The organism is Selenomonas sp. oral taxon 892 str. F0426 (assembly GCF_000468035.1).
GTDB lineage: Bacteria > Bacillota > Negativicutes > Selenomonadales > Selenomonadaceae > Centipeda.
Genome location: NZ_KI260540.1, coordinates 12,471 through 70,141 on the forward strand (window position 1 = coordinate 12,471; position 57,671 = coordinate 70,141).

Annotated in this window: 56 protein-coding genes (1 of these 56 only partly in view); 21 read left to right on the forward strand and 35 right to left on the reverse strand. The window is 55.2% G+C overall.

Annotation, left to right across the window (positions count from 1 at the left end; translation table 11 throughout):
- A partial coding sequence (locus tag HMPREF1992_RS06980) for an autotransporter outer membrane beta-barrel domain-containing protein (protein ID WP_021685172.1) occupies nt 1-1,121 on the forward strand: 1,121 nt, incomplete at its 5' end.
- A gap of 65 nt (nt 1,122-1,186) precedes the next feature.
- On the opposite strand, the gene bioA is transcribed toward HMPREF1992_RS06980, so the two are convergent.
- The 5 genes from bioA to HMPREF1992_RS07005 form a co-directional block, all read right to left on the reverse strand.
- Nucleotides 1,187-2,533, reverse strand: a complete 1,347-nt coding sequence (bioA, locus tag HMPREF1992_RS06985) for an adenosylmethionine--8-amino-7-oxononanoate transaminase (RefSeq protein ID WP_021685173.1) — start codon at nt 2,531-2,533, stop codon at nt 1,187-1,189.
- 24 nt (nt 2,534-2,557) lie between these two features.
- Nucleotides 2,558-3,238, reverse strand: a complete 681-nt coding sequence (gene bioD / locus HMPREF1992_RS06990) for a dethiobiotin synthase (protein WP_021685174.1) — start codon at nt 3,236-3,238, stop codon at nt 2,558-2,560.
- A 12-nt stretch (nt 3,239-3,250) separates the two neighbouring features.
- Entirely contained in the window at nt 3,251-3,787 is a 537-nt protein-coding gene (locus tag HMPREF1992_RS06995) for a biotin transporter BioY (RefSeq protein ID WP_037358951.1), read from the reverse strand.
- Nucleotides 3,788-3,985: 198 nt separating this feature from the next.
- Nucleotides 3,986-5,299 carry a metallophosphoesterase gene (locus HMPREF1992_RS07000; protein ID WP_196801393.1) on the reverse strand — a complete coding sequence of 438 codons (1,314 nt, stop codon included), beginning with the start codon at nt 5,297-5,299 and terminating at the stop codon, nt 3,986-3,988.
- Nucleotides 5,300-5,382: 83 nt separating this feature from the next.
- Nucleotides 5,383-6,120 carry a metallophosphoesterase family protein gene (locus tag HMPREF1992_RS07005; RefSeq protein WP_021685177.1) on the reverse strand — a complete coding sequence of 246 codons (738 nt, stop codon included), beginning with the start codon at nt 6,118-6,120 and terminating at the stop codon, nt 5,383-5,385.
- 188 nt (nt 6,121-6,308) lie between these two features.
- Here HMPREF1992_RS07005 and purB point away from each other — a divergent pair, with 188 nt between their 5' ends.
- Together purB and HMPREF1992_RS07015 are read left to right on the forward strand one after the other, a co-directional pair.
- A complete protein-coding gene (gene purB, locus HMPREF1992_RS07010) occupies nt 6,309-7,601 on the forward strand; it encodes an adenylosuccinate lyase (RefSeq protein WP_037358954.1) in 1,293 nt (430 codons plus the stop codon).
- 26 nt (nt 7,602-7,627) lie between these two features.
- Nucleotides 7,628-8,914 (forward strand): adenylosuccinate synthase, encoded by a 1,287-nt coding sequence (locus HMPREF1992_RS07015; protein WP_021685179.1) that lies wholly within the window; start codon nt 7,628-7,630, stop codon nt 8,912-8,914.
- 54 nt (nt 8,915-8,968) lie between these two features.
- Here the strand turns inward: HMPREF1992_RS07015 and HMPREF1992_RS07020 are convergent, their stop codons facing one another.
- Genes HMPREF1992_RS07020 through HMPREF1992_RS07030 form a run of 3 tightly spaced genes read right to left on the reverse strand, consistent with a single transcriptional unit; the run spans nt 8,969 to nt 10,958 of the window.
- Nucleotides 8,969-9,589, reverse strand: coding sequence for a hypothetical protein (locus HMPREF1992_RS07020; protein ID WP_021685180.1), 621 nt, complete (start codon nt 9,587-9,589; stop codon nt 8,969-8,971).
- A gap of 9 nt (nt 9,590-9,598) precedes the next feature.
- The gene (locus HMPREF1992_RS07025) at nt 9,599-10,582 is read right to left on the reverse strand and encodes a YeiH family protein (protein ID WP_021685181.1); all 984 of its coding nucleotides are present in this window, start codon (nt 10,580-10,582) and stop codon (nt 9,599-9,601) included.
- A 13-nt stretch (nt 10,583-10,595) separates the two neighbouring features.
- A complete protein-coding gene (locus HMPREF1992_RS07030; RefSeq protein WP_021685182.1) occupies nt 10,596-10,958 on the reverse strand; it encodes an arsenate reductase family protein in 363 nt (120 codons plus the stop codon).
- A gap of 225 nt (nt 10,959-11,183) precedes the next feature.
- Between HMPREF1992_RS07030 and HMPREF1992_RS07035 the strand changes: the two genes are divergently transcribed.
- The 3 genes from HMPREF1992_RS07035 to HMPREF1992_RS07045 all read left to right on the forward strand — a co-directional run bounded on the left by HMPREF1992_RS07035 (nt 11,184) and on the right by HMPREF1992_RS07045 (nt 14,458).
- A complete protein-coding gene (locus tag HMPREF1992_RS07035) occupies nt 11,184-11,642 on the forward strand; it encodes an Hsp20/alpha crystallin family protein (protein WP_037358962.1) in 459 nt (152 codons plus the stop codon).
- 181 nt (nt 11,643-11,823) lie between these two features.
- Complete coding sequence (locus HMPREF1992_RS07040; RefSeq protein WP_021685184.1) at nt 11,824-13,209, forward strand: aspartate ammonia-lyase; 1,386 nt, start codon at nt 11,824-11,826, stop codon at nt 13,207-13,209.
- Nucleotides 13,210-13,402: 193 nt separating this feature from the next.
- Complete coding sequence (locus tag HMPREF1992_RS07045) at nt 13,403-14,458, forward strand: tyrosine-type recombinase/integrase (RefSeq protein ID WP_231366974.1); 1,056 nt, start codon at nt 13,403-13,405, stop codon at nt 14,456-14,458.
- A 71-nt stretch (nt 14,459-14,529) separates the two neighbouring features.
- On the opposite strand, the gene pseI is transcribed toward HMPREF1992_RS07045, so the two are convergent.
- From pseI to HMPREF1992_RS07145, 20 genes are all read right to left on the reverse strand, one after another.
- Complete coding sequence (gene pseI, locus HMPREF1992_RS07050; protein ID WP_021685186.1) at nt 14,530-15,549, reverse strand: pseudaminic acid synthase; 1,020 nt, start codon at nt 15,547-15,549, stop codon at nt 14,530-14,532.
- A gap of 12 nt (nt 15,550-15,561) precedes the next feature.
- A complete protein-coding gene (locus HMPREF1992_RS07055) occupies nt 15,562-16,047 on the reverse strand; it encodes a GNAT family N-acetyltransferase (protein WP_021685187.1) in 486 nt (161 codons plus the stop codon).
- Nucleotides 16,031-17,080: a UDP-2,4-diacetamido-2,4,6-trideoxy-beta-L-altropyranose hydrolase gene (gene pseG, locus HMPREF1992_RS07060; RefSeq protein ID WP_037359105.1), complete on the reverse strand. Its 1,050-nt coding sequence runs from the start codon at nt 17,078-17,080 to the stop codon at nt 16,031-16,033. Before pseG ends, HMPREF1992_RS07055 begins: the two co-directional genes overlap by 17 nt.
- A gap of 32 nt (nt 17,081-17,112) precedes the next feature.
- Complete coding sequence (locus HMPREF1992_RS07065) at nt 17,113-18,405, reverse strand: aspartate aminotransferase family protein (RefSeq protein ID WP_081689294.1); 1,293 nt, start codon at nt 18,403-18,405, stop codon at nt 17,113-17,115.
- Nucleotides 18,406-18,434: 29 nt separating this feature from the next.
- A complete protein-coding gene (locus HMPREF1992_RS07070; RefSeq protein ID WP_231366969.1) occupies nt 18,435-19,178 on the reverse strand; it encodes a glycosyltransferase family protein in 744 nt (247 codons plus the stop codon).
- 66 nt (nt 19,179-19,244) lie between these two features.
- Nucleotides 19,245-20,126 carry an aldo/keto reductase gene (locus HMPREF1992_RS07075; RefSeq protein WP_021685191.1) on the reverse strand — a complete coding sequence of 294 codons (882 nt, stop codon included), beginning with the start codon at nt 20,124-20,126 and terminating at the stop codon, nt 19,245-19,247.
- Nucleotides 20,127-20,173: 47 nt separating this feature from the next.
- The gene (gene pseC, locus HMPREF1992_RS07080) at nt 20,174-21,337 is read right to left on the reverse strand and encodes a UDP-4-amino-4,6-dideoxy-N-acetyl-beta-L-altrosamine transaminase (protein ID WP_021685192.1); all 1,164 of its coding nucleotides are present in this window, start codon (nt 21,335-21,337) and stop codon (nt 20,174-20,176) included.
- On the reverse strand, nt 21,334-22,317 hold the full coding sequence (gene pseB, locus HMPREF1992_RS07085; RefSeq protein ID WP_021685193.1) for a UDP-N-acetylglucosamine 4,6-dehydratase (inverting): 984 nt from the start codon (nt 22,315-22,317) through the stop codon (nt 21,334-21,336). Before pseB ends, pseC begins: the two co-directional genes overlap by 4 nt.
- A gap of 3 nt (nt 22,318-22,320) precedes the next feature.
- Nucleotides 22,321-23,769 carry a hypothetical protein gene (locus HMPREF1992_RS10960; protein ID WP_021685194.1) on the reverse strand — a complete coding sequence of 483 codons (1,449 nt, stop codon included), beginning with the start codon at nt 23,767-23,769 and terminating at the stop codon, nt 22,321-22,323.
- Between the two features lie 46 nt (nt 23,770-23,815).
- Nucleotides 23,816-25,234 carry a capsule polysaccharide biosynthesis protein gene (locus tag HMPREF1992_RS10965; RefSeq protein ID WP_021685195.1) on the reverse strand — a complete coding sequence of 473 codons (1,419 nt, stop codon included), beginning with the start codon at nt 25,232-25,234 and terminating at the stop codon, nt 23,816-23,818.
- A gap of 78 nt (nt 25,235-25,312) precedes the next feature.
- The gene (locus tag HMPREF1992_RS07100) at nt 25,313-26,218 is read right to left on the reverse strand and encodes a DUF535 family protein (protein ID WP_021685196.1); all 906 of its coding nucleotides are present in this window, start codon (nt 26,216-26,218) and stop codon (nt 25,313-25,315) included.
- Nucleotides 26,215-26,994: a glycosyltransferase family 2 protein gene (locus tag HMPREF1992_RS07105; protein WP_037358968.1), complete on the reverse strand. Its 780-nt coding sequence runs from the start codon at nt 26,992-26,994 to the stop codon at nt 26,215-26,217. Before HMPREF1992_RS07105 ends, HMPREF1992_RS07100 begins: the two co-directional genes overlap by 4 nt.
- A gap of 22 nt (nt 26,995-27,016) precedes the next feature.
- Nucleotides 27,017-28,168: a glycosyltransferase gene (locus tag HMPREF1992_RS07110; RefSeq protein WP_021685198.1), complete on the reverse strand. Its 1,152-nt coding sequence runs from the start codon at nt 28,166-28,168 to the stop codon at nt 27,017-27,019.
- A 27-nt stretch (nt 28,169-28,195) separates the two neighbouring features.
- Nucleotides 28,196-28,699: a D-glycero-beta-D-manno-heptose 1,7-bisphosphate 7-phosphatase gene (locus tag HMPREF1992_RS07115; protein ID WP_021685199.1), complete on the reverse strand. Its 504-nt coding sequence runs from the start codon at nt 28,697-28,699 to the stop codon at nt 28,196-28,198.
- Entirely contained in the window at nt 28,689-29,660 is a 972-nt protein-coding gene (gene rfaD, locus HMPREF1992_RS07120; protein ID WP_021685200.1) for an ADP-glyceromanno-heptose 6-epimerase, read from the reverse strand. Before rfaD ends, HMPREF1992_RS07115 begins: the two co-directional genes overlap by 11 nt.
- A complete protein-coding gene (gene rfaE1, locus HMPREF1992_RS07125) occupies nt 29,657-30,655 on the reverse strand; it encodes a D-glycero-beta-D-manno-heptose-7-phosphate kinase (RefSeq protein WP_021685201.1) in 999 nt (332 codons plus the stop codon). The genes rfaD and rfaE1 overlap by 4 nt, the downstream gene beginning before the upstream one ends.
- A 49-nt stretch (nt 30,656-30,704) precedes the next feature.
- The gene (locus HMPREF1992_RS07130) at nt 30,705-31,862 is read right to left on the reverse strand and encodes a glycosyltransferase family 9 protein (protein WP_196801397.1); all 1,158 of its coding nucleotides are present in this window, start codon (nt 31,860-31,862) and stop codon (nt 30,705-30,707) included.
- 32 nt (nt 31,863-31,894) lie between these two features.
- Nucleotides 31,895-32,953, reverse strand: coding sequence for a lipopolysaccharide heptosyltransferase I (waaC, locus tag HMPREF1992_RS07135; RefSeq protein WP_021685203.1), 1,059 nt, complete (start codon nt 32,951-32,953; stop codon nt 31,895-31,897).
- Nucleotides 32,954-33,418, reverse strand: coding sequence for a D-glycero-beta-D-manno-heptose 1-phosphate adenylyltransferase (rfaE2, locus tag HMPREF1992_RS07140; protein WP_021685204.1), 465 nt, complete (start codon nt 33,416-33,418; stop codon nt 32,954-32,956).
- A gap of 34 nt (nt 33,419-33,452) precedes the next feature.
- Nucleotides 33,453-34,979: a hypothetical protein gene (locus HMPREF1992_RS07145; RefSeq protein ID WP_021685205.1), complete on the reverse strand. Its 1,527-nt coding sequence runs from the start codon at nt 34,977-34,979 to the stop codon at nt 33,453-33,455.
- A gap of 199 nt (nt 34,980-35,178) precedes the next feature.
- Here HMPREF1992_RS07145 and HMPREF1992_RS07150 point away from each other — a divergent pair, with 199 nt between their 5' ends.
- From HMPREF1992_RS07150 to HMPREF1992_RS07160, 3 genes are all read left to right on the forward strand, one after another.
- Nucleotides 35,179-35,586, forward strand: coding sequence for a hypothetical protein (locus HMPREF1992_RS07150; protein WP_021685207.1), 408 nt, complete (start codon nt 35,179-35,181; stop codon nt 35,584-35,586).
- A 14-nt stretch (nt 35,587-35,600) separates the two neighbouring features.
- The gene (locus HMPREF1992_RS07155) at nt 35,601-36,602 is read left to right on the forward strand and encodes a hypothetical protein (protein ID WP_021685208.1); all 1,002 of its coding nucleotides are present in this window, start codon (nt 35,601-35,603) and stop codon (nt 36,600-36,602) included.
- 100 nt (nt 36,603-36,702) lie between these two features.
- Nucleotides 36,703-37,248 (forward strand): YcxB family protein, encoded by a 546-nt coding sequence (locus tag HMPREF1992_RS07160; RefSeq protein ID WP_037358972.1) that lies wholly within the window; start codon nt 36,703-36,705, stop codon nt 37,246-37,248.
- 54 nt (nt 37,249-37,302) lie between these two features.
- Here HMPREF1992_RS07160 and HMPREF1992_RS07165 read toward each other — a convergent pair whose 3' ends face one another.
- Nucleotides 37,303-37,755, reverse strand: coding sequence for a hypothetical protein (locus HMPREF1992_RS07165; RefSeq protein WP_037358975.1), 453 nt, complete (start codon nt 37,753-37,755; stop codon nt 37,303-37,305).
- 56 nt (nt 37,756-37,811) lie between these two features.
- Nucleotides 37,812-38,504 (reverse strand): class I SAM-dependent methyltransferase, encoded by a 693-nt coding sequence (locus HMPREF1992_RS07170; protein ID WP_037358978.1) that lies wholly within the window; start codon nt 38,502-38,504, stop codon nt 37,812-37,814.
- A gap of 139 nt (nt 38,505-38,643) precedes the next feature.
- Here HMPREF1992_RS07170 and HMPREF1992_RS07175 point away from each other — a divergent pair, with 139 nt between their 5' ends.
- The 7 genes from HMPREF1992_RS07175 to HMPREF1992_RS07205 are packed head-to-tail and all read left to right on the forward strand — an operon-like array spanning nt 38,644 to nt 50,396.
- The gene (locus HMPREF1992_RS07175; RefSeq protein WP_037358981.1) at nt 38,644-39,696 is read left to right on the forward strand and encodes an efflux RND transporter periplasmic adaptor subunit; all 1,053 of its coding nucleotides are present in this window, start codon (nt 38,644-38,646) and stop codon (nt 39,694-39,696) included.
- Nucleotides 39,693-42,725 carry an efflux RND transporter permease subunit gene (locus HMPREF1992_RS07180; protein WP_021685213.1) on the forward strand — a complete coding sequence of 1,011 codons (3,033 nt, stop codon included), beginning with the start codon at nt 39,693-39,695 and terminating at the stop codon, nt 42,723-42,725. The genes HMPREF1992_RS07175 and HMPREF1992_RS07180 overlap by 4 nt, the downstream gene beginning before the upstream one ends.
- 10 nt (nt 42,726-42,735) lie before the next feature.
- Nucleotides 42,736-44,211, forward strand: coding sequence for a class I SAM-dependent DNA methyltransferase (locus HMPREF1992_RS07185; protein WP_021685214.1), 1,476 nt, complete (start codon nt 42,736-42,738; stop codon nt 44,209-44,211).
- A 10-nt stretch (nt 44,212-44,221) separates the two neighbouring features.
- Nucleotides 44,222-45,337 carry a restriction endonuclease subunit S gene (locus HMPREF1992_RS07190; RefSeq protein WP_021685215.1) on the forward strand — a complete coding sequence of 372 codons (1,116 nt, stop codon included), beginning with the start codon at nt 44,222-44,224 and terminating at the stop codon, nt 45,335-45,337.
- 40 nt (nt 45,338-45,377) lie between these two features.
- Nucleotides 45,378-46,370, forward strand: a complete 993-nt coding sequence (gene xerA, locus HMPREF1992_RS07195) for a site-specific tyrosine recombinase/integron integrase (protein WP_021685216.1) — start codon at nt 45,378-45,380, stop codon at nt 46,368-46,370.
- A 23-nt stretch (nt 46,371-46,393) separates the two neighbouring features.
- The gene (locus tag HMPREF1992_RS07200; protein ID WP_021685217.1) at nt 46,394-46,993 is read left to right on the forward strand and encodes a restriction endonuclease subunit S; all 600 of its coding nucleotides are present in this window, start codon (nt 46,394-46,396) and stop codon (nt 46,991-46,993) included.
- 25 nt (nt 46,994-47,018) lie between these two features.
- Complete coding sequence (locus tag HMPREF1992_RS07205; RefSeq protein ID WP_021685218.1) at nt 47,019-50,396, forward strand: DEAD/DEAH box helicase family protein; 3,378 nt, start codon at nt 47,019-47,021, stop codon at nt 50,394-50,396.
- Between the two features lie 91 nt (nt 50,397-50,487).
- Here HMPREF1992_RS07205 and HMPREF1992_RS07210 read toward each other — a convergent pair whose 3' ends face one another.
- Nucleotides 50,488-51,123, reverse strand: coding sequence for a DUF421 domain-containing protein (locus HMPREF1992_RS07210; protein ID WP_021685219.1), 636 nt, complete (start codon nt 51,121-51,123; stop codon nt 50,488-50,490).
- Between the two features lies 1 nt (nt 51,124).
- Nucleotides 51,125-51,577: a DUF3290 domain-containing protein gene (locus HMPREF1992_RS07215; protein WP_021685220.1), complete on the reverse strand. Its 453-nt coding sequence runs from the start codon at nt 51,575-51,577 to the stop codon at nt 51,125-51,127.
- 289 nt (nt 51,578-51,866) lie between these two features.
- On the opposite strand from HMPREF1992_RS07215, the gene HMPREF1992_RS07220 reads away from it, so the two are divergent.
- The 5 genes from HMPREF1992_RS07220 (at nt 51,867) to HMPREF1992_RS07240 (ending at nt 55,316) form a co-directional block, all read left to right on the forward strand.
- Nucleotides 51,867-52,061, forward strand: a complete 195-nt coding sequence (locus tag HMPREF1992_RS07220) for a 4Fe-4S binding protein (RefSeq protein WP_021685222.1) — start codon at nt 51,867-51,869, stop codon at nt 52,059-52,061.
- A 1-nt stretch (nt 52,062) separates the two neighbouring features.
- Nucleotides 52,063-53,214 carry a 2-oxoacid:acceptor oxidoreductase subunit alpha gene (locus tag HMPREF1992_RS07225; RefSeq protein WP_021685223.1) on the forward strand — a complete coding sequence of 384 codons (1,152 nt, stop codon included), beginning with the start codon at nt 52,063-52,065 and terminating at the stop codon, nt 53,212-53,214.
- Nucleotides 53,211-54,062, forward strand: a complete 852-nt coding sequence (locus tag HMPREF1992_RS07230; RefSeq protein ID WP_021685224.1) for a thiamine pyrophosphate-dependent enzyme — start codon at nt 53,211-53,213, stop codon at nt 54,060-54,062. Before HMPREF1992_RS07225 ends, HMPREF1992_RS07230 begins: the two co-directional genes overlap by 4 nt.
- Before the next feature lies 1 nt (nt 54,063).
- A complete protein-coding gene (locus tag HMPREF1992_RS07235; RefSeq protein ID WP_021685225.1) occupies nt 54,064-54,594 on the forward strand; it encodes a 2-oxoacid:acceptor oxidoreductase family protein in 531 nt (176 codons plus the stop codon).
- Between the two features lie 167 nt (nt 54,595-54,761).
- The gene (locus HMPREF1992_RS07240; RefSeq protein ID WP_037358986.1) at nt 54,762-55,316 is read left to right on the forward strand and encodes an NAD(P)H-dependent oxidoreductase; all 555 of its coding nucleotides are present in this window, start codon (nt 54,762-54,764) and stop codon (nt 55,314-55,316) included.
- On the opposite strand, the gene HMPREF1992_RS07245 is transcribed toward HMPREF1992_RS07240, so the two are convergent.
- The 3 genes from HMPREF1992_RS07245 to mqnC all read right to left on the reverse strand — a co-directional run.
- Complete coding sequence (locus HMPREF1992_RS07245; protein WP_021685227.1) at nt 55,305-55,664, reverse strand: helix-turn-helix domain-containing protein; 360 nt, start codon at nt 55,662-55,664, stop codon at nt 55,305-55,307. The genes HMPREF1992_RS07240 and HMPREF1992_RS07245 overlap by 12 nt on opposite strands.
- A gap of 148 nt (nt 55,665-55,812) precedes the next feature.
- The gene (locus HMPREF1992_RS07250) at nt 55,813-56,661 is read right to left on the reverse strand and encodes an MTAP family purine nucleoside phosphorylase (RefSeq protein WP_021685228.1); all 849 of its coding nucleotides are present in this window, start codon (nt 56,659-56,661) and stop codon (nt 55,813-55,815) included.
- Between the two features lies 1 nt (nt 56,662).
- A protein-coding gene (gene mqnC / locus HMPREF1992_RS07255) for a cyclic dehypoxanthinyl futalosine synthase (protein ID WP_021685229.1) crosses the window boundary here: on the reverse strand, nt 56,663-57,671 show its 3' portion. It continues 17 nt past the right edge of the window; 1,009 of the gene's 1,026 nt are visible here — the last part of the coding sequence; the start codon falls outside the window, past its right edge; it ends in the stop codon at nt 56,663-56,665.

Sequence of the window (57,671 nt, forward strand, 5' to 3'; positions counted from 1 at the left end):
AGCCGGATACTCCGAAGCCGGATGTTCCGAAGCCAGATACACCGAAGCCAGATACACCGAAGCCGGATACACCAAAGCCGGATACGCCGAAGCCAGATGTTCCGAAGCCGGATACACCAAAGCCGGATGCTCCGAAGCCAGATGTTCCGAAGCCGGATACTCCAAAGCCGGATACGCCGAAGCCAAATCCGAAGATCGAGTACGGCGACTATGAGACGAAGCTCATGAGCGGTGTCAAGTCGGCGATGACGGCATCGACGATGGCGTGGCGTGCTGAGGCGAACGACCTCATGAAACGCATGGGCGACCTCCGTCTCTCGCCGCAGGATGCGGGTATCTGGGCGCGTGTCTATCGTGGAAAGGCAACGAGCAACAAGAACAACGCCAACTTCCGCATGAACTACTCCACCATTCAGGTCGGCTACGACAAGAAGGTCGGAGATGACTGGCGCGTCGGTGTTGCGGGCAGCTACATGAGTGGCTCATCTTCCTACACCGCCGGCAACGGCAAGAACAAGGAAGGCAACCTCGGCATCTACGGTACATGGACGGGTAAATCCGGGCAGTACGTCGATCTCATCGCAAAGATCGGCAGACTCCAGAACGAGTACACGGTCTACAACGACTTTGGTCACTATGTCAAGGGCGACTACACGATGTGGGGCGGCTCGCTTTCGGCAGAGTACGGAAAGCGCATCGCTATGACAGGCGGCACCTTCGTCGAGCCGCAGGTCGAGCTCATCTACAGCCACATGCAGGGTAAGAGCTATGTCGGCAGCACAGACTTCCGCGGCATGAGCATGTATGTGCACCAGAAGCCGTTTGACAGCTTCATCGGACGTGTGGGCTTTGGCATTGGCAAAGAGACGGAGCGCAGCACCTGCTATGCGCGTGTCTCGCTCTACCATGAGTTCGCGGGCGATATGCACACGGACTACTCCGACGGCTTTACTCCGAAGAGTACCGTCCAGCGCGGCAGCGACACATGGGTCGGTGTCCAGCTTGGCGGCACGATGAAACTCAACGACCGTACGAACCTCTACGGTAACTTCGAGAAGACCTTCGGCGGCGACATCCAGACCGCATGGCGCATGGATGCCGGTATGCGCTGGAACTTCTAAACCGACGGGAATTTCCCACATAAAAAGACGCACTCATAGGAGTGCGTCTTTTTATGTGGAGTGCATTATCCCCCGAGCACCTCGTCCATCGAGAGCTTCATACGTTCGATGGCAATTTCGAGATCGTCTCTGCTGATATTCAGCGGCGGATTGAAGTAGAGCACGTTGCCGAGCGGGCGGAGAAGCAGTCCATGTCTCAGCGCACGGCGATAGATCGCGTAGCCGAGACGGCGTTTCCCGTCAAAGGGGCGCTTTTCTGCGCGATCCTCGACTAGCTCCACTGCGTGGATCAGTCCGATGTGGCGAATCTCGCCAACGTTCGGATGCGTACCGAACGCCTCCGTCATGCGCTCGGTCAGCCATGCCGCCGTGTTCTCCGCCTGCTCCAATATATTTTCCTCATCGAGAATGTCGAGTACGGCGAGTGCCGCCGCACAGCCGAGTGGATTGCCCGCGTAGGTGTGACTGTGCATGAACGCCTTGCCCTCGCACCAGTCGGCGTAGAATGCTTCGTAGATCTTCTCTTTCACGACGGTGATCGACATCGGCATATAGCCGCCCGTCAGCCCCTTCGAGAGGCACATGAGATCGGGCGTGATCCCTGCGCGCTCGCACGCAAAGAGCCGTCCCGTGCGGCCGAACCCCGTCGCGATCTCATCGGCGATGAGAAGTACGTCATGCGCATCGCAGAGCGCACGCAGCTTTCTGAGATACGCCTCGGGATAGATGCGCATGCCTGCGCTCCCCTGCAGGAGCGGCTCAACGATCATCGCCGCCGTCTCCTTGCCGTGCTCCGCGAATGCACGCTCTGCGTGTTCGATGCACGCGCAGTCACAGTCCTCGCGCTGTTTCCCATACGGGCAGCGATAGCAGTCGGGTGCCTCGACGTGGATGTTATCCATCATCATCGGTTGATACATCTGGGCAAAGAGATCCATGCTCCCGACCGAGAGTGCGCCGATGGTCTCGCCGTGATAGCCCTCCGTGAGGCACATAAATCGCGTCTTCTCCGTGCGTCCCGTCTGCTGACAGTATTGGAATGCCATCTTGAGCGCCGCTTCGACCGCTGAGGAGCCGTTGTCATTGAAGTGAAACTTCGTCAGCCCCGCGGGGACGAGAGATGCGAGCCGCTCAGCGAGTTCGATGGCGCTGCGGTGGGAGAAATTCGCAAAGATGACGTGCTCCAAGCGGTCAAGCTGCTCCTTGATCCGTGCATTGATCTTTTCATTTGTATGCCCCAGGAGATTCGCCCACCACGAACTCACGATGTCGAGGTAGGAATGCCCATGCACATCGCAGAGCCACGCCCCCTTTGCATGGTCAATGACCATCGGCGGCAGTTCCTCATAGTCCTTCATCTGTGCGCACGGATGCCAGATATGGCGCAGATCGCGCTCCTCAATCGTCGGCATAGCTCTCTCTCCTTTTCTCTCCGATCAGTCATACAACGCGGCGAGTGCGTCTGCCGCCATCGGCAGCGCTGCATCACCGTGCTCCACACGGGCAAGTACAGGCGCTCCCGTCAGTGCCTCAACCATCTTGACATTATCCTCCTGCATCGTGCCGCCCGTCCAGTTGTTGAAGATAAAACCTTTGAGCGGAATGCCGCGCATCTTCAAATGCTCTGCCGTCAGCACAGCCGCGTTGATCGTGCCGAGTCCTGCGTCCGCGACGACGAGTGCAGAGAGTCCGAGGCGAAGGGCGAGATCGTCCAGAATGACGTGTTCCTCGTTGTCCCAGCGCAGGGGGCATATAATGCCGCCGCTCCCCTCCACCGTCAGATAGTCCATCCGCTCCTTCGCCGTATGGAAGTCCTGCTCCACCTTGTCGAAATCCATGGGGCGCCCCTCGATCTGTGCGGCGAGATGGGGCGATACGGCATCGCGGTAGATGTAGGAGACGGCGGCATCCTCCGGCGCAAGTCCCGCAGTATGCGCCACATGGAGCGCATCGCCCGGCAGCAGCGTGCCATCCGCGAGGGTCTCTGCTCCCGAGAGCGCCGCCTTGTAGTAGCCCGCCCGAAGTCCCGCATCGCGCAGTTTTTTCACGATCAGCCCTGTGACATAGGTCTTGCCAATATCCGTACCTGTGCCCGTGATGAATAATGCCTTGCCCATGCTATACTCTCCTTACAGCCAAAGCCCTGCCCTCTGCGTCCGCACACCGATGTACGCCGCTGCCACGCAGAGCAGGAAGTCCGGCACGAGCTGCAGAACACCACAGTACCAAATTGCCACCCAGAACCCGATCGGCGCGTCGATGATGTAGTTCGACGCAAAGTAGAAGTACGAGATACCAAACACATAGACCACCGCCATGCCTGCCAGACACGCGAGAAGCGCGCGACGGAACGTCGGCCTGCCTGTACGGCTGAGTGCCCCCGTCAGCCAGCCCTGCACAATGAATCCTACGAGATAGCCGAACGTCGGCTGAAGCACATAGCCCGGCCCACCGCCCGAGGCAAAGACCGGAATCCCGACAAGCCCCATCAGGACGTATGTGCCCACCGCAAGTGCCCCGAGTCGTGCGCCGAGCATCAGCCCCGCAAGCAGCGTAAAGAGGAACTGGAGCGTATACACATCCGTCCCGACCGGAATGCGGACGAATGCACCGACGGCAACGAGTGCAATAAAGAGTCCGCAAAGAATTATTTCTCGTAGCTTCATAATGTTCAGATACCTCCAAGCGCATTTATCATTGAAATAAACTTGCTTTATCATACACGTTCCACATTTTACTGTCAACTGTTTTATTTTATTCTGGTTTACAAATATTTTCGTGCATAGAAAGAGGCTTCTCTGTCACCACGTATGAAAGAGAAGCCTCACACAATTTAGGAAGCACTAATAAATTGAGCCATTCCTTTACTTTTTCGTCACGCGCACGCGATCCATCTCAGTCCCATCGGACAGGAAGCACGCAATTTCGAGCGCGTCCCGCGAGACCTCCATCGTGAGATAGTTATCCGTCTCGGGCTGCGGCAGTGTCACCTCGTCAAAGGCGTGATCGATCCAAAGATTCGGATAGCGCACATTGCCTGCAACCCCCGTGAGGATGTAAAGCGGCCCTTTCGCGTCCGGCGTCTTCTCAAAGCCGTAGATATGCCCGCGATTCCGATACGTGTGCAGATGCGCCGAAAAGACGACATCGATCGCGAGTTCATCGAAGATGGGCATCCACACGCGTCCGTTGTCCTCATCAATGCCCTCCTCCCGCTCGGGACGTCCGTTGATCCGATATTGCAGCACATCCTTGTGCATGAGAACGACGTTCCAGCGTTTCCGATGCGCCTTCAGATCGCGGCGAATCCACGCAAGCTGCTCTTCGAGCAGCCCGCTCTTAAAGGTTCCTATCTCCTTTTGCTGCGTGCAGAGCACGACATAATGCACATCGCCGTAGTCAAAGGAGTAGTAGTAGCGCCCGAACGCCTTGCTCCCGTTCGTAGGTGTTTGGAAATAGCGCAGATACGCCTCCGGGAGGCGCGCCTTCCAGTCAAGATTGTACGTCTCGTGATTCCCCATGACAGGCGCCATTGGGATCGATCGCTGCATTTCCTTGATGCCGGCAAAGAACTCCGTCCACTGCAGGCGATCTTCACCGTTGTCTACGAGATCGCCCATACAGGCAAAAAGCTCCGCATCCGTATTGCGCGCCCACGCGAGATGTGCAATCTCCTTCCAGTCCGAATAGTCGGAGGACTGGGCGTCGGGGAAGATCAAGATCTTGTACGATTCGCTTTCTGTCGGCGTGTAGAGAGTCTGCCAGTCCGTCGCCGCATCGCCCGCGACAATGCGATACTCATAATGCGTGCCCGACGTTAGTTTGTCCAGCTCTGCAGTGTATTGATAGACCTCAATGCCATCATCCGTAAATCGATCATCCATGCCGGGATAGCGATGCGCAGCCTCCTTCGCCCCCTGCACACGGAGCTCGACCATTTGATTCTCCATGGGCGAAGAGAGCTCCCACATAAGAGCACGTGCTTTTGTGTTATCCTGTGTCACGATCTGACGCAGACGTTCTGTGTAGAGCACTCCCGGGAACTGACGCAGCGCCGCCTTCCTGAGTCCGCGCAACCCGCCGAGATACCAGAGTGCCGCACCTCCCACTGCAAGTACTCCCGCTGTCGCCGCCGCTTTGATAAATGTGCGGCGTTTTATATTTTTTCCATTTGCCATAGCTTCATCCTTCATTTATTTATGCCGCACATCATACCCCTTTGTACGGATTCCAAGTCAATCTTTTTTGCTTCAGTCCGCCCTCATGCCGATTGTATATAGCAAGAGGCAAGATCCTCTGCTGTCAAAGCTGCTCCATGCGAACGCAAGGTAAGATAGCGTGCGATATCCACGCAGCTGAGGCACCCGCCGGAGAGAAACGCTCCTGTATCACAGGCGATGATGTTGTTCGGCAGAAAAAGGGGCCTATTGCGGTTCCTGTCACGGCTGCCAATCGCCTGCGTCGGCGTATGTCCGACGACAACGAGCTCCGGCCCACAATAGTTATCGAAAAAATCATCACGAATCCACAGTAGGTCACGTGATGTCTGCTTCTTCCGCCGCGGATGCACACCCGCATGGACAAAGAGAATGCTTTGCCCCATATATGTCATACGGAAATAGAGCGGCCGCGCTTTGACAAAGGCAATGAGCTCCTCCGACTCCTCCTCAGGGAGAGCAGAGAGCTGCCGCTGCGTCATATTGCCGCCATTCATCAGCCAAATACTCATGGGATCGAAATCATCGAGTCCATTCGTCCTGATATAGCTGAGCATCATTGCCTCGTGATTGCCAAGGAGCGCGTGCACATTCTCACAGCGCTCTGTCTGCCCCCGCACAAATTGGAGTGTCTCTACGGACGCCGCCCCACGGTCGATATAGTCTCCAAGGAAGATCAGCAAATCCTGCGTGTCGTCGAACGCGATCTGCCCCCACAGGGCCTGCAGACGCTCTAGGTCGCCGTGAATATCTCCCACGGCGAGAATACGCCGAAACGCCATTGGAATCGCCTCCTTCTTTTTTCTATTATATCGCAAATACTCTGAAATGAAGCTGATAAACCCCCGTATCTTTTTATATTGTGTGTATTTTATGCCAAATCACCGCGCATGATTGACATTCTAGACCTACCGATATATGATAGGAATGTTGATTTATGTCTTTCATGCACCTAGGCAGGAGGAAGCAAATGATAGAACGCTATACGCGGCCGGAGATGGGCCGTCTCTGGTCGATTCAGAACGAGTGGCAGACCATCCTGAATGTCGAGATCGCCGCATGTGAGGCGATGGCAGAGCTGGGTGAGATCCCCGCCGCCGCCGTGGAGAATATCAAGAAAAAGGCCAAGTTCGACGTTGCCCGCATCAACGAGATCGAAAAGACTACCGATCACGACATCATCGCCTTCCTCACGAATCTCGAGGAAAACGTTGGCGAGGACTCGAAGTACATCCACAAGGGACTGACCTCGAGCGATGTCAAGGACACGGCATACTGCGTCATGATGCGCGACGCCGCCGCTATCATCCTCGACGATCTGCGCGCGTTCCGCGAAGTTCTGCGCCGCCGAGCGGAAGAGTTCCGCCACACGCCCTGCATTGGGCGCACGCACGGCATCCACGCGGAGCCGATGACATTCGGGCTGAAGCTGCTCCTCTGGAGTGCGGAAGTCGAGCGTGACATTGAGCGCCTGACGCGTGCGAAGGAAACCGTCTCTGTCGGTAAGCTCTCGGGTGCCGTCGGTACCTACTCCAACATCGACCCGCGCATCGAGGAGCTAACGTGCAAAAAGCTCGGCATCACACCTGTGCGCCTCGCGACTCAGGTCATCCAGCGCGACCGTCACGCCGAGTTCGTCACGACGCTTGCCATCATCGCGGGCACGATGGAGAAGATCGCGACCGAGATTCGCAACCTCCAGCGCACGGACATCCGCGAGGCAGAGGAGTTCTTCAAGGCGGGGCAGAAGGGTTCGTCCGCGATGCCGCACAAGCGCAATCCGATCAACTGCGAGCGCGTCTCGGGCATGGCCCGTCTCGTACGCGGCAATGCCCTCGCAGCACTCGAGGACATGACGCTCTGGCACGAGCGTGACATCTCGCACTCCTCCGTCGAGCGCGTCATCCTGCCTGACGCGACGATCAACGTTGACTACTGCCTGCACAAGCTGACGGGCATCGTCGACAAACTCCTCGTCTACCCCGACGCCATGCTGCACAATATGAACCGTACGGGCGGGCTGATCTACAGCCAGCGCATCCTCACGGCACTCGTGAACAAGGGCATCCTGCGCCAGACCGCATACGTCTGGGTGCAGCGCAATGCCATGAAGCGCTGGCTTGAGAAGGAGGACTTCCGCACGAATGTCGAAAAGGACGCGGACATCTCCGCGCATCTCACAAAGGATGAGATCGACGCATGCTTTGACTACACCTACTTCCTGCGCCATGTGGATTCCATCTTCGCGCGCTTTGATCTCTGAGGGAAAGATTTAAGGGGGACTCTATCATGTCAACCATCGTTATCACAGGAACGCAGTGGGGCGACGAGGGCAAAGGGAAGATCGTCGACTATCTTGCGAGTCAGGCGGACACCGTCGTGCGTTTCCAGGGCGGCTGCAACGCGGGGCATACCGTTGTCGCAGCCGGCGAGGAGTACAAGCTGCGCCTCCTGCCGTCTGGGATCCTCTACAAGGGCACGCACAACATCATCGCGAACGGCGTTGCCTTTGACCCCGAGGTCTGTCTGCAGGAAATGGACGCCATGGCGGCGCGCGGCATCGACACGTCGAACATCCGCATCTCCGACCGTGCCCATGTGGTTATGCCCTACCATCGTCTGATGGACGGCATCGGTGATGCACAGCGCGGCGCGGACAAAATTGGTACGACGGGACGCGGCATCGGCCCCTGTTACATGGATCGTGACGACCGCATCGGTATCCGTGTCTGCGACCTCATGGAGAAGGACGAGTTCGCAAAAAAACTTAAAAAGAACCTCGATGTCAAGAACGGTGAGCTTGCCGCCGTCTACTTCCACGAGCCGCTCGACTACGATGAGGTGCTCGCAGAGTACGAGGGATATGCAGAGCGGCTGCGTCCCTTCGTCACCGACACGATCCCCCTGATCAACGAGGAGATCGATGCGGGACGCAAGGTGCTGTTCGAAGGTGCGCAGGCAACCATGCTCGACATTGACTACGGCACCTATCCCTATGTCACATCCTCGCACCCGATCTCGGGCGGCGTCACCATCGGCGCAGGCGTTGCGCCCAAGAAGATCGACAAGGTCATCGGCGTTGTCAAGGCATACTGCACGCGCGTCGGTGAGGGTCCCTTCCCCACCGAGCAGCTGAATCCGATCGGCGAGAAGCTGCGCGAGGCAGGGCACGAGTTCGGCACCGTCACAGGGCGCCCGCGCCGCACGGGCTGGCTCGACGCCGTCGTTGTCCGCCACGCGGGACTCCTCTCCGGCATCGACTACATGGCGGTCACACGCCTCGATATCCTGGACGGCTTCGACGAGATCAAGATCTGCACAGGCTACAAGTACAAGGGGGAACTGATGAAGGGCGTCCCCGCAAGCCTCAACGTCCTCGCAGAGGTCGAACCGGTCTACGAGACCTTCCCGGGCTGGATGACGGACACCTCCAGGATCCGCAGCTACGATGATCTGCCCGAGAACGCACGCAAATACCTCGAACGCATGGCAGAGATCACGGGCATCGCCCTCGGCATGGTCTCTGTCGGTCCCTCGCGTGAGCAGACCATCGTCCTCGCCAAGGACCTTTTCTAAAATCTATAAAATTACGGCACGCTGTGCGTTTTGCACACAGCGTGCCATTTTTGTTTACCTATTATTCTGCTCTGCCACCGCAAAGCCTGCCTCCGCAAAGAAGTTCCGATATGCCTCAGCCTTCTTCTCAAGTTTCATGGGATAGGCGCGCGAGGTGGACGGAAGTCGTGTGATGAGGAGGTCTCGATCACTGCAGCGCGCGGCGATGGTCATACCTGTCTTGAAGTCCTTTGCCTTGACATCCGTCTCAAGCAGCGAGAGCAGGATCTCTGTCGCCTTGCCGCCCGTCGTACAGATGCGGCGGCAGTTCGGAATCTCCGCGAGGACGGCGGGCAGATCGACCTTCTCCACCACCTCGAGGAACGCGTCCGAGGCGTTCCCATGTCCGCGGATGGCACGGCGCACGGTCGGACACGAGGCGATGCCGCGCTCCGTCATGAACGCCTTGATCTTCTCCGCGTCAAACGCCTTTTCTCCCGCACGCTGAAAGTGCATTGCGTCACCGAAGAATACCAGCCCGTAGACACGCCACATATCGTTCTGGAAATTCGGATAGTGGAACTCCATCGTCCTCTTCTCGGGCGCGGGCGGGAACGTCCCCATCATCATCACCGTCGCATTCGCAGGCAGGAACGGCGGGAACGGGCGCAGTTCGATTTCATGTTCTTCCATCATTGTACCTCCTCAGAGCAGACCCAATGCGTGCTGCACGATGAGCGATGTGCCTGCGACCGCGATCCAGCAGACCATGCCAAGAGCCAACGGCCGCGCTCCGTTCTTGATGAGCGAGGGCAGATCGGTATTCAGCCCGATCGCACTCATCGCAAGCACAATTGCGAACTTGCCGAGCATTCCGAGTCCGCGTGAAACCTCTGCGGGAAGAATGCCCGTCGTATTCACAATGCACGCGAGCACGAAGTAGAGTACGAACATCGGGAAGATGCGCCGGAGTGAGAAGCCTGCTCCGCTCTTCGCCGCCCCGCGCATCATGAGCAGGGCAAAGAACAAGCAGACCGGCACAATCATGAGCGTGCGCGTCAGCTTGACGATCGTCGCATACGCGCCTGCGTCGTGGCTGTAGGCATAGCCCGCCGCAACGACCGATGAGGTATCATTGATCGCCGTGCCCGCCCACATACCGAAGCCTGCGTCCGACATCCCCATCGTATGCCCAAGAAACGGAAAGATGAATACTGCGAGCACATTGAAGAAGAAAATCGTCGCGATCGAGATGACGACATCCCGATCCTTTGCCCCGATAACGGGTGCGACCGCCGCAATCGCAGAACCGCCGCAGATCGCCGTGCCCGCGCCGACGAGCGAGGTCATATCGCGCTCCAGCCCGAGCAGCTTCCCCATCAGGAATGCCGCACCGAATGCAGCGAGCAGGGTAAACACCATGACATAGAGCGACTGCTCACCGACCTCCACAACATGGAAGAGATTCATCTCGAAGCCGAGCAGGATGATCGCGTACTGCAGAATCTTCTTGCCCGTGAACTGAATCCCCTTCTCCACCGCCTCGGGACGGCGTTTCTTTGCGAACAGCATGCCGAGCAGGATACCGAACACGGGACCGCCTACGATGGGAAAGTACAGCCCCAGAATATACGCCGGTATCGCAAAGAGCAGGGCATAGAAAATGCCGTCCATGTATGCGTACTTCATGAAATCCCTTCTCTCAGCTGAACAGCGCCGCCCACTCCTTCTCGCGGAATCCTGTGAGAACGCCGTCCTTCGTGATGAGCAGCGGGCGCTTCACAAGCATCCCGTCCGAGGCGAGCACTGCGTACTGCTCCTCCTCCGTCATTGCGGGCAGCTTGTCCTTGAGCGCAAGTTCACGATAGATCATGCCGCTCGTGTTGAAGAAGCGCTTCAGCGGCAGTCCGCTCTTCGCATGCCACGTGCGCAGCTCCTGTACCGTCGGCTTCTCCGTCTTAATGTCGCGCATCGGTGCCTCACAGCCGTGCGCGCGAAGGAACTTCTCTGCCTTTTGACAGGTCGAGCATTTGGGATATCCTATGAAAAGAATGTCTTTATCCATATATCATCTCTCCTTGCATGAAATCCATCTTGTTACATTCTCCATTATAATCCCTCCAAAAAATTTTTCAAACTTTTTCTTTTTGATATATTGACTTTTTGACTATTTGAGGTATAATAACAATCGAAAGGTAATTCAAAATACCTTCCACATCAAAAGAAAATGAATGGCATATCGAATACCAAACATCGAATATGCCGCAAAGACTATAAGGAGTTGATTATCATGTTTGGACTTGTACCTTTCGCTGGACGCCGCAATCTCTCTCAGCGCGATGCCTCGAATCCGTTTGCTCTCTTCGACGCGATGCGCGACTCCTTCTTCCGTGACGATTTCCCCGCCGCGAACTGGGGTGCCGCCTCGTTCAAAGTGGACGTGAAGGACGCAAACGATCACTACGAACTGACTGCAGACCTCCCGGGTATGACGAAGGAGAACATCGCCCTGCACTACGAAAACGGCTATCTCACGATTGCTGCCTCACGTACGGAGTCCAATGATGAGAAGGACGATGCGGGCAACTACATCCGACGCGAGCGCCACACGGGCGAGGTCAGCCGCTCGTTCTACATTGACGGCATCGACGACGCAAACATCCACGCGGAATTCAAGGACGGCGTACTGCAGGTAAACCTGCCGAAGACAGCAGAAACGCCGGAACGCAAACAGATCGAGATTCACTGACCTGCGTGAATTCTCTCATCCATAAAGAGCGGAACTGCGCTCGGGAAATTTCCTGAGCGCAGTTCCGCTCTTTTCATTTTATCAGCGCTCCTTTTATTTTCAAAAAACATTTCTTTTTTATATTTTTATGGTATACTGTATACAATTGTTGATAACTTTAAGGTGCGGAGGAGTGATTGCTATGAGAATCGAGCACGATTTTCTCGGTGACCTAGAAGTTCCCGATGATGTCTACTATGGCGTACAGACCATGCGTGCTGTCGAAAATTTCTACATCACAGGACAGAAGCTCGATCCTGACTTCATCGTCGCACTCGCACAAGTGAAGAAGGCAGCGGCGCTCGCGAACATGGATACGGGACGGCTCACGCGCGAGATCGGCGATCTCCTCGTGCAGGCAGCAGACGAGATCATCGCCGGCGGTCTCGTCGACCAATTCCCTGTCGACCCGATTCAGGGCGGCGCAGGCACATCGGTCAACATGAACATGAACGAGGTGCTGTGCAACCGCGCACTCGAACTGCGCGGCGAGGCAAAGGGGCGCTACGACATCATCTCACCGAACAACCACGCGAACATGGCGCAGTCGACGAACGATGCATTTCCCACGGGGATCAAGGTCTGCCTCTCGGCCAAAGGCACGGTCTTTCTCGCCGCCCTCGAGCGCCTTGCCTCAGAACTAGAGAAAAAGGCGACTGCATACCGCGCAATTCTCAAGATGGGGCGCACGCATCTGCAGGATGCCGTTCCCATCACGCTCGGGCAGGAGATGGGCTCGTATGCGTCCGCCGTGCGCCGCTCCATGCGCCGCATCCGTTACGTCCTGCGCCACATCCACACGATCAACATGGGCGGTACCGCCGTTGGTACAGGGCTAAACGCCGAGCCTGCCTACATCAAGGCAGTTGCACTGCGCCTCTCAGAGATCACGGGTGAAAAATATCGCACGTCGCAGAATATCATCGACGCGACGAACAACACAGACGCGTTTGCCGATTTCTCCTCTGCACTCAAAAATGCAGCACTCGTCCTCATCAAGCTTGCAAACGATTTCCGCCTGATGGCATCAGGGCCGCGCTGCGGACTGAACGAACTGCATTTGCCCATGCGCCAGCCGGGCTCATCGATCATGCCGGGCAAGGTCAACCCCGTCATCGCGGAGGTGCTCGATCAGGCATGCTATCAGGTCATTGCAGGCGATCTCGCCGTGACGCTTGCTGTGGAGAACGGACAGTTTGAACTGAACGTCATGGAACCGGTCATGGCATTCAATATGTTCAACTCGCTGAACTACCTCACGCGCGCCGTTGACACCTTTGTCGAGAAACTGCTCGTCGATCTGAAGCCCAACGTCGAGCAGTGCCAGAAATGGCTCGACAACAGCGTCGGCATCGTTACCGCTCTCCTGCCGCACATCGGCTACGAGAAATCTGCCGAACTCGCACGCGAGGCATATACCACGGGCAAACCCATCCGCGAGATCATCCTCGATCAAGGCATCCTCTCGAAAAAGGAGCTGGATCACATCCTCTCGCCGCGTCAAATGACGCGGCCGGGAATTGCCTAATAATACAGAACGAACCGGCAAGAGAACAGCGTCTCTGCGGCACGCCAGAGACACTCCTGACGCCGCGGGAAACAGCATCCAAGTTTACCTGTTGCTAACGCTCCTGCCAACGTGCTATAATCAACCGAACAAGATGGAAGCGGGTGATATTTTGGCGACAAACGAGAGTTACCGCAGCGGCGGTGCGCCGCAGATGGGCGTTCCTGCCCGGCGCACAGAGAGTACGCTCGGCAATGTACGGCGCATGGGCGAGGTCGCGGCAAACGTACGACAGGATGCCATCACGCCGGAGTATTTCATCACCCACTTCTACGAATATCTACCGCGCTACATCGCGGGCGGCGCGCCAACATCTGACACGCGCGACACCTACGAACTCGCCATTCGCCTCTTCCTCCACTGGTGCATGGAGCAAAATCTCCATCCGCTGAATGATGTACATGACTACCAGATCCGCATCTACATGGAGGAGCTGCGCATGCGCGGCTACAGTGCAGCAACCCTCATGATCAAGGGGGCAGCAATCCGCGCCTTTTACAAGGTCGCAGAACGGCTTTCTTTCATCGCCGAGAACCCCTGTGCCGACCTGCAGCTGCGCAACCCGCAGCATCTCGACGAGGACTATAAATACCTCACCGTCGACCAGATCAAGGAAATCTGCGAGGGACTTGCCGCGGACAAAAACACCCTGCGCCGCCTCCGCAACCTTCTCATCGTCTACCTCATGGGCGTCGAAGGCCTGCGCGTCGTCGAGGTCATGCGCCTCTCGGACGAGGACATCGACTGGCAGCGCGGACGCATCGAAATAAGGGGTAAGGGACACGCAGGCATCATCTACCCATGCGAGGAGACTTTTCAGCTCCTCAAGGCATACATCGAAACGCGCGGTGCCATCCCGCCGGAAAATCGCCTCACGCCGACCGTGATCTCCTGTTCGCCGAACAATCGGAACGGGCGCATCACGCGCGTCGGCATCCGCTACGTCATCAACAAGGCACTCAGCGAGGCGGGGCTCAAACAGCCCGGCTACGCTTGCCACCTATTCCGCCACAGCTGCGGCACAAACCTCTATCAGGAAACGAAGGATTTGCGCGTCGTACAAGAAACCCTGCGTCAGCGCAGCCCCAAAGTCACCGCAAAATACGCCCACGTCCACGACCGCATGGAGCGCCGCTATACAAGAGGGATTACTCCTGGAATGAGTGTGAAAGATATGCAGCAGACCTCTTCTGACGCAGAAAAAAAATAATCAGCGCATACAAAAGCCCGACCATAAAGCATTGCTAGTATGGTCGGGCTTTCCCTATATCTTCTGCAGGATTACTCCACTAAAGTCCAAGACATAGGCGTCCCTCGCTTTACATCACACCTTACTCTTTGACCGAGCAGTACATCATAATGCTTTGGCGAAAGCCCATGCCCTGGGCGGATGCGGCGCAGATTCTTTTCCGTCAGAACATCTCCCGCTCTCATATCCTCTGCAATGTATAGGCTGCGCCGGAATTGCAGAGATTTCTTTTCCTGCTCTGCCATCTCATAGCACACCTCACCCATTGCAAGTGCAGCTGCACGGCACTCACGCACGAGCTGCGCCATCTCATCCGGCTCCAGCGAAAATGCCGCATCGACACCGCCATCGGCACGCGACAGGGTAAAGTGCTTCTCGATCACGGTCGCCCCAAGCGCGACGCTCGCCACGCCTACTCCAATGCCGAGCGTATGATCCGACAGCCCCACATCGCATCCGAACAGCTCACGCATATGTGGAATCGTGCGGAGATTTGTCCCCTCCGGAGAGGATGGATAGCTGCTCGTACATTTGAGTAGGGTCAGATCTGTACAGCCATTGTCCCGCGCCGTCTGAACGAGATCGGCAAGTTCTGAGACGGTCGTCATCCCCGTCGATGCGATAATCGGTTTGCCCGTGCGCGCAGCCTTCCGAATGAGTGGAAGATCCACATTCTCAAAGGAGGCAATCTTATAGCAGGGCACATCGAGTTCTTCGAGAAAATCAACAGATGTATCATCGAAGGGCGTACTGAATCCCATGATGCCGTGTTCTTTACAGCGATCAAAGATCGGTTTGTGCCATTCCCACGGGGTATGAGCCTTCTCATAAAGATGGTATAGCGACTCGCCCTTCCATAGGCTGTTTGGATCCGCAATAAAAAACTCGCCTGTATCAATGTCGAGTGTCATTGTATCCGCGGTATAGGTCTGAATCTTAATCGCATCGACACCTGCAGCAGCTGCCGCATCGACAATGGCGAGCGCACGCTCAAGCGACTGGTTATGATTGCCCGACATCTCTGCAATGATAAAAGGCTTCTGTCCCTCCACGACCTTTCCTCCCTATCTATTGTCTGCTTCCCCGATCACTTTTTCGTATCGAAGAAGATCATTTTCACGACTCTCATGATAGTGTAACGACGCAAATGCTCTCTGAGAAGCAACGTTCTCTTCTTTGACGTAACCGACAAGAGTAAGACACACATGTTGATCTCTCAAGTTTTCTTCTGCCATCTGCAATATCATACGACCATATCCACGACCTCGATGCGCTGCATCAATGCTGTAGCTGATCAGAGCCATCTTATTTTCAACTGCCAGACGAATTTGACCAACCGGCACAAGATCTGCCATCAGAATAAAGAAATATTGTGCCTTCGTCGTTCCGAGCACATTCTCCAACCATCGGACATGATCCTCATAGACGAGTTCTTCACTATGAAGAGAATTTGCACGTGTCTCCTTCTCGTTACGCCACTGAAAAAGCAGCCTTGCATCAGACAGTTCAACAGGGCGCAGGTATAGCCGTCTTTCATCTGTCACAATCATTCACGTCCAATCTGCAGCTTCGCTGCATCTCCCGCAGAGTTTGCGGCATAATACATCTCTGCACAGCCGCCGCAATATCCTCCTGCCTCACTTCATCCCATCTGCCGAGATAGCAGATATATCCCGCCTCTGCGCAATCCTCGCAGATCTGAATCTGGTTTTCGGCAACAGCAGTCACGATAGCAGGAAGTCCCAGGAAACAGCGTTCCCATGTGGTCGTACCGCCTGCGCCGAGACAAAGATCAGCATGTGCCATTAGTTCTGCCATATTGGAAACTTGACAGTGATAGTGAAGGAAGTCATGCGCGGCGCAAAGCTTCTCGATCTGCGTGCGACGTGGATTGCTCCCTCCAACGACGACATCCACAGCAACGGAGGAAAGTTGAAGCTGCACGAGCGCACAGATTGCCTTTTCGGTCTCCCGCGTCACATCGCTACCGCCGTAGAATACAAGAATACGGCGCAGGATACCATCCCGCTCTCTCAAATGTTCTCGTGCTTCATAGAACTCCTCGCGCAGGAGGGCATGACGGGGGCCGAGCAGGAGTTTACAGTGCGGCGGTACCAGCCCGTCATAGCGATGCCGCATCTCCCGATAGTAGTTCTGATCGAGGAGCACATCACAGTCATGCGGGCGATTCGCCAGATCGTCAATGACGAAGATCTCTCGCACAAGTGGACGCATTCTTTGCTCCCACACCGCATCGAGCGCATAGCTGTCTACGATGAGACGGTTGACAGGCTGCATACGGGACAGAATCTCCCCTGTCTCCTCTGCGTCCACCTCCTGCGACACGGTCAACCACGCCGCATAGCCTGTGAGATTTGGATCCTCCTCATGCTGCGGCAGGAGATGCAGGGGAAATCCGTGCTCCTCGACCAGTCGGTGCAAACTCCCTGCAAGATCACGCGAGATAAAATGAACGTCAGCGCCATCCTTCCGCAGTCGCTCCGCCAGTGTCAGGCAGCGCATCAGATGCCCGCTTCCGATCTGCTCGGATGAGTCCACTCGAATCGCCGCAACGTCGTTCATGACATCCATCCGATCTGTTTCAACACAAAACATCACCCCAGAACGATCTTGAGCGGCTCGCCCTCCATATAGGTTTCGGGATGCCCGCTCTTCAGCGCTTCGCGATAGACCTTCATCGCATCCTCAAATACGTTGAGCGTGAAGTCCAAATCCTCCTGTGTATGCGTATAGCACGGGAAGATATGCCAGCCAAGGAGAACGCCGCGCTTGACGCTTTCCTGCATGAAGATGGAGTTATAGAGCCAGTCCTTTTTCCCCTCATAGTCCGTGTATTCGAGGTTCAGACGGCAGGGGTAGCCGCTGAGATCAATCGGCACGTCAATGTCCCTCGCGAGATGGCGGAAATTATCCTGAAGATATCTGCCCTTCTCCCAGATGGCCTTCGTAGCCTCACCGGATTCGAGTTCCTTCATCACGGCAATACCGGCGGCAAGAGACAGGCAGTCACCGCCGAAGGTAGTGGAGATAAAGATCTTCTTATCCACTTCCTCCATGATGTCCTTGCGTCCCGCGACGATGGAGAGCGGCATTCCGTTTGCTGCCGCCTTGCCGAACGTCGAGAGATCGGGCGTCACGCCGAAATACGCCTGCGCCCCGCCGATCGAGAAGCGGAAGCCGTTGACAACCTCATCGAAAATCAGCAGAGCCCCGTTCCGATGGCAGAGTTCCTTCAACTGCGCAAGGAAACCTTCTTTGGGTGGCTCGACCTCAACCGCCTCGGTAATGACTGCGGCGATTTCCCCCGGATAGGTTTCAAAATACTCTTCGACCTTCGCCAGATCGTTGTAGTCAAATTTATGGACGAACTGACGCACCTCGGGAAGGATGCCCCCCTGACGGACGTTCTCCGCCGCTGTCGTCCATTCATGCCAGCCATGATACTCTCCGCGCACGATGTGCTTGCGCCCCGTATAGCAGCGCGCAATGCGGACAGCCGCCTCCGTCGCCGAGGATCCTGTCTTGAGGAAGCGCACCTTGCCTGCGCTCGGGATGTGCTTTACACACAGCTCAGCATACTCCACTTCCTCGGGTGCAACGAGGGAGTAGCCCATGCCGCGCCGCAGCTGCGCCATGACTGCATCATCCACCGCCTTGTACTGATAGCCGAGCAGGATGGGGCCAAGCCCCATATCATAGTCAATGTATTCGTTGCCGTCCGGATCCCAGACGTGCCCATCCTTGCCATGGTCGATATAGATGGGAGACACGCCCTTGATGTGTGTCTCAGGCCCCTTACTGTAGAGCTGACAGCCCGAGAGGATGGTATCCTGTGCCCGCTGCCACAGTTCATCTGACTTCTTCAGACTTCTTTGATTGATCTTCATAATAGATGCGCCTCCCATATTTATCCCGCTTACTTCGTATCTTCTGCCAGAGATTTCAGCAGCCCCTCATTTCGAACAATCCCTCGATTGAACGTCCGAAGGTCAGGCTGTTCTTTCAACAGGGAAAGAATATCCTGCATGGAAAAATCGTTGTTCTTCGCATAGAGTTTTTCATAGACCGCTTCCACAAAAGCAAAGTCGCACGGCTCATCAACCGTCCAGCGCAAATCGCCATAATCCTCCGCACAGTCCACAGAACCAATACGAAAGCGCTCCGGATGATTCCGAAAATAGAGTGTGACGTGTTCCCGCTCAGAAGTCAGTCGTGCCTCCCGATGTGCCTGTTCCAGAGCAGCGAATGTCATGATCTCGGTATCAAGCCCGTCTGGAAAGCGTTCTGTTGTATGCGTATAGTCATTCTTCTCAGTGAGGTGACGCGCAATCACATCATCACTCACACGCCAGTCAATGAGCGGACAGTCCCCCGTCACGCGAACGATATGTTCCGCGCCATATTCTTTTGCACAGGCATAGTAACGATCCAGAACATCATCAAGACTGCCGCGATAGATGTTTACGCCCGTCTCTTTTGCAAGAGCACAGAGCGGATCATCGCTCACATCTGTGCTCGTCGCGAGAACAAGCTGGTCAATGTATCGGCTGCGTGTCAGACGTTCCATCTCCCGCAGCACCATCGCTCGTCCAAGCAATGGCTTCAACACCTTGTTCGGCAAACGATGCGAGGAGCACCGCGCCTGCAAAATGGCTAGCACCAATATATATCAGTCCTTTTCCATAGGAACATCAGCCATAAATAGATACACATTCATAATAAAAAATCAGAGGCTGACCTTCCACCGCTGCGGCTCGAGTATATTCACATCTATATCACGAAATGCACCATACAGTTTTTGATAGGTTGCTGAAAATGTGTGACACCTTGACAGAAGATCCGCATTCTCGTTCAACTGTGCACTCGTATCCACACCGAACACGACGTAGGAAATTCCCGCATGACAGAGTGCGTAGAGCATCGCTGCCTCACGCGGGAGGAATCCGTCCTCTGCCGCCATGGCTTGAAAGCGCTCCACATAGACACCGCTTCCCGCAACCTTTGCCTCTGCATCCGCAGGAGACATGAGCAAAAGTCCCTGCAAAAACGAGCTCCGCGCAAATACTTCTTTTCTATTTTCCTTGGCACACTCAAAAAAACCGCAGTCGTCAAGACGCTGATCAAGCACGTTATACGGCACCTGTATGACATCAATGCGAGAATCCTCTGCCGCACGCATGGCGTCATCTGGACTGTAGATACTCACACCGATCTTATCCATCCATCCACGCGCCTTTGCCTCCTCCATCGCGTCCATAACAGAGGCATCATCGAGATCCTCTACGCGATGCAGCATATAGCAGTAAAGGCTGGTCACGGAAAGACGTGTCAGGGAGCGTTGGATTTCCTGCTGGACATCACGCCGCTCTCCTTCCAGCGCAGGATGCAGTTTAGAGATGATCTGTCCGCCATGTGTGGCTAGCGCATAGCGACCGAGCAGTTCCTCCGACGTTCCGTATGCGCTGGCGGTATCAAACATACGAATGCCTGTATCAAGAGCGGCATCCAGGATCCCGAAGACCTCTTCTGCGGTCGGCTGGCGCCCCAAGGTGTTGTGAATGCCATAGTGCATACCGAACTGCACCGTTCCCAGACAAAGTTGTGCCATATGTCCTCCCGTTTCCGACATCGCTGCTCGAATCAGCACCGCCGCATTCAGCCGCCGATCAGTACCTCGCGCAGCGCCCGTGCGGCCATTTCCTGCTCCGCATCCGTCATGCATGGATAGAGCGGCAGGGTCAGCGCCTCACGATAGTACTCCACAGCAGCAGGACAGTCCTCTGCATGGAAACCGAGCGCCTCATAGTAGGGCTGCGTATGCACAGGGATGTAGTGCAGGTTCAGCGCAACGTCTTTCTCTCGCATTTCCGCAAAGATTTGCTGCTTTGTCTTGCGTACGCGGTCAAAGTCAATGCGGACAATATACAGATGCCACGACGGCTGCGCCCCATCCAAAACAAACGGCGTTTTAAGAGGCAGATCCCGCAGCAGTTCATCGTAGCGCGCCGCCAGGAATCGTCTGCGTGCAACGAATGCATCGAGACGATCCATCTGGCTCGCCCCGAGCGCCGCCTGAATGTCCGTCATGCGATAGTTGAAACCGAGTGCAACCTGCTGATAGTACCAGTCTCCATCGCTTTCCTTGGTCATGTGCTTTGGATCGCGCGTAATGCCATGGCTGCGATAGAGACAAAGCTGCTCGTAGAGGGCAGCATCGTTCGTCAGAACCATGCCGCCCTCACCCGTCGTGATGATCTTGACGGGATGGAAACTCAGCACCGCCATATCCGAATAGGCGCAGCTTCCCACCTTGGTGTCAGCATAGTCCGCGCCGATGCAGTGCGAAGCATCCTCGAGCAGGGTAAATCCGTACTCCTCCGACAGTTTCTTGATGGCACGCATATCGCAGGACTGCCCCGCCATATGCACGGGAACGACGATCTTTGGCAGTCTGCCCCGCCGCTTCGCCTCCTGCAGCTTCTGCTCCAGTGCAGGAACGCTCATATTGTAGGTATTTTCATCGATATCGACGAAGTCCACATCCGCACCGCAGTAGCGTGCACAGTTCGCCGAGGCGACAAAGGTAATCGGACTCGTCCAGAGGAGATCGCCCTTCCCAAGGCCTGCCGCGAGACAGGCGATATGAAGCGCAGAGGTCGCGTTGCAGACAGCGACCGCATATTTCACACCGCAATACTGAGCAACGCGCTGCTCAAAGCGCTCGATCGCAGGCCCCTGCGTCAAGAAGTCCGAACGCAGAACCGCCTCAACGGCCTGTATATCCGCCTCGTTGATATCCTGTTTTCCATAGTAAATCATGGGTTCATCTCCCGTAGTTCTTTCACTGTCAAGAAATGGGGATTGTTTCCGGAGTTGTAGTCAAATCCATCCGGTACAAGCGTACCGACTTCGCCGATCGCATTGTGTGTATAGTCCACGGTCTGCTCCTGCGTGGAGGGCATGATGACAAAATGATCCGCGAACTCCAGCGTCTCATAGTAGAGATCCGACGGGCACATCACCTCATGTAGTTTCTCCCCGGGACGGATGCCGATGATATTGACCGGCAGACCCGGTGCAATCGCCTCCGCGAGGTCGGTAATCCGCATCGACGGGATCTTCGGGATGAAGATCTCACCGCCCTTCATGCGCTCAAAGCTCTTGAGCACGAACGCAATGCCGTCCTCCAATCGAAGCCAGAAGCGCGTCATGCGCGGATCGGTCACGGGAAGTTCCTGCGCTCCCTCCGCTACGAGGCGTTTGAAAAACGGTACCACAGAGCCGCGGCTGCCGACGACGTTGCCGTAGCGTACAACGGCGAACCGAGTCTCTTTTGCACCGACAAAGTTGTTTGCTGCGGTAAAGAGTTTGTCCGAACAGAGTTTTGTCGCGCCATAGAGGTTGATCGGATTCGCCGCCTTGTCCGTGGAGAGTGCAATAACCTTCTTAACGCCTGCATGAAGCGCCGCGTCAATGACGTTCTGCGCACCATTCACATTCGTCTTGATGCACTCCATCGGGTTGTATTCCGCCGCCGGCACCTGTTTAAGCGCCGCAGCATGGACGACGTAGTCCACGCCCTCCATCGCATACTTCAAGCGCTCTCCATCCCGTACATCGCCGATGAAGTAACGCATACAACTGTCGTTATATGTCTGCTGCATCTCAAACTGCTTGAGTTCGTCGCGTGAGTAGACAATGACTTTGTTGGGCCGATACTGCTCAAGCAGGATCTTGATGAACATTTTGCCAAACGATCCTGTCCCACCTGTGACAAGGATATTTTTATTGTTGAACATATTCTACTCCTTTTCTCCTGCGACCTTGCATCGGTGCGTCTCTATATAGGGGATGATGAACCGGAAAAACTTCTCCAGCTTTTCATCATTCTTCTTGGCGTCAAACGCCGGCATAGCCTCCTGAACCGCTGGTGAGTAAACGGCATCCACCGTCTTTTCCAAATAGCAATGCAGAGCTTGCTCCAAAGCATCATGATCGATCACATATGATGTGATGTCCTCCAGGTGCAGCCCCTCATGATACTGGAATACACCGGGAAACGTCTCGTACCATATGCGCCCGAAGATCAGGGCATTCTTTCCTCCGCTGATTGCCTCCCACCCGGCCGTCCCCGTAATAGTCGCGACAAATTTGGCATGTTCCATAAGCGCATAGGTATCGATGGAGCGATCCACATACTTGACGTTCGGAATGAGCTTCAGACGCTTGAAGAAGTAATCCAGCCGCATGCGTTTCGTCTGCTTTGGATTTTCCTTAACGTAGATCATCCAATTCGGCGGCAGCATTGCGCGCAGTTTCTCAATAGCGAGCAGCTGATCGCAATATATTCCGCCTAATACATCCGTTGTCATTTCAGGCTGAAGATGAAGCGGAAAATATACGTAATCGCAATTAAAATCAATATTTTTTTCAGAACATTTTATTGCATTTGCCTGATACTTCTTCTTTTCGTCATAGTTCATAGCGCATGCTGCGACTTTTTTTAAAAAAAACTCTTGAATGCTGCTGTATTTTTGAAGAGTACTTTCAAAAATATCCTTTTTCCGTTTTATGAATACCCTTGGCGACGCTAATTTTCTCAAGTGATATTGCAGAGTCTTTCTTTTCTTGGGTGCATGTTTCCCTTTCATATAGTACAGGTCTTTTTTATAGTCCTGACGAACCTCTGTCTCCTCAGGATGCGGCGTGCGAAACATCGGAACATCCGCGAAGCGCCCATAATCTTCTATCGAAAAACAGTATGCAAAGGTTCCGAAGGGACCGGACGGTACTAAAATCAAGGTAGGTATTCCCATGGCCCGTGCCATAGGATACAGAATGCTCCGCCCCCCCTCATGCGGTATATCAGCAAAAACGACAATATCAATTTGATTCCGTACAAGCATTGTATAATAATATCTCACCCAAATCTGTATGATATTCATGAACTCATAGACAGGAAGGCGATCATAGAATAACTGACGGGCGAAATTCTGTAAAATGACAGGGAAGTAGGGGCGTATTTTCTCATCCAGCCAAGTCGGCGGAAAATCCAAATCCTCCTGAGAAAAATTCAGTTCAAGTTTATCCTCGATGATTTCGACACCCTCTCTCTCCATGAAGAACGGCGTCTTACTGTCACTCTCACCAACAATCCACTTTTTTACACAAAATACCCCCTCATCATGAAGGCGCGCAATCAAAGGAGCAGCAATCGGTTGATCCAACCCCCAAATCAATGTATTTAACATCCTATCGCCTCCTTATCATGCATCGCCCGCTATGGTCTTTCGTTTCTCACGAATTTGCCCCATTCAATTTGACGAACAAGAACTCCATCGCTTGGAGCATATTTTTATGGTTTTCCCCTGCATCAAAATCCTTAGCGTCACGCAGGCAATCACTGCGGAAGATCCCTTTCAAAGCCTTTCCTCGATACGCAGAGAATGCCTGCTCCACGGCACAATGCTCAATGGAATAGTCAGCCACTGCCTCTGCGTCAAGCTCATCTGAAAATGGGAAAACACCAGGAAAATTTTTATACCAGCACTGCCCAAAGACAACCACGGGCTTCCCGCCTGAAATCGCCTCCCAGCCCGCCGTTCCACTGATGGTCGCAACGAACTGACTGTGCTTCATGAGCTGATATGTATCTACCGAGCGTGAAATATACCGCACCTGCGGCAGACATGACAATCGTTTGAAAAAATATTTTTCCCGCATCCAGAACAACTGCTTCGGATTCTCCTTGACGTAAATCAGCCAGTCTTTCGGAAGAATGCGTGCCAGCTGCTCGATTGCCAAGAGTTGATCACGATAGCAGCCGCCAAGCGTATCCGTAGTCATCTCCGGCTGTAGGTGCAGCGGAAAATATACATACTTTTCACTCCAGCTGATATTGCTCGCCTCTGCACGTCTTGCTGCTCTATGATACTCTTTGGTGCGAAAATATCGGCTGATGCCGAGGACAATACGCCGCTCAATGAAATCCGCAACAGAATCATATTTATCCCCATGACGCTTTAACATCGCCCATCGTTCTGCAAACCATGTACGTGGGTGCATAAAGAGCCGAAACTTTTGTTTGGCAGACTTTCCTAAATCCTCTCGAATCCGTTCTTCTGTCATATATGCCAATTTTTTCTGATAGGCCTTTTCGACATGTATCACACTTTGCTCTTTTTCCTGTAATCGGGGGCAGATTTCAAAGATACCATAATCCTCTATTGATGTGCAAATATGAAAAAAATCCGTCTGCTCAGAGGGAACCAATGCGTATGTCCGGATCCCTAAAATACGTGCTGCCGCATAAATGACACTGTCGACAGGACCATGCGGCAAATCTTGAAATAGAATCGCTTCCGCACGAACGCGACGCATGACATCCGCAAAATAATTTGCCATCATATGTACAACATGCTTATATTCGTAATATGGAATGCGATAAAACTCCGTGTCACGTGCAAAGTTTGCCAAGATATAATCGAGTTCGGCAAAAAGACGACGCTCTTCCGTTTCTGTTAATGTCGGAGTATAAGACAAACCTCTCCGCCATGATGTGATAAACACCTCTGCCGAAGGGAAGTCAGAAAACGCCGTCCGATTTTCTTCTGCAATATACCATTTTACAATCTCTATCGTTCCATTCTTATGAAACTCCTTTAAAACATCACGGATTAGATCTGCATCCAGTTCCACAATAACAAAACGTCTCATGACACACGCCCTCTCTATCACTGCTCATATGCCTGATCATGTGCTTTAGCAAATCAAAGAAATTAAGCATGCAATCACTTAAAAGGAAATCATGAGAGCTTTCACCCTCTCCTCGATCTCCGCATCCACCTCATCGAGAAACGCAAATCGCCGCCGATAAACGGCGCGCTTTCGGGTCGGGATATGATCCATCTCCTTGCGCGACAGGGTAAGAGGAAGTTCATAGAAGCGCTTATCCTCCGTCTCCCATCCGCCCGCTTCCTCCCAAAAGGCACCGAAATCGGTCTTAAGTTTACGATCACGGCGGATATGGTTGTTTGCATAGTATCCCACGTTCGAGACGGCAAGGATTCGCTGCACACCGAGAGAACGCGCGACCGCCTGTGTCATGTAGAGGATGAGATTCTTCGTACGGAATCGATGTGCACGCTTCGTCATCTCACGCACAAAGTCCTGTGCATTCTCGGTGTTGGGTCCCTGCATCGCACCAATCACGAGTGTCGGCACTCCATCACGCTGTTCAATCCAAAACATGATCTGATAGAGCGTAACGTGATCGACTGCCATCATGACGGAGAGCAGGCCCTCCTTGCGCTGTCCCGGCTCTAGTTTCAGATGGGCATTCCACGCAATATCCGTTTCCGATGAGCGCCATATTTCCCGTGCATGCTCCAGTCCAAGATCTACAAAATCCGCTTGGTTCAACCGCTCTTCCAAAAAAGAATAATGTGATTTGATGAGCTTGATGCGTGCAGCGACGGTCGAACCTGCATAAAAAAAGGCGCGTGTCGCCTGCTCCAAGGGAAACGGATTACGCTCATAGAGCTCTTTACGTGCCTCTGTTTCATGAAAGAAATCATAGAGCTCCCGCAGAGTATTCCAATGCAGGACTGCACGCACCATGAAGATCACTGCGCGCCGCCCCTCGCTCGTATGACGAAAACGATACGCCCGGCGCGCAACATCATAGATTTCTGCGATCATGAAAAATCCCCCGTATGACGGTTCGTCTTATCCAGGTAGTAGAGTTTTACATACTTTTCCATTGTATAAAAGTAGTGGAATACGGAAAGGATAAACCCAATGCGCCCGTCGAGAAATCCGCCGCGCAGGATATACATACGAAAGCTTGCCCAAACAGGGTGCAGGATGACGTCTGCGAATTTTGCACGGCGACCGCTGTCATAGGATTTCTGAGCAGCAAGAGAGGTATACGTATTCATCTTGCTCAGATGATGTGTCCAATCACGATAGGGATAGTGAATGAGATATTCATTCTTCGGCAGCTTCACCTCACGATACGGATGGCATATTTTAGGATGAACAAGCCCCGTGACACTCGTCCCCTCGCGCGGCAAAAGGCGTACTACATAGTCAGGAAACCAGCCACCATGGCGAAGCGGCTGTTCATAGTAATAACTCAAACGTGAATTCGCATAAGCACATTGTCGATCGTCCGCTTTGACAAGGGCTGCGAGATGATCGGCGAGCTGAGGTGATATACGTTCATCTGCGTCCAAAAAGTAAATCCAATCACACGTGGCCTGTTCCACCGCAAATGTTTGCTGTGCGCCCCAATCGCCGGCAAGAGCGCGCTGAACAATGCGCGCGCCAAGAGCTTTTGCCAACTCCGCAGTACGATCCGTGCTAAAGTCATCGATCACAACAACTTCGCCTGCAAAGGCAGCACTGCGAATGCAGTCCTCTATATTCTTCTCCTCATTCTTCGCAAGGATGAGAACAGAAAGATTTAGAGCCATAATGCCTTCCTTCCCAGACGTGTTATACATCTTTGTTTTCTGTAATAATTTCTATGATACGTTCAGCAAAAGCCTTCGGCGCATATGCACGACCAGCGTGCTCAAGCGCTTCTTGCCAGCCCTGTACACGCACATCATACTCGTTGATGAAAGTCTCCAATGCCGTACCAAGTGCAGCAGGATCTCCACTCTGGAACGTCACTCCAACCGGATAGTTTTCAACCACACAGGGATTAATATCATCGCTGACAAGCACCGGTTTTTGAAAGCCGATTGCCGTAAAGAGCATTGCACTGCACTGATAACGATAGCGCTCCGCCGAATACGGAAGGAGAAGTGCATCCACGGAGGCAATCGCTTTTTGCCACTCCGCCCCAATGAGGCCGCGATGTAAGAACGTAATCCCTTTTCCCTCGTAAGATGCAATAATACGATCAAACTCGGCTGCATCCTCTTCGTGCATCGTCGAGCCCTGTACAAGAAGGTGAACAGGACGCGTATAATTCCCCGCCAGATAGACATTAAGCAGATCTTCAAGATGTTTTTCTCTGCGGAACTGCCCGAAAAACCCGATGGTGAGGGGTTCATCTGCTCTCACTGCAGGACGCTCCGTGACCACCACATCGCGAGGAATGTACGTAGGAGGGAAAATAAAGCGAAGATTCTTTGGCTGATTCCCAAAGATAGTATCCTCAAACGTAATGACGGTCGGCCGAATATTAGGATATTCCAGCAGCCCATGAACTGCATCAAAAAAGTTCTTTGCATCCTTCGGGGTGATCCCATGATGGAAAAAAAGGACGGGTACGGGAGAGCGCCGTAGAACGCTATGCCGAAGTGCACGCAAATAACGATAGGTTGCTGTTGGCACAATAATGGCATCCATCTCGCCCGCCTGCGCAGCTTGATAGAGTTGCCGATACCAACTGAACCGGCGTTGTGAGCGACGGAGAGAAATCAGAAATTTGCCGATGCCTCGTGCATGTGTATAGGATACCGATGAGCCGGAAAGATAACGCACCTCCGTATGATAGTCCATACCAAAATGAAAGCCTTCCGGTACATAGAATACAACCTCATGACCGAGTCTTTTCAGTTCTTCGACAAGAATACGATCAAAATCGACCTCGTGTCCGCCGGGCGTCATGATGTTTTCAAAGATGGCTATTTTCATACGTACATCTCCACCATATCTATGTGGTCAGTCCTCTACTGCCGCTCGTACACACTCCAACAAACTGCCGCCCGTATACCGAACACCTCGGATCCCCGCATTCTCAGCAGCAGCAACATCGCTCTGTGCATCGCCGAAAAGATAGGAAACGACAGGATCGATATCGTGCTCGGCGATTGCCCGCAGGAGCATACCGGGCGCTGGCTTTCGGCAATCACAAGATTTCGTATAGGCGGGGACACTGCCATACGTATGGTGGGGGCAGTAGTAAAATGCGTCGATCCGTGCGCCATGCATCGCAAGTTCTGCGTTCATCCAGTCGTGCAGACGATGTACATCCGCCTCGTCATAGTAGCCGCGCGCGATACCGCTCTGGTTCGTGACAACGATGACGAGGTAGCCGCGTTCGTTTGCCCAGCGGATCGCATCGACCGCCCCCTCCACCCAAACGAAGTCCGCCGGATCATGGAGGTAGTGAGTATCGATGTTGAGCGTGCCGTCACGGTCGAAGAAGAGTGCCTTATTCGGCATAGGAGAAGTACCCGCCCGCATTCAGGAAATCGCAGTACTCCTTGACTGCCTCCTCCATCGGGGTAAATCCGCCGTCATAGCCCGCCGCAAGAAGGGCCGATGTATCCGCCTGTGTGTAGTTTTGATACTTTCCGCGCAGTACCTCTGGGAAGTCACGGTAGACGATCTTCCCCTTGCCAAGTGCTGCGATGACGGCACCTGCCGCCTCATTGTAGCTGTGTGCAACGCCCGTGCCGCAGTTGTAGACACCGCTCTCACCGCCATTTTCGAAGAAATGCAGATTGACACGCACAACATCGCCGACATACACGAAGTCACGGCGTTGTTCACCGTCTGCGAGGCCATCCGTTCCACGGAAGAGGCGGGCCTCACCGGTCTCCATAATCTGATGGTAGAGCTGATAGAAAATCGACGACATCTTCCCTTTGTGATGCTCCTGCGGACCATAGACATTGAAGTATTTGAGGCCGACGATGGGGCTGCGTGCCTCCGGGATGACCTGACGCACATAACGATCAAACGCAAGCTTTGAGAACGCATAGGGATTGAGCGCATCCTCGCAGAGATCTCCCTCTGTGAAGCCATGCTTTCCACCGCCATAGGTTGATGCGGAGGAGGCGTAAAAGAACGGGATACGCGTGCCCATCGCAAAGTGCAGGAGCGCCTTGGAGTAGGAGTAATTCTCCTTCATCATATAGTTGACATCATACTCCATCGTGTCCGAGCATGCGCCCTCATGGAAAATCGCATCGATATCCGTACCGTCGAAGTCCCCCTCCTCAATGAGGTGAAGGAAGTCGTCCTTATGCTGATAGTCGATGAAATGCAGCCCGCGAAGGTTCTTATAGTTCTCGCCATCCTGCAGATCGTCGACAATGAGGATATCCTTGTGTCCACGTTCGTTGAGGGCATGAACGAGATTGCTGCCGATAAATCCAGCACCGCCGGTAACAATAATCATAGTTTTTCCGCCTCCTGAATCTCAATGACACGCAGCAGCTCTTCTCTGCTTACCGCATATGTTCCAAGCTTCGATACGACGACGCTCGCCGCGAGGTTCGCTAGATATGCACCGTCTGTTGGCTTCAGTCCGCCCGCGAGTGCGAGGCCAAAGACAGCAATGACCGTATCCCCTGCACCAGAGACATCGAAGACCTCCTGTGCCTTCGTCGGAATGTGCACGACTTCGTCCCCATGGATGAGCGACAGCCCTTTTTCCGAGCGCGTGAGGAGGACGTTGCGCAGGCTGAACTTACGCATGGCATAACGTGCCGCCTTCTCGACATCGAAATCATCGTTGGCGATAGGCTCGAGGAGGATTTCGTTGATCTCCTTCAGATTCGGTGTGATGTAGTCGGCATCCTTGTATTTCGCCCACTGCACTCCTTTCGGATCGACAATGACGGGCACTCCATGGTCGTGCGCCAAGCGTATGATGCGCTGACATGCATATTCGGTGCAGGAACCTTTGCCGTAGTCCGAGATGATGACGCAGTCCATGCTCTCGTTGAGTTTCTTTTCGATGAAGCTGAGATAGGTCTGTGCATCATCCCCGTCAATTGGACTGGCATCCTCAAAGTCAAGGCGGAGCATCTGCTGATGTCCGCCGATGATACGGATCTTAGTCGTGGTCGGGCGATTTGTATAAACGAGTCCCGTATGGTCAATCCCGCGTGCGGAGAACTTTTCGAGCAAGCTCTTGCAGTGTGCATCGTTGCCAACATAGCCTGCGATGGTGACATTCGTTCCAAGGAGTGCAAGGTTATGCGCAACATTCGCCGCGCCGCCAAGCGTCTCACGCGTCCCCGTCACATGCGTAATCGGCACAGGTGCTTCAGGCGAAATACGCGTAACCTCGCCCGAGTAGTACTTGTCAAGCATGACATCGCCGACGACGAGGATGTTGCTGCGTACACTCTTCTCCGCAACAGTTGCGCGGATCTTTGCCATATCCATGAGAACACTCCTATCTCTTGCAAAACCTCTTAATGAACTCTGTTCTATCTCATTGTTTCCGTGCCGTCTTCGGCAAAACAGGGCGAACGACACGCCCCGCGGCGCCCTTAGGCGAGAGGATGAAGCTGCCATCCACCTGCTCCACGACCCGTGTCTCAAAATCCGACGGCCGCGGCAGCTCGTATGCCGGTTTCTCCCCATTCTCCGCAAGCATCTGATCCGCATATTTCAATATGAGATCGGGGGGCATCTGCTTCATGCACTGCATATGTTCCTCGCGGCTCAGCGGGCATTCATGAATGCGGCAGGGATGACACGGAACGGGTGCACGAACAGAGATGCTCTTTGCATCATATGGGTAGAACCCTGGAATGGGTGATGCACCAAACATACACAGAACGGGAACATTCATCGCGACACCAACGTGCATGGGGCCGGAGTCCGTCGTGATGAAGAGAATGCAGCGGCGGAGCAGTCCGGCGAGCACGCCGAGGCTGACCTTCCCGGTGAAGATATGCAGCCGAGGGTTCTCCCTCTCACGCATCTGTACTCGACAGGCATCGACGATCTCCACGTCCATCGGTCCACCCATGACGGCAACGTGATAGCCACGCACGAGATATGTATCCGCAACGACAGCGAAGTAATCCGCTATCCAGCGCTTCGTCATCCAGCTCGCTCCAATGTTGAGCGCAATCACCTTGTCTCCAGGGGAAAAATGCCGTTCCCAAAGGCGCCCCGCCGCCTCCTCTGCACCTGGCGGAAGCCACATCTGGAGCCCGGCATCATCAAGCTCTCCAATAATCCCAGCGGCACGCAGAGCCGCATAGTGTGAATGAATTTCGTGCATGATGAGGTTCTGGTCAGGACTCACATGATCGAACATGAGAGAGAAGCCGGGCTTTGCATACCCCACAATCCGCTTCCCTCCACTCAACGCTGCGAGCGCAGACGCACGTTCGTTGCGATGCAGATTGATCACAAGATCATACTTGTTTTTGCGCAGGCGGCGTGCAAAACGCAGAATGCCCAGAAAGCTGTCATCGCGTCCCTTCTTGTCAATAAAGAGGCAGTCATTGATGTGGCGGTTTTCCTGCACGATATCCGCGAGCTTCAGATCGGCGAGCAGTGTGATATGCGCAGCAGGATAGTTGTGACGGATGGTACGCAGGACAGGCGTCATGAGCATGAGGTCGCCAAGGTGCATGAGGTTGATAACGAGAATGTTCTGATATGAGCTCACATTCTCCCTCCATCCCATTCTTCTCTCATAGCTGGCACTCCCGCCAGTATGTTTTCTGCCCGCGCCATAACTCTATCCGGTGTAATATCAGCAAGACAGTCAAGCCCTAGCGGACAGATCCGCTTCATGCATCGGCGGCAGCTGCGCTCAATTTCGATGACATTTTCAGGCTGCCGATATAGCCCATTGCGGGTCGGAGGCCACGACCCCATCATCATCAAGGTGGGCACATCAAGGGCATCGGATAGATGTGTAGGCCCTGTGTCTCCGCCAATCACAACGGCGGCACCGCGGAAAAGTGCTGCGAGCTCTGGTAGGCTTGTCTGCTCCACCAGGGATGCAACCGGAGCATTGGCTGCCTGCTGAATCTCCTCTGCACGCCTCACATCATCGGCACCGCCGCCGACGAGAATCGGCATGATGCCGCGTCCCCTCAGCTGATCGGCTAGGCGAGCAAAAAACGTCGTTGGCCACCTTTTATTTGCACGGCTGGCGCCAACGATGAGAGGCGCATAACGCGTGTTCTGACCACAGACAGCCAGCCGTTTTTCCTCTGCAGATTGGACATCCTGCGCTGATATGCAAAACGAAAAAACAGCCTTATCCGCAGGGCATCCAAGAGCGCGTACAACATCGAGATTCTGCTCGACGATATGTCCATCCATATGAGCCCCACGGATTGGACGGGATATGAGAGATGCTCCCTCGCGCATAAATCCCGTACCGATTTTTTTTTGCGCGCGGACGAAAAAAGCAATCGCTGCTGATTTGAACAACCCCTGCAAATCCATCGAAACATCGTAGTGGTGCTTCTGTAAAAGCCGCCGAAAGGGGATAAAATGACGAAGGAATCCCTGCCGTGTTTTCAGTTCCTTTTTCGGAAAGACAATGATTTCATCGACATCACTGCACATCGCCACGATATCCCTGGCCGCAGGCTCGACAACCCAGGTGATATGTACGCTGGGCCGATATTCTCTCAGAGCATGTATTGCGGGGATCGCATGGATGACATCGCCGATCGCAGAGAGCTTAATCACAAGAATGTTGTTCAATCATACCGCCTGCATTCTCTGGATGATATTCGTTGTGGATTTGCCCGCAACAAGGGGGATAAATGCGACCTCTCCGCCATAGCGCTCGACAATGCGCGCCTCTGGCAGCGTCTCCGGCGTATAGTCACCGCCCTTGACATAGACCGCAGGATGCACCTTTGCGATCAGTTCCTCGGCCGTATCCTCGTCAAATATCACAACTGCATCCACGGATTTCAGCGCTCCCACAACCTCTGCACGCTCCTCAGCAGTATTGACGGGGCGCGTCTCCCCCTTGAGGCGGCGCACGGAGGCGTCACTGTTCAGCCCGAGGATAAGCACATCCCCGAGCGCACGTGCCGCAGCAAGATAACGCACATGACCCGAATGGAGGATATCAAAGCACCCATTCGTAAAAACGACACGCTGTCCTGCTGCGCGCAGAGTCTCAGAAAACTCTGCAATCCGATTGTTTGGGATCAGCATACCAGTCTCTCCCCACCCACTCGTCCACGTATCTTTACCATGGCGTAAACTCCCATTTGACCTTCCACGAATCCTGCTTCGAGCGATAGCGCAGGATAATCTGCGAGCAGTGCAGATCGTGGAACCAGTAGTAGTCCACATCCGTCCACTTGTGTGGCTCCACAGCATACTTCGTGCCTACCGCGATCCGATTGCGCTCGTCGAGTCGATAGCTCAGTCCCGCCTGCAAGACTTTAGAGTAGTCCTCCTGATCGTAGTCAAAGAGTGATTTTTGTTTTGATTTCTGCGTATAAACAGCCCCGACGTATGCGGCAAATCGATCATTGAATGACTTTGTGAGGTAGGCACTCGCATCGAAGCCCTGCACCCGCGATCCGTCATAGCTCTCGCGCGTGACGGAGTACCCCGTTGCCAGGTCGATCCGAAAACCGTGAAAGGGGATCGTATCATGCACAACGGAAATGCCGTACTGCCAGTGATTGCTGTGGATACCACTCCCATACCAGCGGCCATACTCGGAGTAGAGGCGGTAGGTAACCGGCGTCTTGCCGACCCGCTTCCCGTAGCTGAGTGTCAGGGACGGCTCCTTCTTGATCCACGCGTTATCCCCGTCCTCAAAGACACCATAGGTCAGGAGCGCACGCATTCCTGCATTTGCCCAGTCAAGATCGTAGTGACTGCGCCAGCCCTTGTTCGTCGTTGCATAGATGTCCGCACGCGCCGTCACACGAGGCATAAGATCATGTTCAAAGGTCTGCTCCACCCAAAGGCCGTCGTCACTGTCATAGCCGGCACGAGGGAAATTTCGCTGTATGGGCTTCGACGTATCCACCTCATAGCGTTTCCTCGCAAAGATGACCTTGTTCTTGAGCCAGAACTTCACATTCGTCAGCACCATGCGGTTCCCAGGATAGACTTCCGTTACATCTGCGCTCAGATGATAGTCCGGCTTCTCTGCGCTGCATTTCGTCTGCGTGCCATCATAGACAACGATTTTGTCCGGGTAGAACTCGAACCGCTTGCCTGTCATATAGTAGCCGCCAACCTTGCCCGCAGTCTCCTCCATCGTGCCCTCGTGCGTTTTGTAGTTATAGTTGATGCGGTAGCCGTCGAGCGTTACGCGCGCCGCGCCCTCCGTGAGCTGGAGCACATGTGCACGGTCAGGAACGGAGACGTCGCCTGATACCGTATTCCCCTCCACATAGTCGCCTTGGAAGCGCCGTGCCGCCAGCTGCACGATGTCCACGTGTCCCTTGGCCGTAAATGCACCCGTACGCTCATCATAGGTGAGATCATCACCCTCGAACGCAATGGGGGACGGCGCATCCTCCGTCACGGGATGGCGAAGATACTTCTCCATCGCCGCCACATCGGCAAGAAGCTTCTCCTGCTCCGGTGTGAGCCGGTTTGCACGTTCCTCCCGCCGCTCGTTCTCGATAAAGTCCAAATGCTGAAAGCCCGTATCCGAGTCCCCGCGGTAGGCAGCATGAGTTTCCAACGGGAGCACTGTACAGGCAGCAGTCAATGTGAGTAGGATGCGCGTTTTTATCGGCTCGGTCATCAGCGCGTTCTCCTGTCTTTGTAAAGTAGTTTGACGTTATTATACTACATCATAAACGGAATTTTCGCAACTGAAAAGAGCGCATACACATTGTGCATCCACATCATCTCATACAAGATAAATTTGACGCACAAAAATTTTTCCTCTATAATAGACGCGAATTAGGAAGGATCCATAGAGAAAGGAGGCGCTCATCGGAATGCAGCGTTTCACAGCGAGCGGATTACTGCTTGCTGTCACTTTATTGATCGCAGGTGTGAGCACATGCAGCGCAGCAGAGGATATGCGCTTCGTCGATGCAGAGGATGACACGGGCTACTACGTCGATGCCGCAAGCATTGTCCGCGTCTCGGATACGGAACGCGATGCAGTTGTTGCCGTTGTCAAGGCAGGCGAGAATCGCCGCTATCTCTACCGTACACGACTCAACCCACACGCAGGAACATATCAGTTTGTCTCCGCTCAGGTCGAGGTCTATGATACAAAGGAGATTCTGCGCACGACGCAGGGCATGGATGTGCCACGACCATATACGCCGGCTTCGCCGCTCAGAAGCATTGCTGACTTTATTGAAGAACTGCTCACATCCAAGCAGCAAGCCAGATAGAAGGAGGATCATTCATGCGACAGAAAATCTGCGCCCTCATGTTGACCCTTGTGCTCGCGCTCACATCCTTTGGCACGGCACTGGCAGCAGAACCGCCCAATGCCGTCCAGTCCAAGCTTGCGCTCATTGAGCAGGACACCTATGGACAAGAGCAGACGGGTGCGCTCATTGACCGCATCAACCGGCTTGAACGTGACTATGACGGCAAGCACCGCAGCGGGAGTCTTATGGCGCGAATTGACGCCATCTATGACGAGGTCTACACAAACAGCACCGCACCATCCGTCCTGATGAACCTAAATGCCATCGAATGGAACATCAACCATGAGACGAGTCTGCGCTCCGTGCAGGAGCGCGTCAGCGAGATGGAGATGGCCCTCCTCGGCAAAACGAGTGAGGGAACATTCAAAAAGCGCATCTCTGCACTCTCGACAGCATCCTTCGGCACGAAGGACATCCCCGTCACCCCCGTCTCCGTTCCTGCAAATACACTCGTCAAAGTTACGCTCGTGACGCCTGTCAATGCAAAAAACCTAAAGGTCGGCGACACAATCGAGTATCAGGTCGCGGATGATGTCTTCGTCGGTGATGTCCTCGTCTTTACGAAGGGCTCGCGCGGTGAGGGCACCGTTACGAAGGTGAAACAGGCGAAGAACTTTGGCCGCAACGCCGCCGTTGACGTTGACTTCAAGAATACAAAGGCACTCGACGGAACCTACGTCACTACCTTCATCGGCGAAGAGGCAAAGAAGGAAATGCAGCATCTCGCGATGGCAGCTGGTGCGTCGCTCGCGGGCATTGCCGTCCTCGGCCCTCTCGGTGTTGTCGCCGGTGCATTTGTCCACGGCAAAAACGTCGACCTCCCTGCGGGTACGGAACTCTACATACAGACTCAGAGCGAGACAACCGTCTACGGTGTACAGACAACCTACGACAGCGCCGCTCCGTTCCAGTCTGCGGCAGCGCGCAATACTGCTAATGACAGCGACAACAGCGTCTACGATGATGAGGTATAGACATCACTGATAATTTCGACAGCGTTTCTGATAAGATCCGCATCTGTCCCCTCTGTGGGTGTGACAGATGCGGCATTTTTGTATCATCAGGAGGCACGCATTGTTCAGATTCACATTTGATTTTACAGAACAGGATGCACTTCACTTCACCCTCTTTTGTATTTTGAACGCCCCCTTGTTCAAATGGGCAAATCGAGTGGCGCTCGCTGTCCTGCTGACGATCCCGCTGCTCCCCATCCTGTTTTTTCTCCAAGATCTCCTGAGCGATGCCCCAGGGGAGTTCGAGGAGCTGCTCATACGAACCGTTCTGACCACCGTCCTCTGTATTGTACTCTACCGCATTTACACCCATCTCTTGGAACGTACCACCACACGAGACGTGCTGCGCCGCCTTGAAGCGATGCGTGCTGCGCATATGTTTGGCATCCGTATTGTCATCTTCGAGGAGATGCACATCGTCGAACGCTGCGAGCATACAGAACGCACAATCGCCTATCGGAGCATTACCGATGTGAGTCTCTCCGACAATGGCATCTATCTCTTCACTGCACCAACAGAGGCAATCGTCCTACCCCTGTATATCTTTGCATCGGAGGAAGAAAAAAGGGAGCTCCTTGCTCTGGTTCGGGCAAAGGTGTCGCCGTAACACAAAGGGCTCACATGCCAGATGCCATGTGAGCCCTTTGTGATGATAACTTTTTCAGCGGACGAAGAATCCTGCAAGCTTCATATCCTCATCGTAGCTGAGACGATAAACGACAGCTGTTGCCTTGTACCCCACGGCAATCTCACAGATGACGTACCACTTGTCACCCTCCTTGCCTGCTGTCATGAGCGGCTTGCCGACACCCGCACGCGCGCCCCACTTCGGCGCGAACTCCGCCTTTGCTCCCGTGACTTGCTCCGCCGTCAAATGCGGGCGCAGCTCACGCGTCGCCTCGAGCTGAAGCCCCGTCACATCATCCTTTTCAAAGCGCGTGATCGTCGCCATCACATGCTGCTCAACGGCCTGCACATCAAACGGTGCCTGTTCCTGCTGTGTCTGTTCCTGCGCTGCAGGTGCATCCTCAGCGTAGGCCGCAGGCGCTGCTGCAAATGCGCTGCCCGCGATGAGTACAGCGGCAAGAAGACGGGAAAGCATACGGATTTTCATAAACATCCTCCTATGAGTAGATCAACGGGGAGATGTACTCCCCTAAAACACACACCCTATTTAATGCATGAGAAACACGCGAGCGACTCGACGCACTCAACTGTCACGTCGCGATAGAGATTTTCCAGCCGCGCTTTGAGGCTCTCTTCCGTGTCGTACGGCGGTGTAAAGAATCCCATGCGCGTATAGAGATGCTTTACGACGAACTCTGTGCGCGGATTTCCTCCGAGCACGAATACGGAACCGGTCAGACGCCCGCCGGGACGCAGCACACGATGCACCTCGCTCCATGCAGCCTCCTTGTCCGGGAATGCATGAAAACCGTTAATCGAGACTGCCGCATCAAAGAAATTATCCTCGAACGTCAGCTGTCCGACATCTCCCTCGACGAATGCAATATTGTGTACCCCGATCGCATCGGCACGTGCACGCGCTGCCGCGAGCATCGCCGGTGAATAGTCGAGACAGGTGATGTCTGCGTTCGGCAGCTCGGCATAGACAGGCAGCGATAGGCATCCCGTCCCCACTGGCACCTCTAGCAGACGCCCGTCAAAGCCCTCATGTGCTGCGCGCAGTGCAAGGCCGACGTAGCGGCTCACGCCATTTCTGTCCAGCCCCCACACGAGCCGCGAGACGAATTTCCCCGACCACGTCGAATACGTCATCATCCCATCGTAGAGACTTGCAAGCCGCCCCACCGAGTGATACGCGCCCCTTATCTTTTCATACCGCCGTAATTCCTCGTCCATCGTGACGTCCTTTCTCATTGCCATTGGGATATATTCTAGCATAAAATACGCGAAGGTTCAAATCACACAACCTTATAGACACACTTTATATTCGGTGGTAAACTTTAGGTAATCAATGAAAACGAAAGGGAGATCCATCATGCAGCAGTGTTCCTATATCACGATCATCCTGGCATCATTGCTTGCCCTCTTTGCGGGATGCGGCAACGAGCAGAGTAGGGAGTCGCCGCCTCCTCTTGTGCGGACGATGACGGTGGGCGATGCCGCTGCATCGGAGGCAGGATATACGGGCACGGTGCGCGGACGCTATGAGACACGGCTTGCCTTTCAGGTCGGCGGTCAGGTTCTCTCACGCAACGTCAATGTCGGCGCACACGTCCGCGCGGGCGATGTGCTCATGGTGATCGACGCACGCGACGTGCAGCAGCAGGTAAATGCAGCGAACGCCGCCGTCCAAGCCGCGCTCTCGCGCTACGACCTCGCGCGCACGGAGCGTGCACGCTACGAGCAGCTCTATGCCGCGCAGGCGATCTCCGAGGCGATGCTCGACCAGTACCGTACGAACGAGCACGCCGCCGAAGCTGCCTATCGGCAAGCCGTCGCGCAGGACAGTGCGAGCCGCAACGCGCTCGGCTACACGAACCTCGTTGCGGGCGCGGACGGCGTGATCTCGAACATCACGGCAGAGGAGGGACAGATCATCGCTGCAGGGCAGACGGTCATGACTCTCACGCAGGAAGGAGAACGCGAGATCGAGATCGCCGTGCCTGAGAGCAGTCTCGCGGCGGTCGCCGTCGGTATGCCCGCTGCCGTTTCCCTTTGGGCGAACAGCGCTGCCTACACGGGCACACTGCGCGAACTCTCGCCCGTTCCGGACGCAGCGACGCGCACCTATACCGCACGCATTGCACTCACAGATGCCCCCGCTGACCTCCCGCTGGGCATGACGGCACGTGTCCGCCTCGGTGCATCCGTGCAAAGCGGTGCTGCGATTCCCCTTTCCGCACTGTACCAAACGGATGACACGACAGCCGTCTACGTCGTCGAGGACGATGCGGTGCGCCTTTACCCCGTCACCGTCACGGCATTCCGCACGAATGACGCCGTTGTCGCAGGGCTGCCGCCGGGCGCACGCATTGTGACAGCGGGCGTACACCAGCTCCACGAGGGAGAGAAGGTGCGGACGAAATGAGAAACCTCACAGAGCTCTCCCTGCGTCACCGCGCACTCGTCTGGTACTTCATCATTGTCTTTGCGGTCGGCGGCGTCTTTGCCTACAACAGCCTCGGACGCATGGAGGATCCCGCCTTTACCATCCGCCAGATGGTCGTCTCCGCCGTATGGCCGGGCGCAACCGCCGAGGAGATGCAGGAGCAGGTCACGGACAAACTCGAGCGGCGCTTTCAGGATACGCCGGGACTCAAACAGATTCACAGCGAGACGCGTGCGGGACAGACTACGATCTACGTCCAGCTGCGCGACGAGGTCGACGCATCGCAGATTCGCCCGACATGGCGCGACGTACGGAACTTCGGCGAGGACGTAAAGCGCGACCTGCCGGACGGTGTCTACGGGCCGTTCTACAACGACCGATTTGACGATGTATACGGCTCCGTCTACGCCATCACAGGCGCGGACTACAGTGACGAGGAACTGCGCGCAATGGCAGAGGCGGCGCGACGCCGCATCCTCACCGTCCCCAGCGTGCAAAAGGTGGAGCTGATCGGCGTACAGAGTGAGCGCGTCTACGTCGAGATCGCCCTCGAACGCCTCGCGCAGCTCGGCATCCCCCCGACGGCCATCACAGATGCACTCGCCGCACAGGATGCCATGATGACGAGCGGCAGCATTGAGACGGCGAGCGATACGGTGCATTTACGCGCCTCTGGCGTATTTCACGACATCGAGGATATCCGCGCGCTTCCGATTGCAGCAAACGGGAAGGTCTTCCGCCTCGGCGATATTGCGTCGGTGGAGCGCAGAGCCGTCGACCCGCCCGAGCCGCGCATGCTGTACAACGGTACGCCCGCCGTCGGCATCGCCGTCTCGATGGAAGCGGGCGGCAACATCCTCGCCCTCGGTGCAGATCTCAGAGATCTCACAGCGGCGATCCAGCAGGATCTCCCGCTCGGCGCTCAGCTGCACGAGGTATCAAATCAGCCATCCGTCGTACAGCACTCCATTCACGACTTCGTCGAAACGCTTGCACTCGCCATCCTCATCGTACTCGGCGTCAGCTTCCTCTCGCTCGGTCTGCGTACCGGGCTTGTTGTCGCGGGCTGCATTCCGCTCGTTCTCGCAGGCACCTTCGTCGCCATGTACCTCCTCGGCATCGACCTGCACAAGGTCTCCCTCGGTGCACTCATCATTTCCCTCGGCCTATTGGTTGACGATGCCATCATTGCCGTCGAGATGATGAGCGTCCAGCTCGAGCGCGGCATGGGACGCTTTGACGCCGCGTGCTACGCCTTTACCCAGACGGCGAAGCCCATGCTCACAGGCACGCTCATCACCTGTGCGGGCTTCATCCCCGTTGCATTCTCCAAGGGCATGGCGAGTGAGTTCTGCGCCGCACTCTTCCCCGTCATCGGCATCTCCCTCGTATTAAGTTGGGTAGTCTCCGTTATGGTTGCGCCGCTCTTCGGCTACTATCTGATCCGTGTGAAAAAATCCGAGGAGGGCGCACACGATCCGTACAGCAGCCCCTTCTATCGACTCTTTCGGCGCGTACTGACACTCTTTCTCTCGCACCGCACCGCCGTCCTCATCGACACCGTGCTCATCTTTATCCTCTCCCTTGCGGCGTTCCCGCACATCAAGCAGACCTTTTTCCCGCCCTCCCTGCGCCCCGAACTGATCGTGCGCCTGACCCTGCCGCAGGGCGCATCCATACAGGCGACTGCGGCGGAGGCGGATCGTCTCACGGCAATCCTCGCGGCGCACAGCGACAAGATCCAAAACTATGCCGCCTACATCGGCCGCTTTACACCGCGCTTCGTCCTTACCGTCGACCCGAAGGCGGACGCGCCGAACAGCGCCCAGTTCGTCATCACGGCCAAGGACACCGATGCACGTGAGGAGCTTGCCGCCGTAATTGCAGATGCCCGCCGCAATGAACTCACAGGCGTGCGGGTATCCACACAGTACATCCAGACCGGACCGCCCGCCGACTTTCCCATCATGCTGCGCGTGTCTGCACCGACGACGGACGAGGTGCGCCGCGTCGCCGAGGAGGTCGCCGCCATTGTCGCCGCCGATCCCGCCGCGACGAACGTCCATCTCGACTGGATCGAGAAATCCAAGGCCATTCGCATCGACTTTGACAAGGAAAAGCTGAAACTCTACGGCATCAGCGCAAAAATGGTCAAGCAGATGCTCTACACCGAGCTGACGGGTGCCGAGGCGGCGGAGTTCTACACGGGCGACCGCACCATCGGCATTGTCCTGCGCCTCGCAGAACGCGACCGCACGAACATCGAGCGCCTCGGTGAACTGCCGATTGCGACAGCGGGCGGCAGCGTCCCGCTCGCACAGATCGCGCATCTCTCCTACGGCGCAGAGGACGGTCTCATCAAGCGGCACAACCTCCGCCCGAGCATCCTCGTGCAGGCAGAGGTCACGCAAGGCGAGGGGAACGATGCTGCGCTGCGCGTCTACAAGGCAACCGAGCAGCTGCGTGCCAGCCTCCCCGCGGGCACAACAGTCGAGACAGCGGGCGCACTCGCGGATTCCGCCGACTCCATGCACTACCTCATGCAGCCCATCCCCGCCATGATCTTCATCATCATGACCCTGCTCATGCTGCAGGTCGGCACAATGGGCAAGATGGCACTCACCCTCCTCACCGCCCCGATGGGACTCATCGGCGTCGCGCTCGCCATGCTGCTCACAGACTCCGCGCTCGGCTTCGTCGCCTACCTCGGCGTCCTCGCCCTATTCGGCATGATCATCCGCAACTCCGTCATCCTCATCGACCAGATCAAAAAACATGAAGAGGCGGGTGAAAAGCCCATGGACGCCATCATCGACTCCGCCGTCCTGCGATTCCGCCCCATCATGCTCACCGCTGCCGCCGCCATCCTCGGCATGCTCCCGCTCATGCGCAGCATCTTCTGGGGGCCGATGGCGGTCGCCATCGCGGGCGGCCTCATCGTCGCAACCGTGCTGACACTCTTGGTGCTGCCCGTCATGTATGCAGTCGCGTATCGGGTGAAGGAATAGGAGAATACCATTGATTACCGGCGAACTCAAAAGCAAAATTGACAAAATCTGGAACGATATGTTTTCCTACGGTATGTCAAATCCGCTCGTTGTGATCGAGCAGCTCACCTATCTGTTCTTCATCAAGTCGCTCGACGACATGGAGACGGATAACGAAAAGGCGGCAGCAATCTTCGGCACCGACTTCACACGCATCTTCCCTGCGGACGCAGCGGGGCAGGAGATGCGTTGGAGCGTCTTTCAGAATCGGAAAGCAGAGGACATACACGCCATCCTGCGCGACAAGCTCTTTCCCTTTATCAAGGAGCTGAAGGGCAGCGCCAAGGGCGCAGACGCGTGTGCCTATGCCCGCTATATGGAGAATGCCGTCTTCTCCCTGCCGAATCCACTCATCACGGAGAAGGTTGTCACGGCAGTCTCCGCGCTGCCGCTCAGTGACCGCGATCTCAAGGGCGACCTCTACGAGTACATGATCTCAAAACTCCAGACAGCAGGGCGCGTCGGACAGTTCCGCACCCCGCGCCATATCATCCGCATGATGGTGCGACTCATGCGTCCGCAGCTGAGCGACCGCATCGTCGATCCCGCATGCGGAACGGGCGGCTTCCTCGTGGGTGCGGGCTCGTTCGTGCGCGAGCACTACAACAGGGAACTCCGCACGGACAAGTGTATGCAGGAGCATTTTGAAAACGAGATGTTCACGGGCTACGACACCGATCAGACCATGCTCCGCATCACGGCGATGAACACCATCCTGCACGGCATGGACGGTGCAGACATCCAGTTCAGCGATGCCCTCTCGAAGAACAACACGGACACGAACAAATATACGCTCGTTCTCGCAAATCCGCCGTTCAAAGGCTCGCTCGACGGGCAGAATATCGCGGGCAGTCTCACTGCAAAGGTCAAGACCACGAAGACCGAGCTGCTCTTTGTCGCGCTCTTTTTGCGGATGCTCGACGCGGGCGGACGCTGTGCGTGCATCGTCCCCGACGGCGTTCTGTTCGGTGCGTCGCGGGCGCACAAAGATCTGCGCAAGGAACTCGTCGATCACAACCTCCTGCAGGCAGTCATCTCCATGCCCTCGGGCGTATTCAAGCCGTATGCGGGTGTCTCCACCGCGATCCTCATCTTTACCAAGACAGGTACGGGCGGCACGGAGCGCGTCTGGTTCTACGATATGAAGTCGGACGGCTTCTCGCTCGACGATAAGCGCGAACCTCTCGACCACACAGACGATATCGAGGACATCGTCGCGCGTTTCTCCCGCATGGGGGATGAGGCAGCACGCGCACGCACAGAGCAGAGCTTCCTCGTGCCTGTGGAGGAGATTCGCGCAAACGGCTATGATCTCTCCATCAATAAATATAAAGAAATCGAATATACGCCTGTGGAGTATCCGCCTGTGAAGGACATCATGCAGGATATTCGCCGTCTTTATTGGGAGTTGGACGGGTTACTAGGAGAATTGGAGCGGAAGATTTAGGGGGGACAAGATGAGCAAGATGTTCTTAGGTGATGTCTGTCTGCCGGAATCCTCCAACATTGCACAAAAGGATTTAACGGACAAAGACGGACAATACCCCATATACGGCGCAAGCGGGTTAATTTCTCATGTCAATTTTTATCGACAGGAATGCGAATATATTGCCGTGGTAAAAGATGGGGCAGGAATCGGTCGTGTCTTTCTCCTTCCGCCTTATTCATCCGTCATTGGAACAATGCAGTATATCCTGCCAAAACCGAATATTGATGTGCATTATTTATATTTTGCGATGCAGTTCATGAATCTCGCAAAATATTATAGCGGGTCAACAATTCCACATATCTATTTCAAGAACTATAAGTACGAGCCTATCAAACTTCCTCCCCTTGAGAAACAACGAGAAATAGCCGATACACTCGAAACAATCAAGCAAACCGAAGACAATCTAAACGAACAAATAACGCATTTAGATGAACTCGTCAAATCACAATTTGTAGAGATGTTCGGGGCTCCTGTGACGAATCCTATGGGGTGGAAAACCTTGAAAATCGCAGATACCCTTATAGTTGAGCCACAAAATGGCTTATATAAGCCGCAATCCGATTATGTTCACGATAAGTCAGGAATACCAATTCTCCGAATAGATGGGTTCTACGAAGGGAAGGTATCGAATTGGCTTGTACTAAAACGATTAAAATGTACAAAAGAAGAAATTCAAAAATATCTCCTACATGAAGGTGACATAGTTATCAATCGTGTGAACAGTATTGAACATCTTGGAAAATGTACACACATTTCAAACTTACATGAACCTACAGTTTACGAATCTAATATGATGAGAATGCACTTTGACCCAACACGATTTAATCCTGTATATATCACGAGACTGCTGTGTACACAGTATATATACAACCAAATTATCAATCATTCAAAAAAAGCAGTGAATCAGGCAAGCATCAACCAAAAAGATGTGATGGATTTTAATATTTATCACCCTCCCCTCTCGCTCCAAAACAAATTTGCCGCCTTTGTCGAACAAGTCGACAAATCGAAATTAGTACTCCGTCAGCTCCTCGAAAAGCAGCAAACGCTCAAAGCAGCCCTCATGCAGGAATATTTTTCCTGATTTTTTGCGGTGTCAGAGGTCGGTCGAAAGGAACAACGGCATGAAAGACCACCTCATTACAGAGATATTGCAGGAAATGCTCCCTCATCTGAACAACGCTCAAATGGTGCAGTTGAGAGCAACGCTTACGCGCTGCCTCGCCGCGCGTGAGGTGACAGCACACACGAACGCAGTACTCTCCCCGACGCACAAGAACAACGAACTCGTCCATATGTTCATTGCCGCGAAAAAGGTAGAGGGGTGCAGTGAAAAAACAATCCGTTACTATGAGACAACCATCCGGAGACTTCTCTCCTCCTCTGATCGGCATCTCACACATCTCACGACCGATGACCTCCGTGCCTATCTGTCCGACTATCAGGAGAGCCGTGCGTGCAGTCGGGCGAACATCGACAACATTCGCCGCATCCTGTCGAGTTTCTTTGCGTGGCTCGAGGATGAGAACTACATCCTAAAGAGTCCCGTGCGCCGCATTCACAAGATCAAGACGGCGAAGATCATCAAGGAAACGTACAGCGATGAGGCACTGGAGCAGCTGCGCGACCATGCGGAGCATATCCGTGATCTCGCTATGATCGATCTGCTCGCCTCCACGGGGATGCGCGTTGGCGAGCTTGTACGTCTGAACCGCAGTGACATCGACTTTGAGCGGCGCGAATGCGTCGTGTTCGGCAAGGGGAGCAAGGAGCGCCCCGTCTATTTTGATGCACGGACGAAAATTCATCTGAGTGCCTATATGGACAGCCGCACCGACGGCAATCCCGCGCTCTTCGTCTCGCTGCAAAATCCGCACAATCGTCTCGCAATTAGCGGCGTGGAGATCCGCCTCAGAAAGCTCGGTCGACGGCTCGGCATCGCAAAGGTACACCCGCACAAGTTCCGCCGTACACTCGCGACACGCGCAATCGATAAGGGGATGCCGATCGAGCAGGTACAGCAGCTCCTCGGTCACAGCAAGATCGAAACAACAATGGCGTACGCAATGGTCGATCAAAACAACGTGAAACTCGCCCATCAAAAATATATCGCATAGGTGTCAAATCACAATTTGTAGAGATGTTCGGTGATCCAATATTGAATACTCATGGCTGGCAGAAAGTCTCCTTATCAGCCTTAGCCGAAATAAAAATTGGACCATTCGGCTCACTGCTCCACAGAGAAGATTACATTGTGGGCGGGCATCCCGTAGTGAATCCCTCGCACGTACATGATGGCAACATCGTTATAGATGAAAAACTAACAATCTCCGAAACAAAATATAAAGAACTATCTGCATACCATCTTTTTGAGAATGATGTTGTTCTAGGCAGACGGGGTGAAATGGGTCGCTGTGCCGTCGTACAAACATCTGGTTTGCTCTGCGGAACAGGAAGCATGATAATACGTACTCTTGGAGAAGTCAGAGCAGACTTTCTGCAAAAAATCATTTCCTTTCCTTCATTCAAGAAGATGCTTGAAGATATGGCAGTCGGACAAACCATGCCAAACTTGAATGTTCCTATTATTTCACGGCTTGAAATCATTAAGCCCCCCAATGAAGTTCAAAACGCTTATTATGCCTTTGTCGAACAAGTCGACAAATCGAAATTCGTCGTGCAAAATCTTGCAAAAATCTTAAAAACCTATCATAATAAAAACTATCAACACAGAATGTAGAAACCGCAGGGAGGGGAGCACGCACATGACGAATTTTGACTTTCTGAGTGCCGAAAAGAACTTTACAGCGTTCGCGGATGCGTGCATTGAGGCGGAGAAATCCATCGGGGTCAGCCCCGCACTCTGTGCGCTCGGCGTACGGAAAAGCGCCGAGCTCGCGGTAAAGTGGCTCTACTCCGTGGACAGCTCCCTGCGTCTGCCGTACAAGGACAATTTCTCTGCGCTTGTCTACAATCCATCCTTTACCGCCTTTGTCGACCAAAATATCATCAACAATCTGCGCTTCATCATCAAGCTCGGCAATTTCTCGGCGCACACGAACAAAAAGGTCGCCTACCGCGAGGCGGTGCTCTCACTTCAAAATCTATTCGAGTTCGTCCTCTTTATCGACTATTGCTATGGGTCGTCCTACAAGGAACGCGACTTTGACGAGACTCTGCTCGCAAGCGAGGCAAAACAAGCCGTATCTGCTGCGGAGCTCACACGTCTGCGGGGGGAACTTGAGACGAGATCCGCCGAGCGTGCAGCTCTTGCGAGTGAGATGAAGGCATTGCAGGAGGAGCTGGCGGCTCTGCGTGCACAAAATACCGCCGCGCACAGCTATGTCCCGCACACGAGGACGGAGGAGGAGACGCGCCGCACGATCATAGACCTCGACCTCCGCGCGATGGGTTGGACGTTCGATGTGGACTGTATGCGCGAGGTGCCCGTGATCGGACTGCCGAACGGCTCGGGCAAGGGGTTCGCCGACTATGTGCTCTATGGCAGGGATCACAAGCCGCTCGCGGTCGTCGAGGCAAAGAAGACGTCGGTCAGTCCCGAGGCGGGACGCGAGCAGGCTCGGCTCTATGCAGACTGTCTCGAGCAGATGACGGGGCAGCGGCCGCTTATTTTCTACACGAACGGCTATGATACGTATTTCTGGGATGATCTCTCCTATCCGCCGCGTCAGGTGTACTCTGTCTTTTCGCAGGACGATCTCGTGCGTATCATCAGCCGGCGAACGCAGGCACGGGGATTGGATACGCTGCAGATCAACGCCGCCATCACCGACCGTTCCTATCAAAAGGAGGCGATTCACAGCGTCTGTTCGGCATATGCCGCACGAAGACGCAAGGCGCTCCTCGTCATGGCGACGGGCACGGGCAAGACGCGCACGGTGATCTCGCTCGTGGATGTGCTGCTCTCCGCGGGTTGGATGACGAATGTCCTCTTTCTCGCCGACCGCACGGAGTTGGTGCGTCAGGCAAAGCAGGCATTCACGGAGCATCTGCCGAATCTCTCGACGTGCAGTCTCCTTGATCGTGACGGAAGCAGTCCCACGGCACGCGCCATCTTTTCGACCTATCCGACGATCCTGAACGCGATTGACGAGATGCGGACAAAGGACGGTGCACGGCTCTTTACCCCGGGGCATTTCGACCTCATCGTGATCGACGAGGCACACCGCAGCATTTTCAAGAAGTACCGTGCGATCTTCCGCTATTTCGACGCGCTGATCGTGGGGCTGACGGCAACGCCGAAGACGGACGTGGATCACAACACCTACGATTTCTTTGACATGGAAAACGATATGCCGACGTTCGCCTACGAGTACGAGACCGCGCTCCGCGAGGGGTATCTCGCGGACTATCACTGTATGGCGACGATGCTGCGCATCCCAACGAAGGGCATTAGCTACGAGGAGCTCACGCCCGAAGAGAGGGAACGATACGAGGACGCATTTGACGAGGGCGAGGAACTGCCCGACGTGATTACAAGCGGCGAGATTAATCGCATCTATTTCAACGTAGATACGACGCGTCAAATCATCTCGGATCTGATGGAGAAGGGGCTGAAGATCGAGGGCGGCGACAAGCTCGGCAAAACGATCATCTTTGCCCGCAGTCACCGCCATGCGGAGCACATCGCGAAGGAGTTCGATCTCCTCTATCCGCAGTATTGCGGGGCGTTTGCACGGGTCATTGACCACGCGGTCAAAAACCATGTGAAACTGCTGAACGATTTCCGCGATCCTGCGAAGCTGCCGCAGGTCGCCATATCGGTCGATATGCTCGACACAGGGATCGACATCCACGAGATTCTGAATCTCGTCTTTTACAAGCAGGTCTTTTCCAAGGCGAAGTTTTGGCAGATGTTCGGTCGCGGGACGCGGCTGTGCAAGGATCTGTTCGGCGCGGGCATGGATAAGACGCAGTTCTACATCTTCGACTATATGGGGAATTTCGCATTCTTCGCGCAGAATCCGAAGAGTATCGAGAGCACGGGAACGGTATCGCTCGCAGAAAAGGCGTTCGGATTGAAGGTTCGCATTCTACAGGAGCTGCAAAATGCGGCATATCAGACAGCAGAGCTGTCTACGTTCCGTGCGGAGATCGCCGCCGAGGTGCACGCCGCCATTGCGGCTCTGAACAAGGAGCGGTTCGAGGTACGAGCGCAGCTTGCGGCAGTCGATAAATACGCCGCCCCTGCGGCTCTGGACGCGCTCGATACGGCTGCGTCCGAGGAGATTATCACGCGTCTCGCGCCGCTCGTCCCCGCCACGGGCGACGATGAGAGTGCGCGGCGGCTCGATGTCATCGTCTATCGGATGATGCTTGCACACGCGGCGCACGAAACAGCCGCCTACGAGCGTACGGCGAAGATGGTGCAGAAGATCGCCGCGCGTCTGGAGCGTAAGATGTCGATCCCCCCTGTGAAGGCGCAGGCGGCGATGCTCGCAGAGATTCGCACACCCGCATTTTGGACGTGTGCCACTCTCCCGCAGATCGACTGCATCCGCCGCGACCTGCGCGGACTGATGCAGTATCTGCACGAGGATATACGAACACGAGAGATCAACATTTCGGATGAAATCATCTCCGCAGAGGTGGGTATGCGACTCACGAAGAGTACCGCGCTGGACGCCTACCGCGAACGCGCGAACCGCTATGTGCACGAGAACGAGCACCATCCCCTCCTCACGAAACTGCGGAACAATATCCCGCTGTCTGCAAAGGAGTGGGAGGAACTGGAACGAATCTTCTGGGAGGAGGTCGGCAGCGCGGCGGAGTATGTGGATATGCTGCGCCGTGAACAGACGGCGGATGCGGCCCGCCCGCCGCAGGATACGCTTGGCACATTCGTCCGCTCGCTCACGGGGCTATCGGAGGAGGCCGCACGCGCCGCGTTCTCCGAGTTCCTCGACACTGCGCTCTACAACGAGGAACAGATCGCCCTCATCCACAATATCATGGAGTGGGTCATGAAGAACGGCACGATGGAGATCGCGGAGCTTGGCAATGCCAAGAACTTCGGTGGAGCAAAGATTGTTGAAGTCTTTCATGGCAATGCCAAGACACTCCAAGCCATCGCCCGTGTCTTGAGCAACATCCAGACGAACGCCACACCAACGGCGGCATAAATTCTCCTGATGGATCACATATGGTTACAATCTCAAAGGGCTGCTGCATGAAGTTTTCACCTCACACAGCAGCCCTTTTCATCTCCCTCGCTCACTCTCTCCCATACGGATAGACAACAAGCGCGCCGTCCTTGTACTCGCCGATGTAGACATCCTTGAGTTCATAGCCTGCGGTGTGCAATTCGCCCTTGAGCCAAATACGATCCTTGTCGATGAGCTCGAGGGCATCGTCATCGATCTGTCCGTCAAGGATAAGCGGATAGCGTGCGTTCTGCTCGCCGTACTGGATAACGGTGAGCTGCCCGTTCGGCTCGAGCACGGCACGTTTGACATCCTTGATGTAGTAGACGCCCGCCATACGGAGCTTCAGCGTGATATCGTGCGCGAGCAGTCCGTGCCGCATACACGCGTCCATGATGATTTTCCCGCGCTCAATCAGAATGGTCGGACTGCCGTCCACGAAGTCCTTGACCGCGATGCTGTTTGCCTTGAGATATTTCAGAATCAAGACGAGCAGAGTCCATGCGATGAGAACGAGCAGGAAGTCCAGAATCGAGATGGCGTTGTTGTAGATCACGCCGCCGATGATGCCACCGAGGACATAGTTCTGCACCTGATCGGTTGCAGAGTTCGGCGCGAGGTTGCCCTTGCCGAGCAGATTGATCTGGAGGACGAGACACAAGAGACCGAGCGCAAGCTTGCCCAGCATCAGAGAGTAAATGAGCATGTCAGTCCTCCTTGTCCACAATCTTTACGTCGCGGCTCAGAAGATGCGTCTGCTCGTATTGAAATGACGTAAAGTCCGCGTTGAACGTCACCGCATAGAATGTCCCCTGCACATCGACGAGCATCCCCTGTTTCAAATACGTCGAGTTCGTACGAATCTCCCGCACGGGCACATCGACATCCTCACTGAGACTGTGGAGAAACGCCGCCATACGCGAGGTTGCCTCCACATCGCTCTTTGTGCGGCTGTAGTCGCTGTACTGCACACCGCCGAGGAAGGCGACCGCGAGGAATAGGATGACGATGAGGTCGCGGTAGCGCGTCACGAGACGATTGCGCAGATATTTGACGCTTACGAACAGCAGCGCCGCGAGCGCAAGGAATGAGAGCACGTACCAGACATTATTGCCAAACTGGCTGTGCGCTGCGATATAGTCATAGGTATAAAATGACAAAGGACACACCTCCTGTAAAGTTCTGAATTACGGTGGCACATTATCACTTAGAAAGACGTCTGTCAATCCCCCTCACCAGATTCCTGTATACTGTATAATGCCATACATGTCACGCTGGCGTTGAATTTTTCTATGGCTTCCGTTATAATGTTTTTCATCTTTATCACGGTTACTCAATAAAGGAATCACGGACTTCATTGTATCAGCGATTCCTAAAGAAAAAGAGAACCGCCTCCGTATTCTGTGTATGATGGGATGTTCTTCCACATCCCGGCGGGAGTTGAACGCCATGAAGGGTGAGCTGTTTATCAAAGAAAAGCGGTGCAAGGGTTGCGGCATTTGCGCTGCGTTCTGTCCAAAAAAGGTGCTCGAGGTGAGTCTGCTCGGCAAGGTCACGCCCGTCCGTCCCGAGGACTGTATTGCGTGCGGGCAGTGCGAGATGCGCTGTCCAGACTTCGCAATATTCGTCGAGAGGAGGGCGTGAGATGGCTGAAAATAAAGCACGATTGATGCAAGGCAACGAGGCGATCGCCGAGGGTGCGATCGCCGCAGGAGTGACGTTTTTCGCGGGCTATCCGATCACGCCGTCGACAGAGATTGCCGAGCAGATGGCAAAGATGCTGCCGCAAATCGGCGGCACATTCCTCCAGATGGAGGATGAGATCGGCGCGATGGGTGCGATCCTCGGCGCATCGCTTGCAGGTGCAAAGGTGATGGACGCAACGAGCGGCCCCGGTTTCTCACTGAAGCAGGAGCTGATTGGCTATGCGGCGTGCGCAGAGATCCCGTGCGTCGTGGTGAATGTGCAGCGCGTCGGTCCGTCGACGGGACAGCCGACCGCGCCGTCGCAGGGGGATGTCATGCAAGTGCGCTGGGGCACGCACGGCGACCATCCGATCATTGCACTCTCGCCATGGAGCGTGCGCGAGGCGTTCGATATGGCAGTGATGTCGGTGAACTACGCCGAGCGTTTCCGCTCACCCGTCATCCTGCTGACGGATGAGATCGTCGGGCATCTGCGTGAGAATGTCACACTCCCATCGGTGGATGAGCTGAACATCTACCCACGCCGCCTGCCAACAAAGACGCGCGCCGAGGGCTATCAGCCCTTTGCCGTGGGCGAAGATCTCGTGCCCGATGTGGCGCGTTTCGGTGACGGCTACCGCATCCACGTCACGGGGCTGCTGCACGACGAAACGGGCTTTCCCTCGGGCAGCCCCGTCGTCACGGAGACAATGCTGCACCGCCTCCATGAAAAGATCAATCGTGTGGGCGAAGAGATCATCCACACGGAGGAGTCCTTCATGGAGGATGCGGAGTTCGCCGTCGTCAGCTACGGCGGTACGGCTCGTACGGCATACGAGGCAGTACGTACGGCGCGCGCCGATGGAATCAAGGTCGGATTCCTGCGCCTGAAGACCATCTGGCCGTTTGCAGATGCGGCAATCGGTCGACTTGCTGACCGCGTAAAGAACATCCTCGTCGCGGAGCTGAACTACGGGCAGCTCGTGGGCGAGGTCACGCGCGCGGCGCACGGCACACCCGTCCGTCCCTGCCTCAAGTACAACATGCTCGACTTCACACCGCATGAAATCACAGCGGCAATTCGTCAGATGAGCGAGGAGGTGCGCGCATGAACACAGATATGACAACACACGCGGAGATTGACCGCGGCTTTGAGCATTTTTTTCGTCAGAATCGCCTCCCCCACCTCTGGTGCCCGGGCTGCGGCAACGGCACGGCACTGAAATGCATTGCAGAGGCGATAGAGGGTGCGGAGGGCTTTACACAGGACAATACCGTCATTGTCTCCGGCATTGGCTGTTCCTCGCGCGGCTCGGGGTATATGGACTTTGACACCGTACACACAGCACACGGGAGAGCAATTCCGTTTGCAACGGGCATCAAGCTCGCACGCCCTGAGCTCAACGTCATTGTCATTACAGGAGACGGCGACTGCACCGCCATCGGCGGCAATCATTTTCTCCACGGCTGCCGTCGCAACGTCGATCTGACGGTCGTTCTCTTCAACAACAACATCTATGGTATGACGGGCGGACAATCCTCGCCGACGACCCCACCGGGCAAAATGACGACGACCGCACCATACGGTACAATCGACCGTCCACTCGACGCGTGCCGCATCGCCGAAGCAGCGGGTGCAACCTACGTTGCGCGCTCGACGGCATTCCACGTCAAGCATCTCGCGCAGATGATCGCGGGCGGACTCAAAAATCACGGCTTTGCTCTCATCGAGGCGATGGTACAGTGCCCTACCGCCTACGGACGCAAGAACAAGATGGGCACGCCTGCGGCGATGCTCGAGTGGATGCGGGACTCCGCCGTCATGAAGGCGGCATGGGACAAGCTCCCGCCCGAGAAGCGCACGCCGGAGAAGTTCCCGATCGGGCTACTCTACGAATGCGCGGGCGAGGAGTACGGCATGGCGAACGCCGAGATTCAGCGGCGCGCAGGAGGGCTGTGATATGCAGAAGGAACTACGTCTCTCAGGCTCGGGCGGACAGGGCGTCATCACCGCCGCCATCATCTTTGCCGAGGCGGCGACTGCGTGCGGCATGAACGTCGCACAGTCACAGTCCTACGGTCCCGAAGCACGGGGCGGTGCGTCCCGCTCGGAGGTCATCGTCAGCGACGGCATGATCTACCATCCGCACGTCGAGCATCCCGATATCGTACTCGCCATGACACAGGCGGCAGCGGACAAATACGCAGGCGATCTCGATCCCGAAAACGGCATCCTGATTATCGACAGCGAACTCGTCCCGAACGTGCCTGCAGCATCGCACGTCGTCTCCGTCCCCATCACAACACTTGCGATTGAACAAATCGGCAAGGCACTCTTTGCCAACATCGTCGCCCTCGGTGCGATCACGCGTGTATCGGGCATCGTCCCGCTCGACGCCGTGAAAACCGCCGTCAGCCACCGTGTCCCACCGCACACCCTCGACGCAAATATGCAGGCGCTGATGGTCGGATATGAGGCGGCGGAGGGGTAAGACACTTTTCCGTACACAACATCAGGGGCTGCTGCACGAAGCTAAAAAACTTCGTGCAGCAGCCCCTGTTTCACTTTCCCTTGCGTAAGTACCCCACAAAAAAGTGCGTTCTTGTGCCCCACCCCTCCATACGCTATCATTCAACGATAGAAATGGAGGTTTTCTTTATGAAGACATTGATTATCGCCGCGCACCCAAATATCGATGAGTCCGTCATTAACAAGCGATGGCTGACGGAGCTGCGCAAATATCCCGATCAATGCACAATCCATATCCTTTCCAAGCATTATCCCGACGGTCAAATCGATGTAGAGCGTGAACATCGCCTCGTCGAGTCACATGGCAGTCTGATCTTCCAGTTTCCGATCTACTGGTTTTCCAGTCCGCCACTCCTGAAGACGTGGTTCGACGAGGTACTGACGCACGGCTGGGCGTACGGAAGGAACGGCGGGGATAAGCTGGAGGGGCGCAAAGTCGCACTCGCCGTCACAACAGGTGTGCGCGCAGAGGATTACAGCACCGAGGGGCGATACCACTATACGCTCGCGCAGCTGCTCGCCCCGTTTGAGACAACACTGCGGTACTACTGCCGCGCCGACTGTCAGCCGTTCTTCGCCTTCTACGGTGCGGAGATTGTACCGGGCGAAGACTATCACTCGACGGCAGAGGAAATCGAACGCAGCGCGGAGAACTACGCGCGTTTTGTGGCGTCATTGTCGTAAAGAGTCCGCATCGCTTCTATGGCGTTCACCCCAGTCGCACATGCTGTACAGGATCGGGATGAGCGACCGCCCGCGCTCAGTGAGGGCGTACTCCACCTTTGGCGGTACCTGCGGGTACTCCGTCCGCACGACAAGGCCGTCCACCGCGAGTTCCTTCAGCACGGCGGCGAGCGTCTTATACGGGATTCCCGCAATCCGCCGATGAATCGCATTATGGCGAAGCACGCCGTGCTCGGCGAGCAGATAGAGAACTGCCATCTTATACTTGCCGCCAATCAGGGACAGCGTGTAGTGAAATCCTGTCTGCGTGATCTCCGTCCCCTGCGGCACACAGCTTTCATGTTCCATATACCCCACCAATCACATATACATAACAAAAGCCGCCCTCAGTGACCAAACCTAGGCGGCTAATCTTAGTTCGTTTCCAGCAAAGGGGCTGACCGTTTACCGGCAGCACCTTTTTCTATGCTTATTATACGATTTTAGCGTGGGTTCGTCAACCCTTGTCCGACGCCGCGTTGTAGACATCCTTGAGCAGTGTCTCCTTGCGCAGGCTGCGGCATTCACAGTCGCTCTCCTCGGCGGGAACGCTGCGGATCGTCGCGAGCAGAATGTCGCCGATCATGGGCGCATCATCATAGAAAATCTGTGAGAGTGTATCGTGCGACCACGGGCGGATGCCCTCTCCGTAGTTGACGACGAAGTACAGCCCTGCATAGCATGCGCCGATCTCGCGCGCGAGATAGACCTCGGGCGCAAGGCTCTGCCCGACGATGTCCGCATGCCCCTTCAGCATGGCGATCTCGGCAGGGCTCTCAAAATGCCGCCCATCTGTGACGGCGTAGATGCCGCGGTCAAAGATGCGCCCCGTATAGCGTTTCTTTGTCTCCGCAACGAGTGTCGTACGAAGTTCCGAGCAGAGTGCGTCGCGCATCACAAGCAGGTAACGCCCGTCGAGCATGACATCCTTTCGTACGGAGAGGTCAAGGTAGTCATCGGGGATGAGGAAGTCGCGCGGATCGAGCAGAGGGTTCACCGTCCCGACGCCGCCCTCGGAGAGGATGCGCCGCACACCCGCCTCCCGCAGCACCCAGAACACCTGCCGCGACGCATCCGCACGCGTCACACCGCTGCGCCAGCCGTGCATACGGCAGGTCAGCACGCGCCGCCCCGCAACGGAGAACAGGCGGAATGCGGGACTCTCGCCATACGGCGTTGCGAAGTGCAGCCCGTCCGCAAGGATCTCCACATCGTCCGCCATCGACGCACGCGGGAAGTCGCTCGACAGCGTCCCCGAGCCGCCGATGATGGCGTAACCCGCCGCAGGAACCTGTTGCTCTGCCATACTAAAACCTCCGTATCACGCGATACTGCGTGTCGCGCTGCGCCGGCTCTCTGCCCGCGCCGCGGATCAGATCAATCATCTTCTTAATCGACATATTGTACCGCGTCCCCGCCGCACGCACGACATTCTCCTCGAGCATGATGCTCCCGAGGTCGTCCGCGCCGAAGCCAAGCGTCAGCTGTCCGATGCGCTCGCCCTGCGTGACCCACGATCCCTGTATGTGCGCGATATTGTCCATGTAGAGACGCGTGACGGCAAGCGTCCGCATATAGTCCCAGCTCGACGTCTTTTCCCCTCCGAGTGCGGTATTGCCCGGCTGGAACGTCCATGTGATGAACGCGCGGAATCCGCCCGTCTCCTCCTGCAAGCGGCGGATATGCTCCATGTGCTCCACACGCTCCGCCATCGTCTCGCCAAAGCCGATCACCATCGTCGCCGTCGACTCCATGCCGATCTTGTGTGCCGTGCGCATGACACGCAGCCAATCCTCGGTCATGATCTTTTTCGGTGCGATGAGCTTCCGCACACGATCCACAAGGATCTCCGCCCCGCCGCCGGGGAGCGAGGCAAGCCCTGCATCCTGCAGACGACGCAGGGTATCCTCAATCATAATGCCCTCCTTTTCGGCAAAGTACAGAATCTCCGTCGCCGTAAAGGAGTGGATCACGATGGAGGGATAGCGGTCACGGATCGCACGCAGCATATTTTCATAGTAGGAAAGCGGCAGATCGGGGTGAATGCCGCCCTGTATCATGACCTGCGTGCCGCCCGCCGCCGCCGTCTCGCCGACCTTTGCGAGAATCTCCTCCATCGGCAGGAGGTAGCCGTCCTCCGCGCCCACCTTTGTATAGAACGCACAGAAACGACATTCGTTCACACAGATATTCGTGTAGTTGATGTTGCGGTCGACGATGAACGTCACCGTATCGCCGAACCGCCGCCGCCGCTCCGCATCCGCCGCGCGTCCGAGGTCGATGGGGTCGCCGCTCGTGAGGAGGTCTGTCGCCTCC

Coding starts and splice junctions, on each gene's coding strand:
- pseG (WP_037359105.1), bottom strand. CDS start 17,080: ATGAACGACGTTGCGGCGATTCGAGTGGACTCATCCGAGCAGATCGGA.
- HMPREF1992_RS07190 (WP_021685215.1), top strand. CDS start 44,222: ATGAGCAAGATGTTCTTAGGTGATGTCTGTCTGCCGGAATCCTCCAAC.
- HMPREF1992_RS10960 (WP_021685194.1), bottom strand. CDS start 23,769: ATGTTAAATACATTGATTTGGGGGTTGGATCAACCGATTGCTGCTCCT.
- HMPREF1992_RS07210 (WP_021685219.1), bottom strand. CDS start 51,123: ATGCTCATTTACTCTCTGATGCTGGGCAAGCTTGCGCTCGGTCTCTTG.
- HMPREF1992_RS07235 (WP_021685225.1), top strand. CDS start 54,064: ATGCAGAAGGAACTACGTCTCTCAGGCTCGGGCGGACAGGGCGTCATC.
- HMPREF1992_RS07045 (WP_231366974.1), top strand. CDS start 13,403: ATGGGCGTTCCTGCCCGGCGCACAGAGAGTACGCTCGGCAATGTACGG.
- HMPREF1992_RS07250 (WP_021685228.1), bottom strand. CDS start 56,661: ATGGCAGAGCAACAGGTTCCTGCGGCGGGTTACGCCATCATCGGCGGC.
- HMPREF1992_RS07240 (WP_037358986.1), top strand. CDS start 54,762: ATGAAGACATTGATTATCGCCGCGCACCCAAATATCGATGAGTCCGTC.
- HMPREF1992_RS07100 (WP_021685196.1), bottom strand. CDS start 26,218: ATGATCGCAGAAATCTATGATGTTGCGCGCCGGGCGTATCGTTTTCGT.
- HMPREF1992_RS07030 (WP_021685182.1), bottom strand. CDS start 10,958: ATGGATAAAGACATTCTTTTCATAGGATATCCCAAATGCTCGACCTGT.
- HMPREF1992_RS07055 (WP_021685187.1), bottom strand. CDS start 16,047: ATGATTGTGACAGATGAAAGACGGCTATACCTGCGCCCTGTTGAACTG.
- HMPREF1992_RS07245 (WP_021685227.1), bottom strand. CDS start 55,664: ATGGAACATGAAAGCTGTGTGCCGCAGGGGACGGAGATCACGCAGACA.
- HMPREF1992_RS07175 (WP_037358981.1), top strand. CDS start 38,644: ATGCAGCAGTGTTCCTATATCACGATCATCCTGGCATCATTGCTTGCC.
- HMPREF1992_RS07205 (WP_021685218.1), top strand. CDS start 47,019: ATGACGAATTTTGACTTTCTGAGTGCCGAAAAGAACTTTACAGCGTTC.
- bioA (WP_021685173.1), bottom strand. CDS start 2,533: ATGCCGACGATTGAGGAGCGCGATCTGCGCCATATCTGGCATCCGTGC.
- HMPREF1992_RS07115 (WP_021685199.1), bottom strand. CDS start 28,699: ATGCCGAATAAGGCACTCTTCTTCGACCGTGACGGCACGCTCAACATC.
- bioD (WP_021685174.1), bottom strand. CDS start 3,238: ATGGGCAAGGCATTATTCATCACGGGCACAGGTACGGATATTGGCAAG.
- HMPREF1992_RS10965 (WP_021685195.1), bottom strand. CDS start 25,234: ATGAGACGTTTTGTTATTGTGGAACTGGATGCAGATCTAATCCGTGAT.
- HMPREF1992_RS07040 (WP_021685184.1), top strand. CDS start 11,824: ATGAGAATCGAGCACGATTTTCTCGGTGACCTAGAAGTTCCCGATGAT.
- HMPREF1992_RS07035 (WP_037358962.1), top strand. CDS start 11,184: ATGTTTGGACTTGTACCTTTCGCTGGACGCCGCAATCTCTCTCAGCGC.
- HMPREF1992_RS07165 (WP_037358975.1), bottom strand. CDS start 37,755: ATGAAAATCCGTATGCTTTCCCGTCTTCTTGCCGCTGTACTCATCGCG.
- HMPREF1992_RS07025 (WP_021685181.1), bottom strand. CDS start 10,582: ATGAAGTACGCATACATGGACGGCATTTTCTATGCCCTGCTCTTTGCG.
- HMPREF1992_RS07105 (WP_037358968.1), bottom strand. CDS start 26,994: ATGGCTCTAAATCTTTCTGTTCTCATCCTTGCGAAGAATGAGGAGAAG.
- HMPREF1992_RS07110 (WP_021685198.1), bottom strand. CDS start 28,168: ATGAAAATAGCCATCTTTGAAAACATCATGACGCCCGGCGGACACGAG.
- HMPREF1992_RS07065 (WP_081689294.1), bottom strand. CDS start 18,405: ATGAAGATCAATCAAAGAAGTCTGAAGAAGTCAGATGAACTGTGGCAG.
- HMPREF1992_RS07020 (WP_021685180.1), bottom strand. CDS start 9,589: ATGATGGAAGAACATGAAATCGAACTGCGCCCGTTCCCGCCGTTCCTG.
- purB (WP_037358954.1), top strand. CDS start 6,309: ATGATAGAACGCTATACGCGGCCGGAGATGGGCCGTCTCTGGTCGATT.
- rfaE2 (WP_021685204.1), bottom strand. CDS start 33,418: ATGCTGATCCCAAACAATCGGATTGCAGAGTTTTCTGAGACTCTGCGC.
- HMPREF1992_RS07145 (WP_021685205.1), bottom strand. CDS start 34,979: ATGACCGAGCCGATAAAAACGCGCATCCTACTCACATTGACTGCTGCC.
- HMPREF1992_RS07225 (WP_021685223.1), top strand. CDS start 52,063: ATGGCTGAAAATAAAGCACGATTGATGCAAGGCAACGAGGCGATCGCC.
- HMPREF1992_RS07155 (WP_021685208.1), top strand. CDS start 35,601: ATGCGACAGAAAATCTGCGCCCTCATGTTGACCCTTGTGCTCGCGCTC.
- rfaD (WP_021685200.1), bottom strand. CDS start 29,660: ATGATTATTGTTACCGGCGGTGCTGGATTTATCGGCAGCAATCTCGTT.
- HMPREF1992_RS07000 (WP_196801393.1), bottom strand. CDS start 5,299: ATGGCAAATGGAAAAAATATAAAACGCCGCACATTTATCAAAGCGGCG.
- HMPREF1992_RS06995 (WP_037358951.1), bottom strand. CDS start 3,787: ATGAAGCTACGAGAAATAATTCTTTGCGGACTCTTTATTGCACTCGTT.
- pseC (WP_021685192.1), bottom strand. CDS start 21,337: ATGATTTACTATGGAAAACAGGATATCAACGAGGCGGATATACAGGCC.
- xerA (WP_021685216.1), top strand. CDS start 45,378: ATGAAAGACCACCTCATTACAGAGATATTGCAGGAAATGCTCCCTCAT.
- HMPREF1992_RS07170 (WP_037358978.1), bottom strand. CDS start 38,504: ATGGACGAGGAATTACGGCGGTATGAAAAGATAAGGGGCGCGTATCAC.
- HMPREF1992_RS07005 (WP_021685177.1), bottom strand. CDS start 6,120: ATGGCGTTTCGGCGTATTCTCGCCGTGGGAGATATTCACGGCGACCTA.
- HMPREF1992_RS07200 (WP_021685217.1), top strand. CDS start 46,394: ATGTTCGGTGATCCAATATTGAATACTCATGGCTGGCAGAAAGTCTCC.
- HMPREF1992_RS07075 (WP_021685191.1), bottom strand. CDS start 20,126: ATGGCACAACTTTGTCTGGGAACGGTGCAGTTCGGTATGCACTATGGC.
- HMPREF1992_RS07180 (WP_021685213.1), top strand. CDS start 39,693: ATGAGAAACCTCACAGAGCTCTCCCTGCGTCACCGCGCACTCGTCTGG.
- HMPREF1992_RS07220 (WP_021685222.1), top strand. CDS start 51,867: ATGAAGGGTGAGCTGTTTATCAAAGAAAAGCGGTGCAAGGGTTGCGGC.
- pseB (WP_021685193.1), bottom strand. CDS start 22,317: ATGTTCAACAATAAAAATATCCTTGTCACAGGTGGGACAGGATCGTTT.
- HMPREF1992_RS07230 (WP_021685224.1), top strand. CDS start 53,211: ATGAACACAGATATGACAACACACGCGGAGATTGACCGCGGCTTTGAG.
- HMPREF1992_RS07015 (WP_021685179.1), top strand. CDS start 7,628: ATGTCAACCATCGTTATCACAGGAACGCAGTGGGGCGACGAGGGCAAA.
- HMPREF1992_RS07130 (WP_196801397.1), bottom strand. CDS start 31,862: ATGCACCTTGGCGACCTCATGCTCATGACGCCTGTCCTGCGTACCATC.
- rfaE1 (WP_021685201.1), bottom strand. CDS start 30,655: ATGGATATGGCAAAGATCCGCGCAACTGTTGCGGAGAAGAGTGTACGC.
- HMPREF1992_RS07150 (WP_021685207.1), top strand. CDS start 35,179: ATGCAGCGTTTCACAGCGAGCGGATTACTGCTTGCTGTCACTTTATTG.